Origin of the sequence: Sphingomonas sp. SRS2 (assembly GCF_000971055.1) — a bacterium.
GTDB lineage: Bacteria > Pseudomonadota > Alphaproteobacteria > Sphingomonadales > Sphingomonadaceae > Rhizorhabdus.
Genome location: NZ_LARW01000052.1, coordinates 1 through 44184, shown reverse-complemented (window position 1 = coordinate 44184; position 44184 = coordinate 1). Strand labels below are relative to the sequence as shown.

The 44184-nt window shown below is 66.0% G+C and carries 54 protein-coding genes, 1 tRNA gene and 2 pseudogenes; 18 read left to right on the top strand and 39 right to left on the bottom strand.

Features of this window, described 5'->3' with window-relative positions:
* Positions 1–54: 54 nt before the first annotated feature.
* From WP12_RS03795 to WP12_RS03760, 8 genes are all read right to left on the bottom strand, one after another.
* Complete coding sequence (locus tag WP12_RS03795; RefSeq protein ID WP_046192431.1) at positions 55–252, bottom strand: hypothetical protein; 198 nt, start codon at positions 250–252, stop codon at positions 55–57.
* Positions 253–514: 262 nt separating this feature from the next.
* Positions 515–1210, bottom strand: coding sequence for a 50S ribosomal protein L1 (gene rplA, locus WP12_RS03790; protein WP_046192430.1), 696 nt, complete (start codon positions 1208–1210; stop codon positions 515–517).
* 3 nt (positions 1211–1213) lie between these two features.
* The gene (gene rplK / locus WP12_RS03785; RefSeq protein ID WP_046192429.1) at positions 1214–1645 is read right to left on the bottom strand and encodes a 50S ribosomal protein L11; all 432 of its coding nucleotides are present in this window, start codon (positions 1643–1645) and stop codon (positions 1214–1216) included.
* Positions 1646–1781: 136 nt separating this feature from the next.
* The gene (gene nusG / locus WP12_RS03780; protein ID WP_046192428.1) at positions 1782–2321 is read right to left on the bottom strand and encodes a transcription termination/antitermination protein NusG; all 540 of its coding nucleotides are present in this window, start codon (positions 2319–2321) and stop codon (positions 1782–1784) included.
* Positions 2322–2340: 19 nt separating this feature from the next.
* Positions 2341–2538 carry a preprotein translocase subunit SecE gene (gene secE / locus WP12_RS03775; RefSeq protein WP_046192440.1) on the bottom strand — a complete coding sequence of 66 codons (198 nt, stop codon included), beginning with the start codon at positions 2536–2538 and terminating at the stop codon, positions 2341–2343.
* A 151-nt stretch (positions 2539–2689) separates the two neighbouring features.
* Positions 2690–2765 (bottom strand) — tRNA-Trp (locus tag WP12_RS03770).
* Positions 2766–2927: 162 nt separating this feature from the next.
* Positions 2928–3623, bottom strand: coding sequence for a hypothetical protein (locus WP12_RS03765; RefSeq protein WP_235398943.1), 696 nt, complete (start codon positions 3621–3623; stop codon positions 2928–2930).
* A gap of 43 nt (positions 3624–3666) precedes the next feature.
* Positions 3667–5391 carry a fatty acyl-AMP ligase gene (locus tag WP12_RS03760; protein ID WP_046192426.1) on the bottom strand — a complete coding sequence of 575 codons (1725 nt, stop codon included), beginning with the start codon at positions 5389–5391 and terminating at the stop codon, positions 3667–3669.
* Positions 5392–5557: 166 nt separating this feature from the next.
* Here WP12_RS03760 and WP12_RS03755 point away from each other — a divergent pair, with 166 nt between their 5' ends.
* The 6 genes and pseudogenes from WP12_RS03755 to WP12_RS26305 all read left to right on the top strand — a co-directional run.
* Positions 5558–6079 carry a regulatory protein RecX gene (locus WP12_RS03755; RefSeq protein ID WP_046192425.1) on the top strand — a complete coding sequence of 174 codons (522 nt, stop codon included), beginning with the start codon at positions 5558–5560 and terminating at the stop codon, positions 6077–6079.
* Between the two features lie 175 nt (positions 6080–6254).
* Positions 6255–6779 (top strand): cold-shock protein, encoded by a 525-nt coding sequence (locus tag WP12_RS03750; RefSeq protein ID WP_046192439.1) that lies wholly within the window; start codon positions 6255–6257, stop codon positions 6777–6779.
* Positions 6780–6781: 2 nt separating this feature from the next.
* On the top strand, positions 6782–7261 hold the full coding sequence (locus WP12_RS03745; RefSeq protein WP_046192424.1) for a DUF192 domain-containing protein: 480 nt from the start codon (positions 6782–6784) through the stop codon (positions 7259–7261).
* 96 nt (positions 7262–7357) lie between these two features.
* Entirely contained in the window at positions 7358–7741 is a 384-nt protein-coding gene (locus WP12_RS03740) for an NADH:ubiquinone oxidoreductase subunit NDUFA12 (RefSeq protein ID WP_046192423.1), read from the top strand.
* Between the two features lie 3 nt (positions 7742–7744).
* Positions 7745–8236: an outer membrane lipid asymmetry maintenance protein MlaD gene (gene mlaD / locus WP12_RS03735; protein ID WP_046192422.1), complete on the top strand. Its 492-nt coding sequence runs from the start codon at positions 7745–7747 to the stop codon at positions 8234–8236.
* Positions 8233–8703, top strand: a pseudogene (locus WP12_RS26305) (DUF2155 domain-containing protein); the annotation flags it as partial. The gene mlaD and the pseudogene WP12_RS26305, both read left to right, overlap by 4 nt.
* 35 nt (positions 8704–8738) lie before the next feature.
* Here the strand turns inward: WP12_RS26305 and aat are convergent.
* The 5 genes from aat to WP12_RS03705 form a co-directional block, all read right to left on the bottom strand.
* Positions 8739–9476: a leucyl/phenylalanyl-tRNA--protein transferase gene (gene aat / locus WP12_RS03725; RefSeq protein WP_046192420.1), complete on the bottom strand. Its 738-nt coding sequence runs from the start codon at positions 9474–9476 to the stop codon at positions 8739–8741.
* 217 nt (positions 9477–9693) lie between these two features.
* A complete protein-coding gene (locus tag WP12_RS03720) occupies positions 9694–10095 on the bottom strand; it encodes a hypothetical protein (RefSeq protein WP_046192419.1) in 402 nt (133 codons plus the stop codon).
* 163 nt (positions 10096–10258) lie between these two features.
* Positions 10259–10660 carry a hypothetical protein gene (locus WP12_RS03715; RefSeq protein ID WP_046192418.1) on the bottom strand — a complete coding sequence of 134 codons (402 nt, stop codon included), beginning with the start codon at positions 10658–10660 and terminating at the stop codon, positions 10259–10261.
* A 31-nt stretch (positions 10661–10691) separates the two neighbouring features.
* The gene (locus tag WP12_RS03710; protein WP_046192438.1) at positions 10692–11213 is read right to left on the bottom strand and encodes a demethoxyubiquinone hydroxylase family protein; all 522 of its coding nucleotides are present in this window, start codon (positions 11211–11213) and stop codon (positions 10692–10694) included.
* Positions 11210–11683, bottom strand: a complete 474-nt coding sequence (locus WP12_RS03705; protein WP_046192417.1) for a disulfide bond formation protein B — start codon at positions 11681–11683, stop codon at positions 11210–11212. Before WP12_RS03705 ends, WP12_RS03710 begins: the two co-directional genes overlap by 4 nt.
* Positions 11684–12036: 353 nt before the next feature.
* Here WP12_RS03705 and WP12_RS03700 point away from each other — a divergent pair, with 353 nt between their 5' ends.
* The gene (locus WP12_RS03700; RefSeq protein ID WP_235398942.1) at positions 12037–14808 is read left to right on the top strand and encodes a TonB-dependent receptor; all 2772 of its coding nucleotides are present in this window, start codon (positions 12037–12039) and stop codon (positions 14806–14808) included.
* 3 nt (positions 14809–14811) lie between these two features.
* Here WP12_RS03700 and fahA read toward each other — a convergent pair whose 3' ends face one another.
* From fahA to hppD, 3 genes are read right to left on the bottom strand one after another with little or no spacing between them, the layout of a single operon-like run.
* Positions 14812–16089 (bottom strand): fumarylacetoacetase, encoded by a 1278-nt coding sequence (fahA, locus tag WP12_RS03695; protein WP_046192415.1) that lies wholly within the window; start codon positions 16087–16089, stop codon positions 14812–14814.
* A complete protein-coding gene (gene hmgA / locus WP12_RS03690; RefSeq protein WP_046192414.1) occupies positions 16086–17366 on the bottom strand; it encodes a homogentisate 1,2-dioxygenase in 1281 nt (426 codons plus the stop codon). The genes fahA and hmgA overlap by 4 nt, the downstream gene beginning before the upstream one ends.
* Entirely contained in the window at positions 17366–18442 is a 1077-nt protein-coding gene (gene hppD, locus WP12_RS03685) for a 4-hydroxyphenylpyruvate dioxygenase (protein WP_046192413.1), read from the bottom strand. The genes hmgA and hppD overlap by 1 nt, the downstream gene beginning before the upstream one ends.
* Positions 18443–18516: 74 nt before the next feature.
* On the opposite strand from hppD, the gene WP12_RS03680 reads away from it, so the two are divergent.
* Positions 18517–18972 (top strand): MarR family winged helix-turn-helix transcriptional regulator, encoded by a 456-nt coding sequence (locus tag WP12_RS03680; RefSeq protein ID WP_046192412.1) that lies wholly within the window; start codon positions 18517–18519, stop codon positions 18970–18972.
* Here the strand turns inward: WP12_RS03680 and WP12_RS03675 are convergent.
* The gene (locus WP12_RS03675; protein WP_235398941.1) at positions 18969–19547 is read right to left on the bottom strand and encodes a TetR/AcrR family transcriptional regulator; all 579 of its coding nucleotides are present in this window, start codon (positions 19545–19547) and stop codon (positions 18969–18971) included. The two genes, WP12_RS03680 and WP12_RS03675, sit on opposite strands and share 4 nt — an antisense overlap.
* Positions 19548–19614: 67 nt before the next feature.
* On the opposite strand from WP12_RS03675, the gene WP12_RS26410 reads away from it, so the two are divergent.
* A complete protein-coding gene (locus tag WP12_RS26410; protein ID WP_443027850.1) occupies positions 19615–20013 on the top strand; it encodes a helix-turn-helix domain-containing protein in 399 nt (132 codons plus the stop codon).
* Complete coding sequence (locus WP12_RS25470) at positions 19935–20129, top strand: hypothetical protein (protein WP_046192410.1); 195 nt, start codon at positions 19935–19937, stop codon at positions 20127–20129. Before WP12_RS26410 ends, WP12_RS25470 begins: the two co-directional genes overlap by 79 nt.
* Before the next feature lie 6 nt (positions 20130–20135).
* Here the strand turns inward: WP12_RS25470 and WP12_RS03660 are convergent, their stop codons facing one another.
* The 5 genes from WP12_RS03660 to WP12_RS03640 are packed head-to-tail and all read right to left on the bottom strand — an operon-like array spanning position 20136 to position 24058.
* Positions 20136–21455 carry an anthranilate synthase component I family protein gene (locus WP12_RS03660; protein WP_046192436.1) on the bottom strand — a complete coding sequence of 440 codons (1320 nt, stop codon included), beginning with the start codon at positions 21453–21455 and terminating at the stop codon, positions 20136–20138.
* On the bottom strand, positions 21452–22465 hold the full coding sequence (locus WP12_RS03655) for a nucleotidyltransferase domain-containing protein (RefSeq protein ID WP_046192409.1): 1014 nt from the start codon (positions 22463–22465) through the stop codon (positions 21452–21454). Before WP12_RS03655 ends, WP12_RS03660 begins: the two co-directional genes overlap by 4 nt.
* Positions 22462–23328 (bottom strand): HprK-related kinase A, encoded by an 867-nt coding sequence (locus WP12_RS03650; RefSeq protein ID WP_084690944.1) that lies wholly within the window; start codon positions 23326–23328, stop codon positions 22462–22464. Before WP12_RS03650 ends, WP12_RS03655 begins: the two co-directional genes overlap by 4 nt.
* Positions 23328–23609 (bottom strand): HPr-rel-A system PqqD family peptide chaperone, encoded by a 282-nt coding sequence (locus WP12_RS03645; RefSeq protein ID WP_046192407.1) that lies wholly within the window; start codon positions 23607–23609, stop codon positions 23328–23330. The genes WP12_RS03650 and WP12_RS03645 overlap by 1 nt, the downstream gene beginning before the upstream one ends.
* Positions 23610–23620: 11 nt before the next feature.
* A complete protein-coding gene (locus WP12_RS03640; RefSeq protein ID WP_052730191.1) occupies positions 23621–24058 on the bottom strand; it encodes a hypothetical protein in 438 nt (145 codons plus the stop codon).
* Between the two features lie 147 nt (positions 24059–24205).
* Between WP12_RS03640 and WP12_RS03635 the strand changes: the two genes are divergently transcribed.
* The 4 genes from WP12_RS03635 (at position 24206) to WP12_RS03620 (ending at position 28062) form a co-directional block, all read left to right on the top strand.
* Positions 24206–25447, top strand: a complete 1242-nt coding sequence (locus tag WP12_RS03635; RefSeq protein WP_046192406.1) for a sensor histidine kinase — start codon at positions 24206–24208, stop codon at positions 25445–25447.
* A 72-nt stretch (positions 25448–25519) separates the two neighbouring features.
* Positions 25520–26221, top strand: coding sequence for a phosphate signaling complex protein PhoU (gene phoU / locus WP12_RS03630; protein WP_046192405.1), 702 nt, complete (start codon positions 25520–25522; stop codon positions 26219–26221).
* Positions 26221–26919 carry a phosphate regulon transcriptional regulator PhoB gene (phoB, locus tag WP12_RS03625; RefSeq protein WP_046192404.1) on the top strand — a complete coding sequence of 233 codons (699 nt, stop codon included), beginning with the start codon at positions 26221–26223 and terminating at the stop codon, positions 26917–26919. Before phoU ends, phoB begins: the two co-directional genes overlap by 1 nt.
* A gap of 69 nt (positions 26920–26988) precedes the next feature.
* Positions 26989–28062 (top strand): hypothetical protein, encoded by a 1074-nt coding sequence (locus WP12_RS03620; protein ID WP_046192434.1) that lies wholly within the window; start codon positions 26989–26991, stop codon positions 28060–28062.
* Positions 28063–28099: 37 nt separating this feature from the next.
* On the opposite strand, the gene WP12_RS03615 is transcribed toward WP12_RS03620, so the two are convergent.
* The 4 genes from WP12_RS03615 to WP12_RS03600 all read right to left on the bottom strand — a co-directional run bounded on the left by WP12_RS03615 (position 28100) and on the right by WP12_RS03600 (position 30590).
* Complete coding sequence (locus tag WP12_RS03615) at positions 28100–28435, bottom strand: DUF2794 domain-containing protein (RefSeq protein ID WP_046192403.1); 336 nt, start codon at positions 28433–28435, stop codon at positions 28100–28102.
* A complete protein-coding gene (gene epsC, locus WP12_RS03610; RefSeq protein WP_046192402.1) occupies positions 28435–29166 on the bottom strand; it encodes a serine O-acetyltransferase EpsC in 732 nt (243 codons plus the stop codon). Before epsC ends, WP12_RS03615 begins: the two co-directional genes overlap by 1 nt.
* A 242-nt stretch (positions 29167–29408) precedes the next feature.
* Positions 29409–29930: a carboxymuconolactone decarboxylase family protein gene (locus WP12_RS03605; RefSeq protein ID WP_046192401.1), complete on the bottom strand. Its 522-nt coding sequence runs from the start codon at positions 29928–29930 to the stop codon at positions 29409–29411.
* Between the two features lie 114 nt (positions 29931–30044).
* Entirely contained in the window at positions 30045–30590 is a 546-nt protein-coding gene (locus WP12_RS03600; RefSeq protein ID WP_046192400.1) for a peroxiredoxin, read from the bottom strand.
* 106 nt (positions 30591–30696) lie between these two features.
* Here WP12_RS03600 and WP12_RS03595 point away from each other — a divergent pair, with 106 nt between their 5' ends.
* Positions 30697–31596, top strand: a complete 900-nt coding sequence (locus WP12_RS03595) for a hydrogen peroxide-inducible genes activator (RefSeq protein ID WP_046192399.1) — start codon at positions 30697–30699, stop codon at positions 31594–31596.
* Positions 31597–31693: 97 nt separating this feature from the next.
* Here WP12_RS03595 and WP12_RS03590 read toward each other — a convergent pair whose 3' ends face one another.
* Genes WP12_RS03590 through pgsA form a run of 6 tightly spaced genes read right to left on the bottom strand, consistent with a single transcriptional unit; the run spans position 31694 to position 34924 of the window.
* Complete coding sequence (locus WP12_RS03590; RefSeq protein ID WP_046192398.1) at positions 31694–32434, bottom strand: metallophosphoesterase family protein; 741 nt, start codon at positions 32432–32434, stop codon at positions 31694–31696.
* Between the two features lie 7 nt (positions 32435–32441).
* Entirely contained in the window at positions 32442–33128 is a 687-nt protein-coding gene (locus WP12_RS03585) for an anti-sigma factor (RefSeq protein WP_046192397.1), read from the bottom strand.
* On the bottom strand, positions 33121–33654 hold the full coding sequence (locus WP12_RS03580; RefSeq protein WP_046192396.1) for a sigma-70 family RNA polymerase sigma factor: 534 nt from the start codon (positions 33652–33654) through the stop codon (positions 33121–33123). Before WP12_RS03580 ends, WP12_RS03585 begins: the two co-directional genes overlap by 8 nt.
* On the bottom strand, positions 33651–34109 hold the full coding sequence (locus WP12_RS03575) for a molybdenum cofactor biosynthesis protein MoaE (protein WP_046192395.1): 459 nt from the start codon (positions 34107–34109) through the stop codon (positions 33651–33653). The genes WP12_RS03580 and WP12_RS03575 overlap by 4 nt, the downstream gene beginning before the upstream one ends.
* A complete protein-coding gene (gene moaD / locus WP12_RS03570) occupies positions 34106–34363 on the bottom strand; it encodes a molybdopterin converting factor subunit 1 (protein WP_046192394.1) in 258 nt (85 codons plus the stop codon). The genes WP12_RS03575 and moaD overlap by 4 nt, the downstream gene beginning before the upstream one ends.
* Positions 34364–34366: 3 nt before the next feature.
* Positions 34367–34924: a CDP-diacylglycerol--glycerol-3-phosphate 3-phosphatidyltransferase gene (gene pgsA, locus WP12_RS03565; protein WP_046192393.1), complete on the bottom strand. Its 558-nt coding sequence runs from the start codon at positions 34922–34924 to the stop codon at positions 34367–34369.
* Positions 34925–35235: 311 nt separating this feature from the next.
* Between pgsA and WP12_RS03560 the strand changes: the two genes are divergently transcribed.
* Positions 35236–36501: an MFS transporter gene (locus WP12_RS03560; protein ID WP_046192392.1), complete on the top strand. Its 1266-nt coding sequence runs from the start codon at positions 35236–35238 to the stop codon at positions 36499–36501.
* Between the two features lie 95 nt (positions 36502–36596).
* Here the strand turns inward: WP12_RS03560 and WP12_RS25200 are convergent, their stop codons facing one another.
* Both WP12_RS25200 and WP12_RS03555 read right to left on the bottom strand, forming a co-directional pair.
* Positions 36597–36749, bottom strand: a complete 153-nt coding sequence (locus WP12_RS25200) for a hypothetical protein (RefSeq protein WP_160299140.1) — start codon at positions 36747–36749, stop codon at positions 36597–36599.
* Positions 36750–36792: 43 nt separating this feature from the next.
* Entirely contained in the window at positions 36793–37251 is a 459-nt protein-coding gene (locus WP12_RS03555) for a DUF3185 family protein (protein ID WP_046192391.1), read from the bottom strand.
* Between the two features lie 136 nt (positions 37252–37387).
* On the opposite strand from WP12_RS03555, the gene dinB reads away from it, so the two are divergent.
* Positions 37388–38512: a DNA polymerase IV gene (dinB, locus tag WP12_RS03550; protein WP_200894450.1), complete on the top strand. Its 1125-nt coding sequence runs from the start codon at positions 37388–37390 to the stop codon at positions 38510–38512.
* Between the two features lie 35 nt (positions 38513–38547).
* Positions 38548–39210, top strand: a complete 663-nt coding sequence (locus tag WP12_RS03545) for a DsbA family oxidoreductase (protein WP_046192389.1) — start codon at positions 38548–38550, stop codon at positions 39208–39210.
* Here WP12_RS03545 and WP12_RS03540 read toward each other — a convergent pair.
* The 5 genes and pseudogenes from WP12_RS03540 to rpe all read right to left on the bottom strand — a co-directional run bounded on the left by WP12_RS03540 (position 39207) and on the right by rpe (position 44137).
* Positions 39207–40673, bottom strand: coding sequence for an O-linked N-acetylglucosamine transferase, SPINDLY family protein (locus tag WP12_RS03540; protein WP_235398939.1), 1467 nt, complete (start codon positions 40671–40673; stop codon positions 39207–39209). The two genes, WP12_RS03545 and WP12_RS03540, sit on opposite strands and share 4 nt — an antisense overlap.
* Before the next feature lie 74 nt (positions 40674–40747).
* Positions 40748–41110: pseudogene (locus WP12_RS25690) on the bottom strand (tetratricopeptide repeat protein); the annotation flags it as partial.
* A 5-nt stretch (positions 41111–41115) separates the two neighbouring features.
* Positions 41116–41640, bottom strand: a complete 525-nt coding sequence (locus WP12_RS03530; RefSeq protein ID WP_046192432.1) for a glycine cleavage system protein R — start codon at positions 41638–41640, stop codon at positions 41116–41118.
* Between the two features lie 96 nt (positions 41641–41736).
* Entirely contained in the window at positions 41737–43464 is a 1728-nt protein-coding gene (locus tag WP12_RS03525) for a heparinase II/III family protein (protein WP_046192387.1), read from the bottom strand.
* 10 nt (positions 43465–43474) lie between these two features.
* On the bottom strand, positions 43475–44137 hold the full coding sequence (gene rpe / locus WP12_RS03520; protein WP_046192386.1) for a ribulose-phosphate 3-epimerase: 663 nt from the start codon (positions 44135–44137) through the stop codon (positions 43475–43477).
* Positions 44138–44184 lie beyond the last annotated feature (47 nt).

Sequence of the window (44184 nt, the reverse complement as noted above, 5' to 3'; positions counted from 1 at the left end):
GAGCAACGCTACAGGGGAAAACGCGAACTCGAACGCAAATAAACTCAACGCAAACTACGGATCCCGGCGCGTCCGGCTCGCATAACGGCCGACGAAAACGCCCCCGACCGCGATCAGGAACACGACAAGCGCACTGGGTTGCGGAACGTTCCGCAGCCATGCCTGCAGCGGCCCAAGCTGAGCCCAGGCGGGGGAGGCGATCACGAGGGTGGCAAACAGCGCAATAACCCCCCGGAATGCGGTACTCACCATCGGATCAAACCTCCCCCAACCCTAGCCCCTGCGCGCCCGAAGCAACGGGTTCGCCAAATATCCATGCGAGAAGCGTGCCAGTTTGGAAAACTGCCGATTTTGGGTGGTTTTGGACGACGCCGCCCTTTGAGAAAGCCGGGCTGTGTAAGGAATCCCGACGATCGTTCGCCATGCCGGGGGGGGGGCAAAAAACAAAACCGCGACGAAGCCGGGGCTCCGTCGCGGTCTTATAGTCCACCCTCGCGGGCGAAAGGCGGATAGATCAGACGCCGAGTTCGGCGGTGTCGATCTTTACGCCCGGGCCCATCGTCGAGCTGACGGCGGCCTTCTGGAGATATTTGCCCTTGGCGCCGGTCGGCCGTGCCTTGACGATCGCGTCGACGAAAGCATCGAAATTGGCGCGGAGGTCGGCTTCGGGGAAGCTGGCCTTGCCGATACCCGAATGGATGATGCCGGCCTTCTCGACGCGGAACTCGACCTGGCCGCCCTTGGCCGCCTTGATGGCTTCGGCGACGTTCATCGTGACGGTGCCGAGCTTGGGGTTCGGCATCAGGCCCTTCGGACCCAGGATCTTACCCAGGCGGCCGACGAGGCCCATCATGTCCGGGGTCGCGATGCAGCGGTCGAAATCGACCGTGCCGCCCTGGATCGTCTCGAGCAGGTCTTCGGCGCCGACGACTTCGGCACCCGCCGCGAGGGCTTCTTCAGCCTTGGCGCCGCGCGCGAACACGCCGACGCGGACGTCCTTGCCGGTGCCCTTGGGCAGCGTCACGACACCACGGACCATCTGGTCGGCATGGCGCGGATCGACGCCCAGGTTCAGCGCGACTTCGATGGTCTCGTCGAACTTGGAGGTGGCGTTCGCCTTGGCGAGCTTGATCGCCGCATCGACGTCGTACAGCTTGTTGGCGTCGACCGAACCGGCCTGATTCTTCTGCTTCTTGCTGAGCTTGGCCATGTCTTAGCCCTCCACCACTTCGAGGCCCATCGCGCGGGCGCTGCCTTCGATGATGCGGGTCGCCGCTTCGATATCGTTGGCGTTCAGGTCCTTCATCTTCGTCTCGGCGATCTGCGCGAGCTGCGAGCGCTTGATCTTTGCCGCGACGACCTTGCCCGGCTCCTTCGAGCCCGACTTCAGGTTGGCCGCCTTCTTGATCAGATAGCTGGCCGGCGGCGTCTTGGTGACGAAGCTGAACGAGCGATCGGCATAGACGGTGATGACGGTCGGAAGCGGCGTGCCGACTTCCTGATCACCGGTCTGCGCGTTGAACGCCTTGCAGAAGTCCATGATGTTGACGCCGCGCTGACCGAGCGCGGGACCGATCGGCGGCGAAGGATTCGCCTTTCCAGCGGGCACCTGGAGCTTGATATAGCCCGTGATCTTCTTTGCCATGTTTCTCACTCTGTAGTTGGCCGGTCCGCAAGCGGTCCGGCCGGTTCAAGTTTAGCGGTCCATGCGAAGGCCAGAGACCTTCTCCCGCACTGGGCGGCGCCTGAAAGACGCCAATTCCGGTTCTAACCGGAAATGCTTACTTAACGCGTTCGACCTGCTCGAATTCGAGCTCGACCGGGGTCGCGCGGCCGAAGATCGACACCGACACCTTGACGCGGCTGCGATCGAAATCGAGCTCCTCGACGACGCCGTTGAAGCTGGCGAAGGGGCCGTCGAGCACCTTGACCGCATCGCCGATCTCGTAATCGACCTTGAGCTTCGCCTTGGGGGCGGCCGCTGCGGCCTCCTCCTTGGTGTTCAGGATGCGCGCGGCTTCCGCCTCGCTGATCGGCTGGGGCTTGCCCATCGAACCGAGAAAGCCCGTCACCTTCGGCGTGTTCTTCACCAGGTGATAGACGTCGTCGTTCATGCTGAGCTTCGCCAGCACATAGCCGGGGAAGAACTTGCGATCCGAAGTGATCTTCTTGCCGCGGCGGACCTCGGTGATCTTCTCGGTCGGCACTTCCACCGATTCGACAAGCTGCTCGAGCCCCATACGCGCGGCGTCAGCCAGGATCTGCTCCCGGACCTTGTTCTCGAAGCCCGAATAGGCGTGAATGATGTACCAGCGCGCCATGAACGCCTAATTCTCCGTATTAGCCCAGCAGCGACAGCAGGAACTTCACGATCGCCGCGAAGGCCTGGTCGAGACCGAAGAAGAACAGGCCCAGCAGCAGCGTCATGATTCCCACCATGATGGTGGTCGTCACGGTCTCCTTGCGGGTCGGCCAGACGACTTTCGCCGTCTCTGCCTTGACCTGCCGGATGAACTCGCCGGGTGAAGTCTTCGCCACGTCCTCGCCTACCACCAATTTGACGGGCGATTGCCCATCAAAGCTTCCAAAATAACGACACGAGGCCTCAGTCCGCTTTTCAGCCTTGCGGCCGCGGACCTTGACCTCGTTTTCTCGACCCCGTCGGCCTTACCCAACTACCATCAGAAAATGGCAGGAGTGGAGGGACTCGAACCCACGGCCCTCGGTTTTGGAGACCGATGCTCTACCAACTGAGCTACACTCCTCCGGGTCCGAGAGAGCGGGCACATAGCGGGGGGTGCGTGGGAGCGCAAGGGGCTGGAAGGCCAAAGCTTCGTCGCCACGGCGGAGGCCGCGGCCGCCATCGGTGGAATTGCCACCGTTCGGCTGGAACCCGGGCCGGCTCCACCTCCGCTGTGGCGGCGCGCTCAGGGCAGATAGACGATCCCGCCGCCGTCGATGTCCCAATAGGCGCCGCCCGCGCCGTTGGTGCGGAAGGCGATCGGCACGGTGATGCGGTGGCCGCACGGCTCGAAGGTCCATAGCTCGCGCCACGAGCCCTTGAGGCGGATGCCATAGACGTCCGGCCCCAGATCGGCGCTGCGATCGACGACCTTGACGTCGGTCGCGGTCATATCCTTCGGCGCGCATTTGGGATCGGCGCGGCGAAGCTTGTCGACGGCATGGCCGACCGTGGCGCGGAGCCCCTCGCGGGCGAGGGTGGGCCAGGCGAGGCTTTCGCCCTGACCGGAGAAGATGCCCTGCAGGGTCACGCCGTCGGCCATGCGGAACAGCAAGATGCGGATCGGGGCGGCAGGCGGACAGTCTTCGAGCTTTACCGACGTCACCCAGCCATTCTCGATCTGGCCGCTGGCGATCGTCGCCGTGACCATGCCGTCGAGGGTGACGGGCGAAAGCGCGCCGATGACGAGCTTCGCCGGTACGCATCGCCCACGCTGGCGCGCGTCGGCCGTGACAGCGGCGCCCACCGCACGGGCGAGCGCTTCGCCATCGGGCAGGGGCTTGCGGTTGATCTCTTCGATATCGCGCTGGAACTGCGCGGGATCGCCGAGCGGATCGAGCGTTGCGGCGGTGGCCGCGCCCGCCACGGACAGTGCGATCATCGCACAGGCCGCCAACCGCATCCTGCGGCTCTTCAGGCTGCCCTCAAGCCGCGATGTCGTAGCCCTGGATCTCACCCGACAGATAGAGGTTGCGGGCCTTGGCGCGGCTCAGCTTGCCCGAACTGGTCTTCGGCAGGGTGCGCGGCGGCACCAGTTCGACAACGCAATGCATGCCGGTGATCGCGCGGACCTTGTCGCGAATCTGGTCGCGCAGGCGGGCGCGCTCCGCGGGGTCCGAGGTGCGGCACTGAACCAGCACCGCGGGGGTTTCCTCGCCGCCCGGGGTGGTGATCGCGAAGGCGGCGATGTCGCCTGCCTTGAAGCCCGGCAGCTGCTCGACCGCCCACTCGATATCCTGTGGCCAGTGATTCTTGCCGTTGATGATGATCATGTCCTTGGCGCGGCCGACGATGAAGATATAGCCGTTCGAAATATAGGCCATGTCGCCGGTGTCGAGCCAGCCGTCGGCCATGCAGGCGTCGGTCGCCTCCTGATCGCGGAAATAACCGGTCATGATCGACGGGCCCTTGGCCCACAGCTTGCCGATCATCTTTTCGGGCAGCACCGATCCATCGTCGTCGCGGATCTCGACCGCCATGTCGCGCACCGGCTTTCCGCAGTTGACGATCGCGCGGAAGCGGCGCGGGCGGTCCTGATTGTGGTCGCCGCCCGAGAGCTGGGTCTCTTCGACCAGTTCGACGACGATGCCTTCGCCCGGGGGCATGATCGAGACCGCCAGCGTCGCCTCGGCCAGGCCGTAACTTGGCAGGAAGGCCCCGGCGCTGAAGCCCGCCTCGGCAAAGGCGTCGACGAAGGCCTGCATCACATCGGGGCGGATCATGTCGGCGCCGTTGCCGGCCAGCCGCCAGCGCGACAGGTCGAAACGGTCCGACGCCTTGGTCTGGCTCGACATGCGGCGCGCGCAGATGTCGTAGCCGAAGGTCGGCGAGTAGCTGATCGAGGTGCCCTCGTTGCGGCTGATCATGTCGAGCCAGGCGAGCGGACGGCGCGCGAAATCCTCGGTCTTGAGATAGTCGGTCGAGACCTGATTGGCGATCGGCGACAGGAAGCAGCCGACCAGACCCATGTCATGATACCAGGGCAACCAGCTGATGCAGCGGTCCTGCGGCTCGAGCAGCATGCCATGCGAATGCGCGGCGAGATTGTTGAGCAGCGCGCGATGGGTGACGGCGACGCCGTGCGGGAAGCGGGTCGAGCCGCTCGAATATTGCAGATAGGCGATATCGTCGGGCGACGCCTGCGGCAGAATCGCCTCGACCGCGTCGCGCGTCTCGAATGCCTCATAGCTCAGCCCCTGTACCCCGCGCTGCTGCGCGGCGGCGGCGGCCATCTCTTCCAGCTCGGCCGGATAGAGGAACATCGTCGGGTCCGAACTCGAAAGCTGGACGCTGAGCTGTTCGATATAGCTGTCCTTGCCGCCGAACGAGGTCGGCAGCGGCAGCGGCACCGGCCATGCGCCGGCATAGATCGCGCCGAAGAACAGTGCGGCGAAATGCGTGCCGGTCTCGGCGACCAGCGCGATGCGGTCGCCGGGCTTGATCCCGGCCGCAATCAGCCGCCCGGCATTGGCCAGGCCATCGGCGCGCAGCTGGGCATAGCTGTAGGGCTGGACGAGGATTCCGCGCGCATCATGGAAATTGAGGCCGCGGACGCCGGTAGCGGCATAGTCCAGAGCGGCGCCCAAGGTCGCGAAATCGGCGAAACGGCGCGGCAGCGCATCCACTGTCGGCGTCGGCACCAATGCCATTATACTGTCATTCCTCTGCAATCCCGAAGCGCCATCTACCCGGTCCAGCATCACCGCGACTCCCCTTGGGGTTGCCGCCGGCCGCCGGGCAGCCTTGCCATAATCCTGAAGCATTCGCGCAAGCCCGCGTTCAAAATCCGGCCCGACTGTGGCACAATCATGGCGCATGCCCCGATCCGCCCCCAGAACCCCGAAGCCCTATGACGATGCGGCGCTCGAACGCGCCGCGCTCGACTATGCGGCGCGCTACGCCACCACCAGGGCGAAACTGGCTGCTTTCCTGCGCCGCAAGGTGCGCGAGCGTGGCTGGGCGGGGGAGGGCGAGGCCCCGGTTGAGGCGCTGGTCGAGCGGTTCAGCCAGCACGGCTATGTCGATGACCGCGCCTTCGCCAGCGCACGCGCGGAGTCTCTGCTGCGCCGCGGCTATGGCGCGCGCCGGATCGGCACGGCGCTGCGCGCCGCCGGGATCGGTGACGATGTCGCCGGCGAGCTGCGCGAGCGGATCGGCGAGGGGGCGGAGGACGCGGCGACCGGCTATGCGCGGCGCAAGCGAATCGGGCCCTTTTCGGGCCGCACCCCGGATATGGCGGAAAAGCGACGCTGGATCGCCGCCATGGCGCGCGCCGGACATCCGATGGATATCATCCTGCGCGTGCTGGGCGCGGATCCCGGGGAAGAAGCATATTGATCAGCGCGGCATAACCGGCGATGGCGTCAAGCCGGAATCGGAATAGCTTCGTTTCAGTGGCGCTATATGTTAACAGGCTGTGCAAGCAGCGGGTGTCTCGACGATGAATGAAAAGTCTGTTGCGTCTGTAACGTTGCGCGACGTCAGCCTGGACAGTGATCAGGAACGCTTGTCGATGTCTACAGGCGAACCCGCCGAGACCGTCGTGGGGGCGGTCAAATGGTTTGATGCCACCCGGGGGTTCGGCTTCATCTCCACTGACGGCGACAAGGGCGACGTGCTCGTCCATTTTTCCGTGCTGCGCGATCATGGCCGCCGTACGCTGCCCGAAGGCGCGCGCATCGCCTGTGAAGTGGTGGCGCGCGACCGCGGGCTTCAGGCGCGCCGCATCCTCGCCATCGACCTGTCGACCGCGACCGGCCCCGATCCCGACCTGATCGCCAAGCGGAACGCCGACCGGGTTGATCCCGTCGATCTGATCGACAACGCGGGCGAGGCCGAGGTGGTGATCGTCAAGTGGTTCAACCGGCTGAAAGGCTATGGCTTTCTGGTCCGCGAAGGCGATACCCAGGACATCTTCATTCATATGGAAACCGTGCGCCGCGCCGGCTTTGCCGATCTCGTGCCCGAAACACGGATGAAGGCGCGCATCGCCGATGGCCGCAAGGGCCCGCTCGCGGTGGAACTGATCGCCGACTGACCATGATGCGCGCCGTACGACTGCTGGGAGTCATCGCCCTTGCGTCGCTCGCTGTCGCCGGTTGCGGGCCGACCGCGGCGCGCCCAACCCAGAGCGCCGAGCAGGACGGCGTCCGGCTTGTCCCGTTGGAAGTGCGCACCGCGAAGGGCGTCGTCCGTTACAAGGTCGAGGTGGCGGCCACTGCGCAGGAGCAGTCGCGCGGGCTGATGTACCGCACCAGCCTCCCCGACCATGGTGGGATGATCTTTCCGATGACGCCGCCGCGTCCGGCGAGCTTCTGGATGAAAAACACCTACATCCCGCTCGATCTCATCTTCATCCGCCCCGATGGCACGATCGCCCGGATCGCGGCGAACGCTGTCCCCGAGAAGCTCGATCCGATCGAATCGGGGGAGCCGGTGGCGGCGGTGCTGGAGATCATCGGCGGCGGCGCGGCAGCCGCAGGCATCGCCGAGGGCGATATGGTCAGCTGGCCGAAATAAGGCTTGTCCCGTCATCCCAGCTCTCGCTGGGATGACGATGGGGAGAGTGGCCCTAAACGGTTGCTGTGATAGCGGGCACCCGCTAAGCGGGGTTCCATGCTCAAGAAGATCTTCACTTGGTGGGACGGCGCCACGATCGGCACGCTCCTGTTCAGCAAGTTCAATGGCAGCCGCGTGGGCGAGGATTCGCTCGGCAATGTCTATTTCGAGGGTGGCAAGGCGACCGACGGGCGCAAGCGCCGCTGGGTCATCTATTCGGGCGCGAACGACGCCAGCCGCGTGCCGCCCGAATGGCATGGCTGGCTGCACAACAGCACCGACATGACCCCTGATCAGCTGCCCCAGCCGCGCAGCTGGCAGAAGATGCCCTTGCCCAATCTTACCGGAACCGAAGCGGCCTATCGGCCGTCTGGCGCGTTGGAGAAAGGCGGCGTCCGCGCCGCTGCTACCGGCGATTATGAGGCATGGAGCCCGATCTGAATCATGAAGTCGCTATTTCGTGAGAATATCGGTGAGGCGCTGGTCGGCCTGTTCGTGGTCGTCTTCGCCGCGTGGTTCGTCTGGTTCTCCTGGACCAAGACCGGCGGCGGCACGAAGGAAGGCGCGATCCACGTCACCGCACTCTTCCCCAACTCGACCGGCATCAATGTCGGCAGCGAGGTCCGCGTCGCGGGCATGAAGGTCGGCACCGTGAGCGACCAGGCGCTCGACCCGCAGAGCTTTCAGGTCAAAGCGACGCTGGCGCTCGATCCGGCGGTCAAGCTGCCCGCCGACAGCAGCGCCGCGATCACCTCCGAAGGATTTCTCGGCGCGACCTTCGTCTCGCTGATCCCGGGCGGCGAAACCGTCGCGCTCAAGGATGGCGACACGATCGCCGATACCCAGGGCGCGATGGATCTGATGAGCATGGTCGGCCAGTTCATCAACAAGTCGGGCGATAGCAAGGCGCCGGCCGAAGAAGCGCCTAAGCCGTGAACCGGATACTGCTGGGCGCGGTCGCGCTCGGCGGCCTTGCCGGTGTTGTCGCGTGGCAGGCCTCGAGCCAGCAGCAGCCCGCAATCGAGGCGATCCCCTCCGACGAGCAGGCCGTGGCGACAGCGCTTGCACCCGCCGGCGAGAACGAGAGCGGCAACAGCGCGGCCCCGGCGGCCCCAAAGGCGGTTGCCGAGAAGATTCCCGACAAGCCGCTGGTCAGCGAAGGGACGCCGCTGGGCCAGCGCGTCGCGGTGCTGGGCCTGCTCAACAAGCGCAATGGCGAATCGCGCGACCTCACGCTGCGTCCCGGTCAGGCGATCCGCGTCGGCGATGTCGTCATCCGGCTGCGCGCCTGCGAGACGACGGCCCCCTGGGAGGACCAGAAGCTGACCGGCGCCTTCGTCCAGACCGATGTGCGGAGCCGCGACGGCAGCTGGCGGCGGGTCTTCTCAGGCTGGCTGTACAAGGAATCGCCGTCGCTCAACGCGGTCGAGGATCCGGTCTACGATGTCTGGCCCAAGAGCTGCACGATGGTGCATCCTGATATCGGTCCCGACACGGTCCGCCTCTCGGGATCGGTCGCGCCGCCATCGGGCGACAAGGCGTCGAGCGCGAAGAAATCGGGCGAGGACCAGCCCGCGGCCCGGCCCATCGCGCCGCCCGCCACGCCCAGCGCCGAATCCAACAGCGCGACATAATCGTCGCGGGTCACTTCGATCGCGCCGAGCGACTGGAGATGATCAGTGATGAACTGGCAATCGAGCAGGTGGAAGCCGCCTGCCTTCAGCCGCGCGACCAGCCAGGCGAGCGCGACCTTCGACGCGTTGCTCTCGCGGCTGAACATGCTCTCGCCGAAGAATGCTCCGCCGAGACGGACGCCATATAGCCCGCCGACCAGCCGACCATCGAGCCAGGTCTCGATCGAATGGGCGTGGCCGCGCCGGTGGAGATCTGCATAGGCGATTTCGATTGCGGGATTGATCCAGGTGTCGGGACGGTCGCTTGTGCTCGCCGCGCATTCGGCGACGACCTCGGGAAAGGCCTTGTCGGCCGTCACGGTGAAACGATCCGAACGGATCGTTTTTGCAAGCGAGCGCGAAAGGCGGAAGCGGTTGAGCGGCAATACGCCCCGCTTCTTGGGCTCGACCCAATAGACGTCATCCGCCGCGCGGCTGTCCGCCATCGGGAACACCCCGATGGAATAGGCTCTCAGCAACAGGTCCGGATCAATCGCCTTCACCGCTTCACCTCTTGGGGAGAAATATACGCGATCCGCGCAAAATCGGAAGAGTGCGATACTGCGCAGTCTGCGAGCGCGGCCGGCTGTCCATGCGACATCCTCGACTGCATGTTAGCGGCTCCCGGCATGTGTAGGTGAGAGAACGCCCCTGTTTTCAATGTGGCGCCAAGCTCGTCGTCGCCGGACTGGCGATCGGCATCCTGGCGATGCCTCGTCGCTATTCTCCCCGTTTCGCAGCCTCGCGCTCGGCCCGCGCGGCTTCGAGGAATTGGCGCATGCATCCTGTCTGACCGCCCGACCCGTGCGGCGAGCAGCTGTTCGGCAGGCCCTTCTTGCTGACCATGTCGAGCGTCCGGGTCCGCTCGGTCCAGCTTTGTCCTGATCCGTCCTCGGTTTTCTTCTTCCGGAACTGCTTGGGGATGCGGAAACGGTCGCTCTCGGGCTGGCGGGCGCAGACGATGATCTCGTCATCCTTGCTGCGCGGACAGGGATCGTCGCCGTAGACGACCAGCGTGCTGACGCGCGGCGGCGGCGCTTCGCCGGGCAGCGCCGGGGTCTCGGGCGCGGCGGACAGCGGGGCCGCGGCGAGCAGCATCGGAACGAGGAGGGCCAGTTTCATAGATCAAGCTAACGCGCGAACGGCTTTCGGGGTGCTGAACGGATCGAATCCCGTCGTCATGCCAGCGCAGGCTGGCATCTCGGGCGTGGGTCGCGACCTAAAATCCGTCCGCGCCGCCCGAGACCCCAGCCTGCGCTGGGGTGACGGGGCGTCAGGCGCGTCGTCAGAATTTGATCCCGCACTTCTTGCCGTCGGCCTTGTCCTCATCACAGGCCTTGCGCGCCATTTCGCGGAAGCAGCCCGACGCGCCGCTCGATCCGCTCGGCGAGCAGCTGTTGGTGCCGCTCTTGCCGACATATTCGATGCTCGACGCCCGGTCGCCCCAGGTCTCGCTTTCACGGCCCTGTGTCCGGCGGAGCTCTTCGGGGATGCGATAACGCTCCGCCTCGGGCATGCGGCGGCAGACGACGATTTCCTCACCATTGCTCGTCGGGCAGGGATCGGTGCCGAAGATCGTCAGCACCCGTTCGGCGCGCTGCGCCACGGCCGGAGCGGAGACAGGGCCGATCGACGCGAGAGCGGCGATCATCGCCAGCGCCGGAGAAAGAAAGCGGGTCGTCTTCATCGGCGCGGTCCTGTCCTGTGATGTCTGTCGACTATATGTGCCGCGACAGGCCGATGGCAATGCGGCAGCCGAGCCTGATCGCACCGGATAAAAGCGGATAGGCGGGCGCCTGTTCCGCGCCCGCCGCGATGGCGGCGTCACGATGCTCGACTTCCTCGGCCCGAAATTCGGCGATGGTGGCGGACAACTCGGGATCGCTGTCGCCGATCTGGTCGAGCTGTTCGCCATAATGACGGTCGATCTCGGTCTCGATCGCGGCGGTGCAGGCCATTGCCGCCTTCGGCCCGAGCAGCGCGGTCGCCGCGCCTAGGGCGAAGCCGGCGACGTTCCACAGCGGCTGAAGCGCGGTCGGCCGGACGCCGCGTTCGGCGATCATCGCATCGAAGACCTTGCGGTGACGCGCCTCCTGCTCGGCCATCCGCGCGATTGCGCGGGCCTCGTCGGTGCGTTGCCCCATCACCGCCAACTGCCCGGCATAGATGCGTGTCGCGCCATATTCGCCGGCCTGGTCGACGCGGATCATGGCTTTACGCTGCGTGTCGGTGGTGCTCATGCGCGGCGCGCCCATAATGCGGCGATGCCGAGGCCGCCGAGGATCGAGAAGATCGCGTTGAAGCCGGCCAGCGATATGCCGAACAGAGTCCATTGCGGTACGTCGCACTGGATCATCGGGGTCGCCATGATCTGCGCGAGGATATCGGTGCTCGACGCGCCCGAGACCGGCGCAGCGCAGCGGGTGATCCCCTGCCACCAGTGATATTCGACCCCGGCGTGGAACAGGCCGATCGCGCCGCTGATCAGGATCGCGACGATCGCCAGCGCGACGAGGATGCGGCCCCAGGGGCGTTCGCGCAGCGGAAAGGCGAACAGCGCCAGCGCGATCGCCGCCTCGTGCGGCCAGCGCTGCCAGTGGCACATTTCGCAGGGAAACAGCCCGCCGATATATTGCGAACCGAGCGCGCCGGTCATCAGCACGGCGGGAAGCAGAAGCGCGGCGAGCCTGGCCTGGGCGAACGGGGTCATGCCCACGGTATAAAAGCAGTGGCGGGCAAAGATAAGCCCTTACCGCCCTATCCGGCGCTGCTCGGGCGAGTGCCGTGCGCGCCACTGACCGGCCCCTGCGGACGCGGCAACAACATGGAACAGCAGCCGAACGCTATCGTTGTGATCTGGCGGGTTCGAAAGGAATTCCGCCCTTTGGGAGAGTGAGATGGGCAAAGGCATTATCCTGTGGTTGCTAGGCGTTCCGGGCATCATCATCGTCGCCTTGCTGCTGTTCAACGTTATCTGAGCCGCGGCTCATTTCACCCCTGACATATCCCGTCAGAATTATCGGCTAAGAGCGCCCGTATAGTGATTCGGGCGGGAGTATCTTGGTGCGGTTGAACAGGTGGTCTGGTAGCGCATGTGTCGTCCTGCTGGCCGTGCTTTCCGGTGGCGCGCCGGCCGTCGCGCAATCCGTCGAGCCGCCGCGCGGCGCGCAGGACGATGCGGAGTTTGATGAGGGTGCCGAGATTACCGTTACCGGCGAGCGGCAACGCGGCGCTGTAATTGGCGATATCGCGCCCGAGCGCCAGCTGAACAGCGGCGATATCCGCGCGCTGGGCGTCAGCTCGGTCGCTGAACTGCTCGAGGAGCTCGCACCACAGACGCGCAGCGACCGCGGACGCGGCGAGCAGCCGGTGACGCTGCTCAACGGTCGCCGTATTTCGGGCTTCGCCGAGATACGCGACATCCCCTCAGAAGCGATCGAGCGGGTCGACATCCTGCCCGAGGAAGCCGCGCTCAAATATGGCTACAGCGCCAATCAGCGCGTCGTGAACATCGTCCTGCGCCGCCGCTTCCGCTCGATCGTGGGCGAGGTCGAGGGCGGCCTGGCGACCCAGGGCGGCGGCAGGCAGGGCGAGATCGAGCTCAACCTGCTTCGCATCCGGCAGGACCAGCGCTTCAACCTCAACCTCGAATATGAAGCCGTTGCCGCGATCACCGAGGCCGAGCGCAATCTCGTTTCGCGCAGCGGCGGGCGGGCGTTCGACACGACCGGAAACATCGTCGGCATACCCAATGGGGCCGAGATCGATCCGGCGCTAAGCGCCTTGGCGGGTGCTCCCGTCACCAGCGCGGGGGTTCCCGTCTCCGCAGCCAATGGCGTACCATCGCTTGCCGATTTTGCGGGAACCGCCAACCGTCCCAACCGGACCGATGTCGGGCGTTACCGTACGATAAGGGCCGAACAGAAGACGCTCAGCCTCAACTCGGTCTATGCGCGCAACATCTTCGGCACCGTCGCGGCAACGATCAACGCGACGCTCGACGTCACCGACAGCGATTCGCTGCGCGGGCTTCCGGGCGCGAGCCTGTTGCTGCCGGCGGCCAACCCCTATTCGCCGTTCGGCGCCGATGCGACGCTGCTGCGTTATCTGGGCACCGATCCGCTCACCCAGAGCAGCGAGGGCTATACCGGCCATCTCGGCGTCACTCTCGACAAGGATGTCGCCAAATGGCGGATGTCGCTGACCGGCGGCTATGACCATGGCGTGTCGCGGACGCGCACGGTGCGCGGCATCGACATCACCGATCTTCAGGCCGGGCTCATAGCCGGCGATCCGGCGCTCAACCCGTTCGGGACGATCCCGGCCGCGTTGCTCGACACGCGGCTGACCGACCGCGCCAGATCGGTATCGGACAGCGGCAATGTCGATTTCGTCGCCGCCGGTTCGCTCGCCCAGCTTCCGGCCGGCCCGCTCAACGCCAGCTTCAAGGGCGGGTTCGACATACTCGCGCTCGACGCCAGCTCGACCCGACTGGGCGTCGTATCGTCGAGCGACCTGTCGCGCACCAATCTCAATGGCCAGGCGAGCTTCGACCTGCCGATCACGAGCCGGCGCGACGATATCCTCGCCGCGATCGGGGATCTGTCGCTCAACGTCAACGCCACCGCCGACCGCTATTCGGATTTCGGCACGCTCGGCGGCTGGGGCTATGGCGCGAACTGGAAGCCGGTATCGGGCGTCAGCCTGATCTTCTCGATGAATGAGGACCGCACGCCGCCGACCGTCCAGCAGCTTGGCAATCCCACCGTCATCACTCCCGACGTCCGCACCTATGACTATGTGCGCGGGACGACCGTGGATATCAGCCAGATCAGCGGCGGCAATCCGCTGCTCGACGGCGATCGCCGCCGGGTGATGAAGCTCGGGCTGACCGCGAAGCCTTTCAAGGCCGACATCACCCTGACCGCGAACTATATCAACAGCCGCATCCGCAACGCGGTTGCGGGTTTTCCCGAGCCGACCGCGGCAATCGAGGCGGCCTTTTCCGATCGCTTCACCCGCGACACCGATGGCAATCTGGTGCGGGTCGATGCGCGTCCGATCAATTTCGAGCGGCTGAGCAGCAGCGAGCTGCGATGGGGCGTGACCTTCAGCCACCGGCTCAAGACCTCCGAAGCGCTGATCGAGGCGATGCGCAACAGCCGCCGCGCGAAGGAGGCGATGGAACGCCGCGCCGCCGCCCAGGCCGCCCGCGAGGCAGCGGGGCAAAGCGGGCAAGCTGGCGGGCCCGGCGGCGGGCAAGGCGCGGGCAGGCCGGGCGGCCCCGGTGGCCCGGGCGGTTTTGGGGGGCGAGGCGGCGGGCGTGGTCCCGGCGGCGGCGCGGGACAGGGAGGCCGCCTGCAATTCTCGCTGTTCCACACCTGGCATTTCAAGGATGAGGTGCTGATCCGTCAGGGCCTGCCCGTGCTCGACCTGCTCAGGGGCGACACGCTGGGTTCGAGCGGGGGCACCGCCGAACATGAACTGGAAGCGCAGCTCAACTACGCCAACAATGGCATCGGCGGGCGGATCAACGCCAACTGGCGCAGCGGCACCACCGTCGACGGCGCGGTCGGATCGCCCACCGGCAGTCTGCGCTTCTCGCCCTATGCGAAGATCAACGCCCGCCTGTTCGTCCAGCTGGCGCAGATTCCCATGCTGATCGATTCGGACTGGGCGCAGGGCGCGCGCCTGTCGCTGCGGGTCGACAATCTGTTCGACAGCCAGCAGAAGGTCCGCGACGCCACCGGCGCGACGCCGCTGCGCTACCAGCCGGGCTATCTCGACCCGGCGGGGCGAACGATCCGGATTGAATTTCGCAAGCTGTTCTTCTGACCTCTATCGCGCCGGCAGCACCACCGCGCGGCAGTCGCCGAAGCCGATCGGGGCATAGCCTTCGGCGCGCGCTTGCGCCCGCAGGATCACCTCGTCGCCATCGGACAGGAAGCTGCGCTCCTCGCCGCCCGGCAGTTTCACCGGTTGGCTGCCGCCGCGCGATAGCTCCATCAGGCTGCCGAAGCCGTCTTCGGTCGGGGCCGATATGGTGCCGGTGCCGAGCAGGTCGCCGGGGTGAAGGTTGCAGCCGTTCGAACTGTGGTGCGTGACCATCTGCGCGACGGTCCAGTACATGTTCGCCGCAGGGCCCTGGCTCAGGCGGTGGGGCGTCATTCCCGCCGCGCGCATCTTCGCGGTCAACAGATGGACTTCGAGATCGATTGCCAGCGCGCCGCCTCGTTGATCGGCCTCGTCCCACAGATAGTCGAGCGGGCGCGGGTCGCCTTCGGGCCGGGGGGGCTGCGCGGTGCGAAAGGGCGCGAGCGCCTCGGCCGCCACCACCCAGGGCGAGATCGTCGAATGGAAATTCTTGGCGAGGAAAGGGCCGAGCGGTTGATATTCCCACGCCTGGAAGTCGCGCGCCGACCAGTCGTTGAGCAGGCAGAAGCCGGCGATATGATCGGCGGCCTCGTCGATCGGGATCGGCTCGCCAAGATCATTGCCCCGGCCGATCCACACCGCCAGCTCCAACTCATAGTCGAGCCGGGCCGAGGGTCCGAACAGCGGTGCGTCGGCTTCGGGCGGCTTGCGCTGCCCCTTGGGGCGAATCAGCGGCACGCCCGAGGGGCGGATCGACGAGGCGCGGCCATGATAGCCGATCGGGACATATTTATAATTGGGCAGCAGTGGATTGTCGGGCCGGAACTGGCGGCCGATATTGTTGGCGTGATGGATGCCGACATAGAAGTCGGTATAGTCGCCGATCGCAGCCGGCAGGTGCATCGTCACCGCCGCGATGTCGTGAAGATGCGCGGCGAGCGCGGCGCTGTGATGACCGGCCGACAGCAATTCGGACAGCTTGCGGCGCAGTGCCGTTCGTCGTTCCGGGGCGATCGCGAACAGCGCATTGAGCGTGCTCCCCGTCACCTCGACCGGCAGCAGCCCGCTGATCGCGGACAGGTCGAGCAGCTTGTCGCCGATCGCGACGGCCGGACGCGGCGTGTCGCCACCCACCGAGAAGATGCCATAAGGCAGGTTCTGGATCGGGAAGTCGGCGTGGCCATCGGCGCCGGGTACCCAGCTGGTCAGCGCCGGATCATGGGTGTCGTCGATCATCGTCATTTCGGCAACTCCGCCTTGGTGAAGCCGGTCCAGACATCGTCATAGTCGAGCTGCATCAGCGGGGTTTCGAGCGCGAAGCGGGTGGGGCGCAACACGCTGCGGCTTTCGAACATGAACGCCATCGTCTTATCAATCCTGTGCGGCTTCAGCTCGGCGGCAATCGCGGCGTCATAGCTCGCCTGATCGGGGCCATGGCCGGACATCTGATTGTGAAGCGATCCGCCGCCCGGCGCGAAGCCGCCTGCCTTGGCGTCGTAGCTGCCTTCGATCAGCCCCATATATTCGCTCATCACATTGCGGTGGAACCAGGGCGGACGAAAGGTCCCCTCGGCCACTATCCAGCGCGGCGGAAATATTACGAAGTCGCAATTGGCGGTGCCGGGCATATCGCCGGGTGAGGTGAGCACCGTGAAGATCGACGGGTCCGGATGGTCGAAGCTGACCGTGTTCACCGTGTTGAACCGGCGGAGATCGTAACGGCTGGGCGCGAGATTGCCGTGCCAGGCGACGACGTCGAACGGCGAATGATCGAGCGTCGTCGTCCATAATGTCCCCTGGAATTTCTGGATCAGCTCAGTGGGTGCGTCGACATCCTCGAACCATGCGGCCGGCGTCTCGAAATCGCGGACATTGGCGAGGCCGTTCGCGCCGATCGGGCCGAGATCGGGCAGGCGGAAGGCCGGCCCGTAATTTTCGCAGACATAGCCGCTGGCCGCGCCATCGGGCAGATCGACCCGGAACCGCACGCCGCGCGGGATCAGTGCGATCTGGAGCGGCTCGATCTCGATCAAACCCAGTTCGGTGACGATGCGCAGCCGCCCCTGCTGCGGCACGATCAGCAATTCGCCATCGGCATTGTAGAAGGCGCGACGCTCCATCGATCGGTTCGCCGCATAGAGATGCACACCGGCGCCGACATTGCCGGCGATGCTGATCAGGCCATCGATGAAGTCGGTGGGCTCGCCGGGCAGTGGCAGCGGGTCCCAGCGCAGGCGATTGGGCGTTGGCGGCGCTTCATCGAAGGGGGCCGAGCGAAGCAGTGACGCCGCCGCATAGGGCCTGAACGGTGGATGGTTCGCCGCCGGGCGTATGCGGTAGAGCCAGCTCCGTCGGTTCTCGGCGCGCGGGGCGGTGAAGGCGGTCCCCGAAAGCTGCTCGGCATAGAGGCCGAACGGCACGCGCTGGGGCGAATTGCGCCCGACCGGCAACGCGCCCGCGACCGCTTCGGTCGAGACGTGATTGCCGAAGCCGGGGAAGTAGCGCGGGCCGTCGGACATTAATCCACCTTAACGACACCGCGGCGAATCTGGTCCTGCTCGATCGACTCGAACAGCGCCTTGAAATTGCCCTCGCCGAAACCTTCATTGCCCTTGCGCTGAATGATCTCGAAGAAGATCGGGCCGACCATATTCTCGGTGAAGATCTGGAGGAGCAGGCCGCCGCCGGTTTCCGGTGCGCCATCGATCAGGATGCCGCGCTTGCGCATCTCCTCGATATCATGGCCGTGGCCGGGCAGGCGCTGGTCGATGCCGTCGAAATAAGTGTCGGGCGAAGTCTGGAAACGGACGCCGTTGGCGCGGAGCCGGTCGACCGTCGCGAAGATGTCGTCGGTGGCCAGCGCCAGATGCTGGATGCCTTCGCCCTTATATTCGCGCAGGAACTCCTCGATCTGGCTGTGTTCGTCCTGGCTTTCGTTGAGCGGGATGCGAATCTTGTCGTCGGGCCCGGTCATCGCCTTGCTGACCAGCGCGGTCGCCTGCCCCTCGATGTCGAAATACCGGATTTCGCGAAAGTTGAAGATGCGCTCGTAGAACTCGGCCCAATGATTCATCCGCCCGCGATGGACATTGTGGGTCAGGTGATCGAGCGTGTGGAGGCCCGCCGAATTCTGATCCTTCGTCGCGCCGGGCACCGGACGGAAATCGACGTCGTAGATTTCCTGCGCGCCATAGCGATCGACCAGGTAGAGGTTCGATCCGCCGATCCCCTCGATCGCGGGGATGTTGAGCTCCATCGGGCCGACCGGTCCCTCGACCTTCTTCGCGCCGCGCTTGACCGCCTTCTCCAGCGCCTTGGCGGCGTCATGGACGCGGAAAGCCATCGCGTTGGCCGATGGCCCGTGCGCGGCGCGGAAATCGGCGGCCTGGCCGCCGGCGTCCATGTTGAGGATGAAGTTCATGTCGCCCTGCTGATAGCGGCGGACATTCTTCGACCGGTGATCGCCGAGATGGGTGAAGCCCATCGTCTCGAACAGCGCGGCGAGCGCCTGGGGGTCGGGGCCGGTGAACTCGACGAATTCGAAGCCGTCGAGCCCCAGCGGATTGTGATGCGGTTCGAGATTCGGGTCGGTCATGGCTGCCTCGCATATAGTATCATTTGACACCAATAGATGTTTGCCCGGAGTCGTGTCAAATGTTACCAACGCGCATGGCGGCCAAGAGTCTCATCCTCGACGATTTCATACCCTATCGCCTGTCGGTGACGTCCAACGTCGTCAGCGACGTGATCGCGAGCGCCTATGAGGCGTTGTTCGGGCTATCGATCCCCGAATGGCGGGTCATTGCCGTGGTCGCCGAAAATGACGGCGTCACCCAGCAGGAAATCTGCGCGAAGACGCGGATGGACAAAGTCACGGTCAGCCGGGCGACGATCGCGCTGGTCGACCGGGGACTGATCGTGCGGACGCCCAACCGCGCCGATCGCCGCTCGCGGCTTTTGACGCTGACCAAGGCGGGACAGAAGCTCTATGCGGACGTCGCGCCCAAGGCGATCGAGTTCGAGGGGCGCATATTCAACCATTTCCCGGTCGAGGAGCTCGATCGTTTCATCAGCATGCTACGCGCCATCGAGGCGCGCGCGCTGGCGGTCGGCGACGGCGGTTAGACCTCGATCTTTGCGCCGAGATGCGCGTCGACCAATGCGTCGCTCGTCGCGACCATCGCCATGCAGGGGCCCTGGCTGCCGAAGATATGATGCGCCGCCATGCCGCCCTCGATGATCAGGAGCAGACCATCGGCCAACTCCTCGGGGCGAGCGATGTCCAGCTGACGGGTGATGTTGACGATCGTCGCTCGCAGATCGGCCTTGCAATTCTCCAGCACCGTACGGCCGGGATGGCCGGGTTCGGGAATCTCGACCGCGGTATTGCTCATCGCGCAGCCGCGGAAATCGGGCGCGGCGACCTTGCTGGCGAAATGGCGGACCACGGCGCGGATTTGCGCGCGGGGATCTTCCCCGACCTTTTCCAGCGTGGCCTGGAGCGCGACCCGGCTCTCGCGGCCGCTCTCCTCAAGGCATGCGGCGATCAGATCGTCCTTGGATGCGAAGGCGCGGTACAGGCTGGGCTTGGTGACGCCCGCCTTGCAGACGATCTCATCGACGCCGACCGCCCTGATGCCGCGATGATAGAAGAGGTCACGCGCGGCTTCGAACACGCGCGTCGCGGCAGTCTTCTTCACGCCGTCGCCATCACAGCAGGAGGCGGCTTTCAGTACACGCACAGGCGGTCCCATCCTTGACAACTTCATGTTATGTAACAGATCGGTACGCCGTATTCAATATAGGTTATGCACAGCCCTTGGACATGCCGCGATTGACGCTCCACTGTATTATAATATCAATACAGAGATGGGCCAGGACCATGTCTCGATCAGGCGGAACCACAAGGATCTCACCCATCGGCGCATTATCGATGCCGCCGTCGCGATGTTGCGCGAGAGTGCGGCCGATCTGTTGACCATGGGCCGGGTGGCTGTCCGGGCCGGCGTCACCGAGCGGACCGTCTCTCGCCATTTCAGCACAGGCGACGCCCTGATTCGGGCGAGCTGGCGTCGTTGCAAAGCCAGATGCTCCAATCGGTACGCGCGGCCTTGCCCGCACTTGACGACCATGCCGCCCGGCGGCGTGCCGCGGCAGTGCAACTGATGCGTAACGCACATGGCCGGTCGATGCTGCATGAACTGGGCCTCGACAATGTCGCGGCCGGCGAGGCGGCATCGGAGGCGGTGGCGATCCTGCTGGGCCTGCAGTCCGCCGATTAGCTTTTATCAGCCGCCCAGCACCGGATCGACCTTGGCGCGCAACTCGGCATATTCGGCGGCCGGGTCGCTGTCGGCGACGATGCCGCCGCCGGCGCGGGCGATCAGGCGGGTGGCGGTGACGGCGAGCGAGCGGATCACGATCATGCTGTCCATCGCCCCATCGCCGCCCAGGGCGAAGACGATGCCGAAGAAGGGACCGCGGGCCGATTCCTCGATCTCGTCGATGATCTCGACAGCGCGGCGCTTGGGTGCGCCGGTGATCGATCCGCCGGGGAAGGTGGCCGCCAGCAGGTCTATGGCGTCCTGCCCCTCGCGCAGCCGGGCATGGATCGCGGAGACGAGGTGCCACACCGATGCGAAACGCTCCAGCTTTGCGACCTGCGATACGGTGACGCTGCCTTCCTCGGCGACTTGCGACAGATCGTTGCGCAGCAGGTCGCAGATCATCAGATTTTCGGCCCGGTCCTTGGCTGATGCGGCGAGCCGCTCGCCATTGCGGCGGTCCTCTTGTGGGTCGGCGGCGCGCGGCGCGGTGCCCTTGATCGGCCGCGTCTCGACATGGCCATCGGCATCGCACCGCACGAAGCGTTCGGGCGATGCGCTGAGGAGTGCGCAGCCCTCTCCGAGGTCGAGATAGGCGGCGAACGGCGCGGGGGTGCGCGTGCGCAGCGCCAGATAGGCCGCGGCGGGCGAGAAGCCCGCTGGCCGCGCCGCGACGAAGCGGGTGCTGATATTGGCCTGATAGATATCGCCCGCCCGCAGATAGCCGAGCACCGCCTCGATCATCGCCTCGTGGCGTGCCGGGCTGGTCTCCTCGGTCCAGTGCGGGGCCGCATCGCCGGCGGGGGCCGGCGCCGATTGCGCCAGCAACCGGTCCAGCCGGCTATCGGCGTCCATCCCGTCGCGCGGCCGGGCGAAGCCCCAGGCGCGCCGTGCTTCATGGTCGAACCCGATGACGAGATCATAGCGGCGGACGATGAGCGCCGGCAGTTCGGGATCGGCGGGATGCCGGCTGCCGACGCCCGTCGCGCTCGGCCCCAGATCATAGGACAGCAATCCGATCAGCCCGCCCGTGAATGGCAGCGGGCCCACCGCATTCGACGCGACATGCAGATGCCGCAGCACGGCGAGCGCCTCGGCCATCGAGCCCGCCGCAAGCCGGACCTCCGCCGCCGGATCGACCGCGATATAGGATGCGGTGGAGCGCGGGTCGCCGGTCGCGGCGCTGTCGAGAAAGGCGATACCAGGCGCCCCGGCCAGCCGGGCGAAGATTTCCGCCGGTTCGGTCCAGGGCAGTTCGCGGACGAGCAGCGTGTCTTCGCTCATTTCGAGCGCGCCTTGGTCCACAGATGGCGGGCGAGCATCAGCGGCGGCATCCGCATCGCATGCGATCGGATGTAGAAGCCCAGCCGGTTGACCGGGCGGATCGAACGCCCCCAGCCATCGCGGGCGAGCAGCCGGCGGATGAACAGTGCGTCGCGCATCCGGTCGTGCCCCGCCAGCCGGGGTTCGACCGGGGTGGCGAAGACGCGGTCGGCGAGACGCAGCGCCAGCGCGACCGGCTCGCGCATCTCGTGCAGGTCCGCGCGGACCTGCAGCTTCGTCCAGAATTCGGGAGAGGCCGCGAACAGCCGCAGCAGCCGGTCAATATCCCACAGGTTGCGCAGCCCGCCGGCGAGGTCGCCGTCGGCGAGGAGATGCGTAACCGCGTGGACGATCATGTCGGCCGGGCTCAGAATGCGCAGGCCGGGCGCGATCCCGATGCTGTCGGCGATCAGCGCGGCGGCATCGGGCGTACGACGCGCGGTGAGCGGCAATATGGTATGATGGACGTCGATCATGCTGCCGCGCTCGCTGTGCACCAGCGGCGGTAGTTCGTGCATCCAGCGGCGATAATAGGCTTGGTCATAGGTGTCGGTTTTGACCCACTCGAAGCCGGTGCCTAACAGCACCGCCTCGACGTCATCGAGCCGGTCGCGCGGCACCAATATGTCGAGATCGCCGACCAGCCGGCCGACTCCGGCGGGCAGCCCGGCAAAGGCGAAGGCGCTCCCCTTGAGAAGAATAGGTTCGATGCCGATCGGCGTCAGCGCGCGGCGCGCCATTTCGACCTCCCACAGCGCCTGGGTGCGGCCGAATACCGCCTGGGCGCGTGCATCCTCCAACGCGCGCGCGATCGGTTCGGGCAGCGGCAGGTCCGCAAGTCGATAGGCAAGGCTGCCGTCGAGCCGCTCGGCGCGCGCGATGGCGAGCAGACCGGTCCATTCATCGGACGTGAAGCGAAGCACCGAGACCGGATCGGCCAGCGCCACGGCAAGCGGCCGTGCGTCCCTCATATCCCGACTTCCGCGCAGAATTGCTCGACAATCGCAATAGCGGTCGCGCTGTCGGGATAGGCGAAGCGCGCGGCGGGAATGGCGTCGGCGATCCGCGTCATCATCCCGAAGCCGGCTTGGCCCAGCGCCACATAGTTGGTCGACCCCTCGGTCAGCCGCGCGAACAGCTCGGAGCGGCTGACCCCGTCGCTCGCGGGCTCGAAGCCATAGGAGGGAAACAGGATCAACGCGGGCCGCGCCGGCTCGTCCATCCGCGCGATGGACTCCGCATTGGGGCGGAGATGGCGCAGCTCGCCCTTGGGCGTGCCGGCGAGGTGCGGGCCGAAGCGCTCTGGATCGGCGATGTGGCTTTCCATCTCGGCGATCGCGCTGTTCTTCAGGCTGATCGCGCGGGGAAAGGGCAGCACCATGCCATCGGCCAGGTCGATCATCACGAATTCGTCGGACATCAGCCGCCAGCCCGATTCGCCGAGCAGCGCCGCCAGCGTCGACTTTCCCGATCCTGACTCGCCGGGCATGATCAGTACCTTGCCGCCGCGCTCGACCGCCGAAGCGTGGAGCAGCAGATGACGGCGCTCGCCCAGCGCGACCTGCATATTCATCGCCATCTCGGCCGCCAGCAAGGCATGGCGCAGCGCCATCGGTACGGTGTCGGGCAGGCTGTGATCGCCGCCGATCGCGACCTGGGGGCGGATCCAGCGCCGCCAGGGGCGGGGCGCATCGATCCGCGCCGTGACCGTCGCAAAGCCGCCCTCGGGTGGGGGGTAGCCGGCATAGAGACGGCGCAGAGCGGCGATCGGCGCCCGCCAGGCCGATCCGACCCGATAGGATATCGGGCCGACTCGCAGGGAAAAGCTGTGCATCAGCCGGCCTGGACCAGGCCCGTGGCGATAAGCTCCGCGAGTCGCGCCTCGACCACCGCCAGCGCCTCCGCGTCATGCGGCATTTCCAGCCGGGTGCACAGGCTGACGGACAGTTCGGCGGCGCTCATTGGTGTCTCGCCGAGCAGGGCGAGCATCTCAGGCACCGGGCTGTCGAGGAAATGGGTCATGCCGGATGGACGATGGAAGATCAGCGTCATCCCGTCGATCGCGTGCGTCCGGCATTGATTGGGAAAGTCTGTGCGGTAAATTTGCGAGCTCACGACAGGGCCGCCTACTGACGGCTGGGGCTCTGCAGCGAAGCATAGCAGGTATAGCCCTGCTTCCCCATCGTCAGCTTCTTGATGTAATTATTATAGGCGCTGGTTTTCTGCGAATTATAGCCCGGATAGTTGGTGCCATATTTCAGCGAGTTCTTGACATCCTCGCCCTTCAGGGGCGCGGTGGGCGGGGCGAAGCTGTTGCCCGTATTAGGGTTCACGACATCGCCGTTATTCTTGATCCACTTATTGGGCTGGGTGCTCTGCGGCACCGGGATCGAACAGGTGAGCGCCGAGGTCGCCGCCTGGGCGATGCCGGGGCGAACCGTCACCACCGCCGCCGCGCCGAGCGCCCCGATCCGCAGCATGCTGCGCCGCGTGCGGAGCGCGTCCTCACCCTCCGGGAAAACCTCTGACGGAAGCTGTTCCGGCTGGTCGCCTGTTTCACGCATAATCACCCCCACACTCGCCCTTGGGCTCCGCCATAATATCGTCAATCGTCCGCCGAAGCGAGGGGCAGAATGCGGCTGCTCCGCTGGCGCGTGACGCATCGGCTTTTATGTCCGAAAGATTTCACAATATGGTTATAAGGGAGACGGATGAAGCATGATTTCATGCCATTGCAGGGTCAGGATGCCGGGATGAGCGACCGGCGGCTTCCACGCGCGCTGATCGCCTTTGCGCTGGTGGGTGGGACCGCATGGGCGCTGGCCGCGCCGATATCCGCCGCGCTGTCCGCAGGCGTGATCGCCGCCGTGCTGATCGGTCTGTTGACCACGTTCGCCGAGGAACCGGCCGTCATGTTGCCCGCCCCGGCTATCGATGTGCCCGATCGCACCGGCGAGCTGATCGACGCGGTCGACGACGCGCTGCTGATCATCGACGGGCAGCGGATCACCCATGCCAATGCCGCCGCGCGTAAGCTGTTCGGCGCGGAGAAGATCGAAGGTGATTTCCGGCTGGCGTTGCGCCACCCGATCGCCGCCGACCTGATCGCCTCCGAAGAGGAAACGGGCGCCCCGGTGGAGATTGCCGGCCTCGGCGATCCCGACCGGCGCTGGGTGATGAGCGTCCGGCGGATCGAGGGTGGGGCGCGGCTGGTGACGCTGCGCGACCGCACCGACAGTTGGGTGGCCGAGCGAATGCGTGTCGATTTCGTCGCCAATGCCAGCCATGAGCTGCGCACTCCGCTGGCGACTATCCTGGGTTTCATCGAGACGCTGAACGAGGGCGGCGCGGGCGAAGACCCCGTGACGCGCGCCCGCTTCCTCGGCATCATGATGGGCGAAGCCAAGCGGATGCAGCAGCTGGTCGACGACCTGATCTCGCTGTCCCGGATCGAGGCGGACCGCTTCGCGGTGCCGCAGGCGCAGCTCGCGCTCGGGCCGGTGATCGAGGAAGTCGTCGGCGTCATCCGCTCGGGCATGGAGAAGGACGGCGGCCGCATCCAGGTCGAGGCGGTGAAGGTGCCGCCGATCCGTGCCGATCGAATCCAGATCGGGCAGTTGCTCCACAATCTGATCGGCAACGCCATGAAATATGGCCGTCCCGACACCCCGATCCGGGTGGTGCTCAAGCCGGTGGGCAACAAGGTTCTTTTGCGCGTTGTCGACCAGGGCGAGGGCGTCGCCCCCGAACATCTGCCGCGCCTCACGGAACGCTTCTACCGGGTCGATCCGGGCCGCAGCCGCTCGGTCGGAGGGACCGGACTCGGCCTTGCGATCGTCAAGCATATCGCCGAACGGCATCGCGCGGTGCTCGATATCGCGTCGCGGCTGGGCGAAGGGACGGCAGTGACTGTCACATTTCCGGCAGCCGAAGCCGATCCACTGTCATCATAGTGCAACATCCACCTCACATAGGCGGCGTCATATCGGCGCCGGCTTCATCCGAGGCCGAAGGAAAGCGAGACCATGGCAACGGGACATACGGTTAAGGCGTTCGACGAGGATCTGGGCCAGCTCAGGGCCTTGATCTCCGAAATGGGCGGCCGCGCCGAGGCCGCCATCACCGGGGCGATCGAGGCGCTGGTCAACCGCGACGTTGATTCGGCGGCCAGGATCGTCGAGGGCGATCGCAAGATCGACGAGCTCGAAACCGAGATCGAGCGGCAGGTGGTCCGGCTGATCGCGTTGCGCGCGCCGATGGCCGATGATCTGCGCGAAGTGCTCGCCGCTCTGAAGATCGCCGGCGTGGTGGAGCGGATGGGTGATTATGCCAAGAACATCGCCAAGCGCACCGCGGTGCTGCAGGACGCGCGGGGCATGGAAGCGCTGTCGGTGCTGCCGGCCATGGGCAAGGTCGCGACCGAGATGGTCCGCAACGTCCTCGACGCCTTCGTGTTGCGCGACGCCGACGCGGCGGTCGCGGTTTGCGCGCGCGACAAGGCCGTGGACGATTTCTACAACAGCCTGTTCCGCACGCTGCTGACCCACATGATGGAAAACCCGCAGAACATCACCGCGTCGACCCATCTGCTGTTCATCGCCAAGAATATCGAGCGCATCGGCGATCATGCGACTAATGTCGCTGAGATGGTCTATTTCGCCGCCACCGGCCGCCAGATGGCGGAGCGCGCCAAGGGAGAGGATCCCCTGACGAGTGGTGACGCCTGATGGCGCGTGCCAAGGTCCTTCTCGTAGAGGACGATGCGGCGCTGGCCGAGTTGGTGAGCTGGCATCTTGAGCGTGAGGATTTCGAGGTCGAGCGTACCGGCGATGGCGAAGAGGCCATCCTGCTGGCGCGCGAGACCCCGCCAGACCTCGTCCTGCTCGACTGGATGATCGAGGGCGTTTCCGGGATTGAAGTGTGCCGTCGCCTGCGCCGCATGCCCGACACCGCGAACGTGCCGATCATCATGCTGACCGCGCGCGGCGAGGAAGAGGACCGCGTGCGCGGTCTCGAAACCGGCGCCGACGATTATGTCACCAAGCCTTTTTCCCCCCGCGAGCTGCTCGCGCGGGTTGGTGCGGTGCTACGCCGGGTGCGCCCGGGCCTTGCTGGCGAGCGGCTGGCCTATGCCGATATCGAGATGGACACCGCGAGCCACCGCGTCCGTCGCGGCGGCAGCCCCGTCACGCTGGGGCCGACCGAGTTTCGGCTGCTCAAGCATTTCCTCGAACATCCCGGCCGCGTCTTCTCGCGTGAGCGGCTGCTCGATTCGGTCTGGGGCCGCGACAGCGATATCGAACCGCGCACGGTCGACGTCCACATTCGCCGGCTGCGCAAGGCCATCAACCTCGCCGACGCGCCCGACGTGATCCGTACCGTACGCTCGGCGGGTTATGCGCTCGATAGCGAAGGCGCATTGTAAACGAACATCAACTGTATTGTACCGATAACACAGTTGTGATAGTTTCTCCCCGAATGATGGGAGATGTCCGTGTATAGCGAGAGCGATATCGATGGCGCGGTCGAGGCCGGCGCCCTGAGCGCGGAGGCGGCGGCATCGTTCCGCGGCCATGTCGCCACGGTCCGCGCCGTGCCCGCGGTCGACGAGGAAAGCTTCCGGCTGCTGACCGGCTTCAACGACATCTTCGTATCGATCGCGGCGGTGCTGATGCTCGTCGCGGTGGGCTGGCTCGGCAACGGCGTCCGCTTCCTGGCGACCGAGCACGGACCCGCGCCGGTCTCCGGCTTCGCGGTCGCCGCCGCCGCCTGGGGCCTGGCCGAATATTTCACACGCGAGCGGCGCATGGCGTTGCCCAGCATATTGCTGCTGCTGGCCTTTGCCGCAGGGCTGTTCGGCGGGTTTGGCGCTCTGTTTGCGGTGCTGTTCAACGCCACCGAAACCGAATTGGGCGAAGGCCGGGTGGTCGCGTTCACCCTCGCGCTGGCGGCGGCGCTGACCGCGGGCGGCGTATGGCTGCATTGGCGGCGCTTCCGGGTGCCCATCACCGTGGCGGCGGGCGCCGCGACCGTAGCGGGGCTTTCGCTGTCGTTGGTCGTGGCGGCGATACCGTCGCTCAGCGATCATCTCCTGCCGCTCCTGCTGATCGCGGGGGTTGGGGTTTTCGCGCTGGCGATGTGGTGGGACATGAGTGACCGGACGCGCACCACGCGCCGTTCGGACGTGGCCTTCTGGCTGCATCTGCTCGCCGCGCCGATGCTGGTCCATCCGATCTTCGCGATGATGGGCATGCTTGAAGGTACAGCGGCCCCCGCGCAGGCGTCGATCGTGATCTTGCTCTATATCGCGCTGGGGGTCGTCGCGCTGGCGATCGACCGCCGCGCGCTGATGGTCTCGGCGCTGGTCTATGTCCTCTTCGCGCTGTCGAGCCTGATCGAATCGAGCGGCGTGGTCGACCTGTCCTTCGGACTCACCGCGCTGATCATCGGCTCGGCGCTGCTCCTGCTCTCGGCCTTCTGGACCGTGGCGCGGCGCTTCGTGGTCGGTTATCTGCCCGGCGACGTGGCCGGGCGGCTGCCGGTGGTCGATCGGGTGGCGCTGGCGTAGCCGGGTCGTCGCTCCGGCCTTCGCCGGGGCGACGTGACTATTCGTCCACCAGCTTCATCAGCCGGCGTTCGAGCGGGGCCAGCACCGGGCCGAGTTCGGCCCCACGCTTGAGAACAGCGCCGCCTTCGCCGATCAGCGCCCACATGCCCTGCCGATTGCGCAGTGCAGGGCGTTTCTCGATCCGGTATTCGGGCCGCTCGGCGGTGCGGCGGAAGGCGGCGAAGGAGGCGGCGTCGCGGTCAAAGTCGATCGCATAGTCGCGCCACAGCCCGGCGGCGACCATCCGTCCATAGAGATCGAGGATGCGGGTCAGTTCGAGGCGATCGAAGCCGATCTGCAGCGGCTTGCCGGGGAAAGGTGCGACCGTCCCCATCAGGCCGATTCGCGGTCCTCTGCTATCTTACCGCCGGCAACATTCTTGGCAGGGATCTTGGCAAGTGCGGCATCGCGCTCGTCGATCAGCGAGCCGATCCGTCCGCGCAGCGTTTCCAGTTCGCAGCGCAGGATTTCCAGCTGCTGGGTCTGCGGGTCGAAGCGCTCGCTGCACGGCGTGCCATAGGGGACGAAGCCGCGCTGATATTCCTTGGCGTCGACCAGCATCGGCTTGGCCGGGATGCCGACCACGACCTGGCCTTCGGCGACATCGCGGGTCACGACGGCGTTCGCGCCGACCCGCGCCCGCGCACCGACTGTGATAGGGCCGAGGATCGCCGCGCCCAGGCTGATGATGGCACCGTCGCCGATCGTCGGGTGGCGCTTGCCCCCCTGGCCACTGGTGGGGTTGGTGCCGCCCAGTGTCGCGCCTTGGTAGATCGTCACGTCATGGCCGATCACCGCGGTTTCGCCGATCACGACAAAGCCATGATCGATGAAGAAGTTGCGGCCTATCAGCGCGCCCGGATGGATATCGATCGCGGTGATCATCCGCGAGAAATGGTTGATGAAGCGCGCGAGGAAATAAAGTTCGGCCTGGAACAGCCAGTGCGCGATGCGATGCAGCCCTATGGCCAGCACGCCCGGATAGAGCAAAATCTCCCAGCGGGACCGCGGCGCGGGATCGCGCGCCTTGATCGAGTCGAGATAGGAAATCAGTCCGTCGAGCATCGGTCTTCCTTCTGGGCCCACTCCAGCGCGAATGCGCAATATAGTGCCGCAGTTCAGTCCTGCAAAGATGTTCCTGAGCGGTACGTGATAAGGAGAGCTTGTTAAGCGCCTGTTTTAGCGCTGGACGATGCCCTGCGCGGCGGCATCGGCCCAACTCCCATCCACCTCCCGCCGGCGCAAACCTGCTGGGAGATCGGACGGGGGCGTGGGCCGGTTCCGCCGTTCGGGCCGCAGCCCGGACGTTAAACAGCCGTCGCGTGGACCGTCGCGGCGGCCTTGATCACAGCGCCGACGCGGGCGGCCGACTGGATGATGTCGGTGCCGATATTGTGCTGACGCAGCACTTTTTCATGGCTGTCGATGCACAGGCCGCAGCCGTTCATCGCCGACACAGCGAGGCTGAACAGTTCGAAATCGACCTTTTCGATGCCCGGCGAGCCGATGACGTTCATCCGCAGCTTGGCCGGCATCTGGCCATATTCCTTGTTCGAGGACAGGTGGACGAAGCGATAATAGACATTGTTCATCGCCATCACCGCGGCGGCGGCGCGGGCGGCGTTCGCGGCTTCCTCGCTCAGATGCGGGACGCATTCGGCCTCGGCTGCGTCGACGATCGGCTTGTAGCCGCTGCCATGGGCACAGGACAGCAGCAGGCCATATTTACGCTGGTCACCCAGTGTCTGGTCGCCGAGTAGCGAGCCGAGGTTGAGGCGGATGTCCTTGGCGTAGTCCGGCAGCGCGTCGGAGAATTCCTTGAGCGACATGAGAGGGTTCCAGTTCATTGGTCGGGAAAGAAAAAGGGCGCGGAGGTCAGAGATCTCCGCGCCCATATCGCCGGGCCGCGAGGAGCGGCCCGGCTGGCTACCTGAAAAGGGGAATCAGGCAGCGGGCTTGAGGACTTCTTCGCCAGCCTTCCAGTTGCACGGGCACAGCTCGTCGGTCTGCAGCGCGTCGAGCACGCGGATCGCCTCGGCCGGGTTGCGGCCCTGGTTGAGGCCATTGACCGTGACGTGCTGGATCACATTGTGCGGATCGACGATATAGGTCGCGCGATAAGCGACGCCGGCCTCGGCATCGACGATGCCCAGTGCGTTGGCGAGCTTCTTCTGGTTGTCGGCGATCCACGGGAAATCGCAATTGGCAAGGCGCTCATCGGCCTTGCGCCATGCGAAGTGGACGAAATCGGTATCGGTCGACGCGCCGATCAGCACCGCGTCACGATCGGCGAAATCCTTCTGCAGCTCGCCATAGCCGATGATCTCGGTCGGGCAGATGAAAGTGAAATCCTTCGGCCAGAAGAACACGACCTTCCACTTGCCCTGCGTATCGCCGGTGTCGATCGTCTCGCCACCCGGGAGCGCGGCTACGCCCTGCTGAACGGGAAGAACGAATTCGGGGAACTTGTCGCCAACGGTAAGGGCCATGGTGTGTCTCCTTTGAGATGCGGGAATCTGGAACGCTGTTATTGGCAGGCTGGATATAAGTGTTCTAATTGATTATTCCATCGGTAATGATCGATTGAGGCGATGAATGGCGACCTATCTCCCGACGCTGAAGCAACTGCAATACCTGGTGGCGCTGAAGGATCACGGCCATTTCGGACGGGCCGCCGAAGCCTGTTTCGTCACCCAATCCACGCTGTCCGCGGGCCTGCGCGAGCTTGAGTCGCTGATCGGCATCACCCTGGTCGAGCGAACCCGCCGGGTCGTCCGCTTCACCCCGCTCGGCCTGCGCATCGCCGAGAAGGCGCAGCGGGTGCTGCGCGAGGCGGAGGAATTGGGCGATCTCGCCCGTGCGGCGGGCAAGCCGCTGTCGGGCGATCTGCGCATGGGGGTCATCCCGACGATCGCGCCTTTCCTGCTGCCGCGCATATTGCCCAAGCTGCGGGCGGCCTGGCCCGATCTCAAGCTCTATCTGCGCGAGGAGACGACCAGCGCGGCATGCGACTCGCTTCATCGCGGCCATCTCGACTGCGTGCTGCTCGCGCTGCCCTATCATTGCGGCGATATCGAATCGGTCGATCTGTTCCTCGACAAGCTGTTCATCGCTTTCCCGGAGGGCGAGATGGAGGGTCCCGCGCGTGGTATTTCCGCCAATGACATCGATGAATCACGGCTGTTGCTGCTCGAGGACGGCCATTGTCTGAAGGACCATGTCCTCGCCGCCTGCAACCGGCCCGAGCTACGCGCCGAGGCGGCAATGCTCGGCACATCGCTGCATACGCTGGTGCAGATGGTCGACAATGGGCTTGGAGTGACGCTGCTCCCGGCGATGGCGCTCGACGCGGGCATCCTCGACAACACCCATGTCGTCGCCAGACCGCTCGACGCCGATCATCCCGCCCGCCGCATCGCGCTCGCCTGGCGCAAAGGCTCGCCGCGCGAAAAGGAGTTCAAGCTGCTGGCGGATGCGCTGCGGGAGGCGGAATAGCGGGCCGGAAACGTCGTCCCGGCGGAGGCCGGGCCGCCAGAGGCTCCTGCGGCGACGGTATCGCATCCACTATGGCCGCCGGGGCGACGGCTGCTTTCTAGCCCATCCGTCCCGTCCGCAGCGCCACCGCCCAATCGGGCCGGCCGCGTTCCTCGGACAGCTGCGCGGCGCTCTCCCAGTCATAGTCGATCGCGATCAGCTCGGCGGTCCAGCGGCCCTCCACGCCGCGCTCGGCGATCACATAGCGGGCATGCGGGCTGCCCGCCTGCATGACATGCGGCCAGGGGCGATCATCCTCATAAGCGGGCAGGCCGACCGATCCCGGATTGACGATCAGCCCGCCGCCCGCGCGGATATGGGCGCGCGGTACATGGGTATGGCCGCACAGGATCAACGCCGCGGTTTCGCCGCCGCTGCGTGCCTCGATCTCCCCGGGCGTGGCGGCGCGGCTACCGGTTTCTTCGACATGGTCGAGATAATAATCGAGGTCGCTCGCCGGGGTGCCGTGACACAACAGCACGTCGGGTGCGATCCGCATGTCGATCGGCAGCGCCGCCAGCCAGGCGCGATGTCCATCCGACAGGCGCTGCGCGGCAAAGGCGTCGGATGCACCCATCTTCCCGGGTGGCAGGGTAAGCAACTGCCGTTCGTGATTGCCCCGGATCGTCGGCAGGTCGAGCGCGATCAGCCGGTCGGCGGTCTCTGCCGGCTGGAGCGGCCCCGACAGGATGTCGCCGAGATTGACCGTCAGATCGACGCCGCGCGCCGCGATATCGGCCAATACCGCGTCGAGCGCGGCGAGATTGCCGTGGATGTCGGAGATCGCCGCGATCCGCATCGCGCGGTCAGCTTGTCGGCAGGGTGATCATCTGCCCCGAATATATCACCGGTCCGGTCGGCAGGCCGGTCGGGGAGCCGCCTTTCGGTTCGACCGATACCGCGATCGTCATCTGCTGCCGCATGTCGAGCGCCATCCGGTCGAGGGCGGTCGCGCCTTCGTCGTGCATCAGGCCGATTGATTTCGGCGCGGCCTTGCCCGCGATCACCCACAATTCCATGCTGTGCCCAGGGCGTGGCGAGACGTTGACAGGGGTGACGCGCATCTTCTTCGTCCCCGGATCATAGGTGACGAGCAGGGCGGGCGCGCCGCCGCTTTCGCTGAGCGCCGCGACTGACTGGAACAGCGGCTGTTGCGCGGCGACGGGTTGCGTCGCCGGCCTGGGCGGCGGGCGCAGCGCCAGCCCCGATGTCACCAGCGCGACCAGCGCGGCGGCGGCGGTCGCGACCTGCCAGCGGCGGACGCGATTATCGTTGGCGGCGGTGCTGCCAGCCTCGATTGCCGGCCACAGCGTCGCGGGCGCGGCGACATCGGGCACGGCGAGCAGGAGCGGGGATAGCCGCTGCTGCCAGGTGGCGACCGCCGCCACCGCCGCCGGATCGGTCAGCAACCGTCGCTGAAAGGCGCGGCGTTCGGCCTCGTCGAGCGTGCCGAGCACATATTCGCCGGCAAGCATGTCGATGTCGTCAGCCATCGAGGCAGCCCTTCAGCCGGGCGAGGCCGCGGTGCAGCCAGCTCTTGATCGTGCCGGTGGGATGGCCGAGCCTTTCGGCCAGTTCCTCGCGGCTCTCGCCATTGAGATAGGCGGCGAGGATCAGTGCGCGCTGATCGGGATCGAGCCGGTCGAGACAGGCGCGCAGCGCCGCCCTGTCCTCGGCCGAAGCCCCTGCCGCCGGATCGCCCATCGCGTCAAAATCGAAATCGTCGTCGCGCACGCGCCCGCCTGGCCGCTCACGGCGGCGCAGGTCGATCGCGACGTTACGGGCGATCGTCGCCGCCCAGGTGATCGGGCTGCCCCGGCGGGCATCATAGCCCGCGGCGTTGCGCCAGATCTTCGCATAAGCATCCTGCATTGCGTCTTCCGCCAAAGACCTTTCGGGCAAGATACGCAGGACCACGCCGAAAAGTTTTGCCGATGTCCGCTGGTAGAAGCGCGCAAAGGCGGCACGGTCGCCGTCGGCCACCGCGAACAGCAACTCGGGAAGCTCTTCGACGCTCATCCTTTCATGCTCCAGCGCGCGGCGGCCTCATCATCGGCGGCGCGCGCCTCGACCCAATGGCTGGCGCCGTCCGCGAAATGCTCCTTCTTCCAGAAAGGAGCGCGGGTTTTGAGCCAGTCGATCAAAAAAGCCGTCGCCTCCAGCGCGGCGGCGCGGTGCGGTGAGGCGGCGGCGACCAGCACAATCCGGTCGCCGGGCACGAGCCGGCCATGGCGGTGGATCGCGGTGACGCCCAGCAGCGGCCAGCGTGCGGCGGCCTGTTCGGCGATGCTGGTCATCATCGCGAGGGTGATGCCGGGATGATGTTCGAGTTCGAGTGCGGTCAGCCCGCCGCCGCCGCGCACCACGCCGGTGAAACTGGCGACTCCGCCGCCGCCCAGCGCTTCGAGCCGGGCAAGCTCGCCGCCGATGTCGATGTCGGCGGTATCGACCCGGATGTGGAAGTCGGCGCTCATCCGCCCGTCACCGGCGGAAACAGCGCGATCTCGCGCGCGCCGACGATCGGGGTATCGGGATCGGCGAAATCGCTGCCGATCGCGGCACGGACCCGGGCACGATCGGCAAATGCCTCGGCATGGCCCGCGCCGCGCGACGCAAGCCAGCCGACCAGATCGGCGATGGTTCCAACCTCGGGGGGTGGGGTGACCGTCTCGGCGCTCAGGCCGATCGCCTCGCGTATCCCGGCGAAATAGAGGATATCGATCGGCACGGTTCAGTCCATGTGCCGGATGCCGACGCGCAGATAGTCCCAGCCGGTGACCAGCGTCAGCACCGCCGCCGCCCACAGGCTGAACAGTCCGGTCTGCTCGATCCAGCCCCAGTCGGGCAGCGCATTGCCGAGGATGATCGCGCCGAGCGAGATGATCTGGAAGGTCGTCTTCCACTTGGCGAGTTGGCTTACGGGCAGCGACACCTGAATGCCCGCGAGGAATTCGCGCAGCCCCGACACCGCGATCTCGCGCAGCAGGATGATCAGCGCGGCGATCGTCGCATAGCCCGAGACGTCGCGGGTGAAGACCAGCATCAGGATCACCGCCGCGATCATGATCTTGTCGGCGATCGGATCGAGGAAGACGCCGAGTTTCGACACGGTGCCCTGCGCGCGCGCTAGATAGCCGTCGAAATAATCGGTTATCGCCATCAGCGCATAGAGGCTGAACGCCATCGCATAATCGAAACGGCTCGGCTCGGGCACGGGCCAGAGCAGGAAGACGAGGATGGGCACCGCGAGGATGCGCGACAGGGTGAGAATGTTCGGCAGCGTCAACATCTGAGCAAGCTTTAGAGCCTGATCGTTTCAGGTGGAAGCGGTTTGCGCTTCCACCTGAAACGTGGATCGGGGCCCATCAATCATTCGACCTTGATTCACGTTTCGGGCTGATTCAGCCCGAATGATCAACGTCTGGCGCGGGAACGGCGCGGTAGGAAAGCCTTGGCTCCCGTCCCGTCCCGACGGCCGATGGTCCGAACTGTCATCGAAGCGACATTACGGGGCGTTATCGGCTTGGACCTTGTCGCAGCTATCGGCTATGGGGACGCCCAACTAATGCCGATAACGGTCCAAAAGGCGAAAATCCCCGCATGACCCCGTCTTTCCGGCTTCTCGCCAAGCGCCGGTTCCTGCCGCTGTTCGTCACCCAGTTCCTGGGGGCCTTCAACGACAACCTGTTCCGCACCGCGATGATCATGCTGGTGATTTACCGCATCTATAACGATCCGGCGCAGGAGGCGGCCTTCTCGGCGGTGGCCGGCGGACTGTTCATCCTGCCGTTCTTCCTGTTCTCGGCATTGGCTGGGCAGCTTGCCGATTGCCACGATAAGGCACGGATCATCCGCATCGTGAAAACGGCGGAAATCGCCATCATGATCGTCGGCGCCGCGGGGCTGGTCCTGCACAATATCCCACTGATGCTGCTCGCGCTGCTGTCGATGGGCGCGCACTCGACTTTCTTCGGTCCGATCAAATATGCGATCCTGCCGCAGCATCTCCAAGAGGATCAGGTGCTGCCCGGCACCGGCCTGGTCGAGGCGGGCACGTATATCGCGATCCTCGCCGGCACCATCGTCGGCGGCATCGTCACCGCCGAACATGCCGCGGTCGGCGTTCTCATCGTTGCTTGCATCGGCTGGCTGTCGGGGCGGCAGGTGCCCCCGGCGCCGCCGCTGGTCCAGGATGCGGGTGTCGATTTCCACATCGTCCGCTCGTCGATAAAGCTGGTGTCGGACACGATGCACGTCCGCCGGCTGTTCCTCGCGATCCTTGCGATCAGCTTTTTCTGGGCGCAGGGCGCTATCCTCGCCGCGCAATTCCCACCGCTGGTCAAAAATGTGCTGGGCTCCGATCAGTCGGTTGCGACCCTGTTCCTCGCAGTCTTCTCGGTGGGGGTCGCGATCGGTTCGGTGGCCGTGAACCGGATCCTCAGCGGCGCGGTGTCGGCGCGCTGCTCGCCGATAGCCGCGCTGGTGATGGGCGCTTTCGTCTGCGACCTGTGGTGGACAGCGCATTACTGGCCCGCGCCATCCGGTCCCTTGGTTGAACTGAGCGGCTTCCTCTCGCTACCCGGCGCGTATCGCGTGCTGATCGACCTGCTGGGGATTGCGATCGCGGGCGGCATGTTCGTCGTGCCGCTCTATGCCTTCCTGACCACGACCGTCGCCAAGTCGCAGACCGCGCGCACCGTGGCGGCGAACAATATCGTCAATTCGGGGGCTATGGTCGGCGCGACCTTGCTGCTGGCCGGACTGGTCCATGTCGGCGTGTCGGTTGCCGAAACGCTGCTGATGGTCGCGGTGGCGAGCATTGGCGCTGCCTATCTGGCGTGGTTGCTGCACAAGGCGTGTGATTGAGACGGCATCTCCGTCCTGCCGAAGGCGGGGCTCTAAGGCGCTAGTCCTCCTTGCGGCACGAGATGCCAGCCTGCGCTGGCATGACAAATGGCTCGTCAGCCCGGTATCACCGCACTGAAGGCGATCACGCCAAAGATATAGGCGAGCAGAAACAGGCGCAGGTCATAACGCCATTTCTCGCTGGTGGGGTCGAATCGCATATCGCTAAAATGAAGGATGGCGACACGGCTGTGAAGCCGCATCGCCATCCACTCCCGCTAGCCCCGTCCCGCACGGGGACATGCGGCAGGATTATCCGTTGATCGCAACCGAGTCGACCGGGGTCGACGCCGGCGTAGCCGCGTCCGAGCTGTTGGCGCGACCTCGGAATTTGGTGATGTTGTCACGCGCCTGATCGATGCGCTCATGCGCCATCGTCGACAGGTCGTCGGCGGCCTTCTTGATACGCTCGCCGCTGGACGAGGCGACATCGCGCAGCCTGTCGCGGTTCATGAAGATTGCCACACCCGCCGCGACGAGACCGGCGATGACGCCGGCGGCGATCGACATGGTCGTGCGGTCGGTCGGCACATTCTTGATCGCGCGGGTCGCGCGGGTGCGGGCCGAGCGGACGGCGGTCTTCGCCTCGTCGGTGAGTGCCTGGGCGCGCGTCGTGCGCGCCGTCGTGGCAGCGGTGGCGCTGCGCTTGCGTGGGGTGCGCTTGGCGGTGGTGGTCGAGCGCTTCCGAGTCGTCGTGCCGGTAGTAGCCATGATCGCCTTCTCCTATCGAGGATATTGGATTTGCACGAGAAACGCCGTGCTGATTGCAGGGTTCCGTCCAGGGGCCTGATATGCGTTAAAACGCGCGCTGGCGTGGCCGGGCGCTCTGTTGTATCTGCTTTGTTCCATGGATCGACCCGATCAGGCGCCCGAATGGGATGGCGCGGCCGAAGGCGGCCGCAAGATCATCCATATCGATATGGACGCCTTCTACGCCTCGGTCGAGCAGCGCGACGATCCGGCGCTGCGCGGCAAGCCGGTCGCGGTGGGCGGCACCCGCGAGCGCGGGGTGGTGGCGGCCGCCAGCTATGAAGCGCGTAAATATGGCGTGCGCTCGGCGATGGCGTCGGCGGTGGCGCGGCGGCAATGCCCGGACCTGATCTTCGTGCGTCCGCGCTTCGAGGTCTATCGCGAGGTTTCGCGCCAGATCCAGGCGATCTTCGCCGACTATACCGATCTGGTCGAGCCGCTGTCGCTCGACGAGGCCTATCTCGACGTCACCCAGAATCATCAGGGCATCGCCACCGCGACCGGGGTGGCGCGCGCGATCCGCGAACGCATTCGCGCGGAGACGGGGCTGACCGCCTCGGCGGGCGTTTCCTATAACAAGTTCATCGCCAAGATCGCTTCCGACCATAATAAGCCCGACGGACTGTGCGTTGTCCGCCCGGAACAGGGGCTCGCCTTCATCGCGCGGCTGGCGGTGGGGCGCTTTCACGGCGTCGGTCCGGTGACGGCGACGCGGATGGAAAAGCTCGGCATCCATAGCGGCGCCGATTTGCGGCGGTGTAGCCGCGAATTTCTGGCGCAGCAGTTCGGTAAGTCGGGCGATTATTTCTATCTCGCCGCGCGAGGGATCGATCATCGCCCGGTGCGTTCCGATCGGGTGCGCAAGTCGATCGGGTCGGAGAACACTTTCTTCCAGGACCTGTTCAGCCATGAGGACCTCGCCGCCGCGCTGGCCGAATCGAGCGAGACGGTGGCGCGCCATGCCGAGCGGACGGGCAAGTCGGGGCGCACCGTGTCGATCAAGCTGCGCTATGCCGATTTCCGCACGCTGACCCGTGCGCGCACGCTGCCCGCGCCGATCGCCGATGCGGCGCGCATCACCGAAGTGGCGCTGGCGCTGCTTGCGCCGCTCGAGCCCGTCGAGCTGGGGGTGCGCCTGCTCGGCGTGACCCTGTCGAGTCTGGGCGAGTGCGAGGAGGAGCTGGTCGTTACCGCCGAGCAACTGGCCCTCGCGCTCGAATAGGTGTAATCGGCGGACATAAGAGAGAGGGTGCCGCCATGCCCAAATCCATCAAGATCGACTTCGTGTCGGATGTCTCCTGCCCGTGGTGCGTCGTCGGCCTGCGCGGTCTGGAAATCGCGCTCGAACGGACGAGCGACATCGTCCGCGCCGACATCCGCTTCCAACCCTTCGAGCTTAATCCAACGATGGCGAAGGAGGGCGAGAATGTCGGCGAGCATGTCGCGCGCAAATATGGATCGACCGTCGAACAGTCGCTCGCCGCGCGCGCGATGATCCGCGACCGCGCCGCCGAGGTGGGCTTCGCGATCAACTTCACCGACGACAGCCGAATCTACAACACCTTCGATGCCCACCGCCTGCTCCACTGGGCCGGAGTCGAGGGCAGTGGACACCAGCAGGCGCTCAAGCACTGCCTGTTCGAACTCTATTTCAGCGAGCAGCGCGATCCGTCCGATCATGAGGTGCTGCTGGAGGCGGTCGCCGATGCGGGGCTCGACCGTGCGGCGGCGGACGAGATACTGTCATCCGATATCTATGCCGAGGAAATCCGACAGGCCGAGCATTTCTGGCAGAGCCGGGGCATTCATTCGGTGCCCGCAATCGTGATCAACGACCGCTATCTGATATCGGGTGGGCAGCCGTCCGACGCCTTCGAAAAGGCGTTGCGCAATATCGCGGCGGAACTGGCGGAGGCCTAGGGCGCGATCTCGATATGATCGGGCGCGAGGCCTTCGGCATGGCGGCGATAGGCTTCGACATATCCCTGCTCGACATGCCGGGTGTGACGCGCTGAATCGAACAGCGGCGCGGTTAGCCGTCGCGCCGCAAGTCTGGCGCGGATCGCGGCCAGCTTCTCAGGATGGGTTGCGAGATCGAGGGCGAGCCGCTCATAATCCCCTTCATCGTCAGTGATCAGGTCCGGCAGGCCCACCGCGTTCAACAGGCTGCCGGCGACGCGCGCGGAGAAGCTCTCGCCCAGCTTCGTGACGATCGGCAGGCCGCCCCACAGTGCATCGCTGGCGGTGGTGTGGGCGTTGAACGCGAACGTATCGAGAAACATATCGGCGAGACGCTGGCGGGCGAGATGTTCAGCCGGGGGCAGTTTGTCGGCGAAGATCAGCCGGGCGGGATCGATGCCGCGCCTTGCCGCCTCGTTCGCCAGATTGGCTTCGGCCCAGCGATTGGCGCGCAGCAGCCACAGCACGCTGCCCTCGACCTTGCCGAGCAGCCGCATCCAGATGTCGAACACGTCGGCGCTGATCTTGTAGCTGTTGTTGAAGCAGGCGAAGACGAAGGCGTTTTCGGGCAGGGCCATATCGGTGCGGGTGACGGGTCCATCGGCGATCGCGCGCCGATCGTCACTCGCCATATAGCTATACGGCAAGGTGATGATCTTTTCCGAATAGGCACCGCGCAGCCGTGCAGGGATCACGACGGGATCTGCGATGATATAGTCGATGAAGTCGGCCCCCATCGTTCCCGGATAGCCGAGATAGTTGATCTGCACCGGCGCCGGGCGGAACGCGAAAATGCCTGATCGCGTTCCTGTCGTATAACCCTTCAGGTCGATCGCGATATCGATCGCATCGCCCCGGGCCAGTTCAGCTACCTCGCGGTCTCCCAGATGCCGGACGTCGCGGAAGACCTCCACCGCGCCGCGCAGCCGCCGCCGCATTTCATCGTCCTGATCGGGGCCGTAGCTATAGGCGTGAACCGCGAAACGGTCGCGATCGTGCAGTTCGAACAGCCGCGCCATCAGATACAGGGTGGCATGATTGTGAAAGTCAGCCGAAAAATAACCGATTCGCAATCGTCCGGCCATATGCGGCGGGCGCGGCAGCGGGGGTGATGGCGGCATCGGGGTGGCCCGATAGGTCTCCGCCACCAGCCGCTCCGAACGGGCGCGGTGCCGCGCCGGATGGTCATCCAGCGCAAACATCATGAACGGTGGGACGGCGGCACTCTCGACGCCGAGTCGAGGAATCCCTGCCCTGTCGGCGGCGATCCCTTCCCAGTCGCAGATATGCGCTTCGAGATCGAGCTTGTGCGCCCGCGCCGCGGCATAGTCGGGCGCGATGGCCAGCGCGCGGCGATAGCAATCCAGCGCTTCGTCATAGCGATACATGCCGCGCAGCAGATTGCCGAGATTGTTGTACGCCACGGCATGATCGGGATTGAGCGGATCACCGCGCGATAGGAGGACATCGCAGACTCCGGCCGTCCCGCATTGCGCAGCGTCTCCGCGAGCGCGAAATGCCCCGCCTCATGATCGGGCCGGATCGCGAGCGCCGCCGCATAGGCCGTCGCCGCTGTTGCATATTGCCCGGTCATGGCAAGCGCCGCACCGAGATTATGATGCGATTCGGCATCGCCGGGCTGGAGAGCGGCTGCCTGCCGGAAACAGGCGACCGCCTCCGCCCCTTCGCCGAGCCGTGCGTGAGCGATGCCCAGCAGCTTCTGGAGGAAGGCCGAGCCGGGATGGTCGGCATCGAGCCGCCGGCCTTCGTCGAGCAGGTCGCGATGACGGCCCTGCCGTTCCAGCTGAAGAAGCGCGTCGATGCGCTCGCGGGGCGGCGCGGCGCGGGCGGGCCCCGTCACGGCCGTCAGGCGGTCTCGGGGCGCACGGTGAAATCGACCATGATTTCGCCCGAGATACGCTCGAGCGCCTCGCGCACCTGATCGGTCGAAACCCCGGCGGGGACGAGCAGTTTCGCGTTGGCGCGGAACAGTGGGGCGCCGGACCAGGCGCTGTCTTCGATCGCGGTGGTGAAATCCTCGATGTTGACGTCGAGCCCGGCGAGTACGGTCGTCACTTCGCGGACGATGCCCGGCCGGTCCTGTCCGACGATCTCGATTCCGAAGGGCTGGCCCCGGCGCTCATCGGCCGCGGCCGATGGCACGATCGCGACATTGAGGCCGACCGCATCGATCGCCCGCGCCGCAGCCTCCAACTCACCGAGCCGGTCGGCAGGCAGCTCGACCAGCACCGACCCGACATATTTTCCGCCGAGCCGCGACAGATGGCTTTCCAGCCAGTTGCCACCCGCCGCGAACACCGCATCGGCAATCGCCCGGGTGAGCCCGGGCCGGTCGCTGCCGACCACGGTCAGGATTACCGATTGATTCATCGCATCATCTCCATTGCCCAATGGTGCGCGGATTCTTATTCGCCCGCAAGGATACAGCCCGAACCCGTCATGACGACGGGGGAAGGGCGGCCCTCGTCAGGCCGACCGCGCCAGGATCCATGTCACCTCGATCCCCTCGGGCGGGGCGGGGCCGGTGATCACCAGCTGGCGCGTCGTCTGCGGGCGGCCGCGCGAGTCGATCCACAGGCTGTCCTCGACGCCCACCTCGCCGCCGATCGCGCGGAAACGCCACAGCGCGCCCTCGGCGATGCGGAGCAGCGCACCCGCGCCGTCGGCCGTCGCCGATACCTCGACGCCGGGTGCGAGGTGGAAGCGGATTGCATAGTCGACTATCTTGCCGCGCGCGCGACGCCCTTCGGGGATGAGCACGTCCTGCCCGCGCACCTCGCCGCCGCCCGGCGCCATCGCGATCTTGCGGCGATGGGACAAGCCATAGCGGCGGACATAGCCGTCATGGCGCATCTCGATGCTGCTGCCCTGAAAATCCTCCTGCCGATCGATCTCGACTTCGGTCACGCCCTTGCCGAGCGAACCGTCGGGATGGATCGCGGTCGAATTGCTGTCGTCGAGGATCAGTGTCGAGTGCGCGGCGGTGCTGCGCAGCGCATTGGCAAGTTCGGGATGGAGCGCATTGTTCGCGCCGCGCCCGCCGCCACAGTTGACGATCAGCCGATAGGGACCGTCAGACATCTCGATCGCAAGCGTGGAGGCGCAGGCCTGGCTCGCGAAGCGCGAGATAGGTGGCGGGGCGGCATCCACGACGATGCGGCTATGCCCCATCTGAAGCCGCTGATAACCCCATTCGCGCGACTGCCGCAGCGGCCGGGTGCGGATGCCCGAGGCGGTGACGACGGCGTCGACCCGCCCGCCGTCGATCGGCGCTGATCCCTGCCAGCTCGACAGCCCGCCATCACCGAGCGTCAGCCCGAGCAGCGGCGGCACCGCTCTCGTCAGCGCGTCGGCGAGGGCGGCGGCGGGCCGTTGACCGCGCATATCATAATATCTGCGCAGCATCGCGAGCAGAGCGACGAGGTCCATCTGTTCGATCGGCGAGCGGCTGACGATTCCGCCGTCGCCGTGCAGGGCGGCGTCGAGCGCGCGGGCCAGCCCCTTCTCGCCATGAAGCTGGCGCAGTTCGCCGCCCGGTATCAGCAGCCCGGCCCCGACCACCCCGGCCCAGGCGGCGACGCGGGCGAGCCCCGGCGCAGCCTTGTCGGCGCTGCGATCGAGATGCCTGGCGCCCCGGCTGAGGGCGTTGAGCACCGGTCCGCGCAGATCGTCGGCGGTCATGATCAGCGGCGCGTGGCAGCCCCAGAACAATATCCGCCGGCCCCACAGGTCGGGCCGCCACGCCGTTTCGTGGACCTGCTTGCCGAACGCATCGATCCAGCGGCGGGTGAGGATTTCGGCGATCGGCGCGACCCGCTGGCGCGGGCCCGCCGCGCTCAGGTCGCGCAGCCAGGCGAAGCTCTGGAGATGATCGGAGAAGGCGGCCGAGATATCGCGCGGGCGAAAGTCGTAACTTTCGATCGCGACGCTCTCGCCCAGCCACAATATCTCACCGTCGAGCATCGCGCCGCCGAGGCGAACCATCCCTTCGATCGGATCGGGCGGCACGTCGTACAGCTTGAGCGGATAGCGGCCCCGCAGGCGTAGTCCATGGACTGGCGTGCGCCAGGCGAGTTCGTGCAGGCGGCCGGACAGGCGTTCGGCGAGCGAGCGGCTCTTGTCATGCTCGACGCGGATGAGGCGCCGGCCGGGCTCGACCGTATCGTCGAAGCCGGAACCGCCCGCGTCGCTCATTCCGAGCCGCTCACGCCTGCTTCAGGCCGGCGATATTGCTTGCATAGGCGGCCGGGCCGCCCTTGAAAGTGGCGGTGCCCGCGACGAGCACATTCGCGCCGGCGGCGATCACGCGCGGCGCGGTCTTCGCGTCGACGCCGCCGTCGACCTCCAGGTCGATATGCTTGCCCGTCTTGTCGATCATCTTGCGGATCGCCTCGATCTTGCGCAGCTGGCTTTCGATGAAGCTCTGCCCGCCGAAGCCGGGGTTGACGCTCATCACCAGCACAAGGTCGATTTCCTCGATGATATAGTCGAGCGTCTTGGCCGGGGTGGCGGGGTTGAGCGAGACGCCCGCTTTCTTGCCGAGCGCCTTGATCCGCTGGATGGTGCGGTGGAGATGCGGGCCCGCCTCCTGATGGACGGTGATGATGTCGGCCCCGGCATTGGCGAAATCTTCCAGGAAGCTATCGACCGGGGAAATCATCAGATGAACGTCGAACGGCCGGGTGGTGTGCGGGCGCAGCGCTTTCACCACCATCGGACCGATCGTGATGTTGGGCACGAAATGTCCGTCCATCACGTCGACGTGAATCCAGTCGGCCCCCGCCGCGTCGATGGCGCGGACCTCCTCGCCCAGTCGGGCGAAGTCGGCGGAGAGGATGGACGGGGCGATGAGGACGGGGCTGTTCATGATCGCCTCGGATTAGCGGGGTGGGGGAAGGTGGGCAAGGTAACTTG

Bases quoted from the DNA above. Each gene is read 5' to 3' on its own strand.
- WP12_RS03795 (WP_046192431.1), bottom strand. From the start codon at position 252: ATGGTGAGTACCGCATTCCGGGGGGTTATTGCGCTGTTTGCCACCCTC.
- rplA (WP_046192430.1), bottom strand. From the start codon at position 1,210: ATGGCCAAGCTCAGCAAGAAGCAGAAGAATCAGGCCGGTTCGGTCGAC.
- rplK (WP_046192429.1), bottom strand. From the start codon at position 1,645: ATGGCAAAGAAGATCACGGGCTATATCAAGCTCCAGGTGCCCGCTGGA.
- nusG (WP_046192428.1), bottom strand. From the start codon at position 2,321: ATGGCGCGCTGGTACATCATTCACGCCTATTCGGGCTTCGAGAACAAG.
- WP12_RS03765 (WP_235398943.1), bottom strand. From the start codon at position 3,623: ATGATCGCACTGTCCGTGGCGGGCGCGGCCACCGCCGCAACGCTCGAT.
- WP12_RS03760 (WP_046192426.1), bottom strand. From the start codon at position 5,391: ATGGCATTGGTGCCGACGCCGACAGTGGATGCGCTGCCGCGCCGTTTC.
- WP12_RS03755 (WP_046192425.1), top strand. From the start codon at position 5,558: ATGCCCCGATCCGCCCCCAGAACCCCGAAGCCCTATGACGATGCGGCG.
- WP12_RS03750 (WP_046192439.1), top strand. From the start codon at position 6,255: ATGTCTACAGGCGAACCCGCCGAGACCGTCGTGGGGGCGGTCAAATGG.
- WP12_RS03745 (WP_046192424.1), top strand. From the start codon at position 6,782: ATGATGCGCGCCGTACGACTGCTGGGAGTCATCGCCCTTGCGTCGCTC.
- WP12_RS03740 (WP_046192423.1), top strand. From the start codon at position 7,358: ATGCTCAAGAAGATCTTCACTTGGTGGGACGGCGCCACGATCGGCACG.
- mlaD (WP_046192422.1), top strand. From the start codon at position 7,745: ATGAAGTCGCTATTTCGTGAGAATATCGGTGAGGCGCTGGTCGGCCTG.
- WP12_RS03720 (WP_046192419.1), bottom strand. From the start codon at position 10,095: ATGAAACTGGCCCTCCTCGTTCCGATGCTGCTCGCCGCGGCCCCGCTG.
- WP12_RS03715 (WP_046192418.1), bottom strand. From the start codon at position 10,660: ATGAAGACGACCCGCTTTCTTTCTCCGGCGCTGGCGATGATCGCCGCT.
- WP12_RS03710 (WP_046192438.1), bottom strand. From the start codon at position 11,213: ATGAGCACCACCGACACGCAGCGTAAAGCCATGATCCGCGTCGACCAG.
- WP12_RS03705 (WP_046192417.1), bottom strand. From the start codon at position 11,683: ATGACCCCGTTCGCCCAGGCCAGGCTCGCCGCGCTTCTGCTTCCCGCC.
- fahA (WP_046192415.1), bottom strand. From the start codon at position 16,089: ATGACGATGATCGACGACACCCATGATCCGGCGCTGACCAGCTGGGTA.
- hmgA (WP_046192414.1), bottom strand. From the start codon at position 17,366: ATGTCCGACGGCCCGCGCTACTTCCCCGGCTTCGGCAATCACGTCTCG.
- hppD (WP_046192413.1), bottom strand. From the start codon at position 18,442: ATGACCGACCCGAATCTCGAACCGCATCACAATCCGCTGGGGCTCGAC.
- WP12_RS03680 (WP_046192412.1), top strand. From the start codon at position 18,517: ATGGCGGCCAAGAGTCTCATCCTCGACGATTTCATACCCTATCGCCTG.
- WP12_RS26410 (WP_443027850.1), top strand. From the start codon at position 19,615: ATGTTATGTAACAGATCGGTACGCCGTATTCAATATAGGTTATGCACA.
- WP12_RS25470 (WP_046192410.1), top strand. From the start codon at position 19,935: ATGCTCCAATCGGTACGCGCGGCCTTGCCCGCACTTGACGACCATGCC.
- WP12_RS03660 (WP_046192436.1), bottom strand. From the start codon at position 21,455: ATGAGCGAAGACACGCTGCTCGTCCGCGAACTGCCCTGGACCGAACCG.
- WP12_RS03655 (WP_046192409.1), bottom strand. From the start codon at position 22,465: ATGAGGGACGCACGGCCGCTTGCCGTGGCGCTGGCCGATCCGGTCTCG.
- WP12_RS03650 (WP_084690944.1), bottom strand. From the start codon at position 23,328: ATGCACAGCTTTTCCCTGCGAGTCGGCCCGATATCCTATCGGGTCGGA.
- WP12_RS03640 (WP_052730191.1), bottom strand. From the start codon at position 24,058: ATGCGTGAAACAGGCGACCAGCCGGAACAGCTTCCGTCAGAGGTTTTC.
- WP12_RS03635 (WP_046192406.1), top strand. From the start codon at position 24,206: ATGAAGCATGATTTCATGCCATTGCAGGGTCAGGATGCCGGGATGAGC.
- phoU (WP_046192405.1), top strand. From the start codon at position 25,520: ATGGCAACGGGACATACGGTTAAGGCGTTCGACGAGGATCTGGGCCAG.
- phoB (WP_046192404.1), top strand. From the start codon at position 26,221: ATGGCGCGTGCCAAGGTCCTTCTCGTAGAGGACGATGCGGCGCTGGCC.
- WP12_RS03615 (WP_046192403.1), bottom strand. From the start codon at position 28,435: ATGGGGACGGTCGCACCTTTCCCCGGCAAGCCGCTGCAGATCGGCTTC.
- epsC (WP_046192402.1), bottom strand. From the start codon at position 29,166: ATGCTCGACGGACTGATTTCCTATCTCGACTCGATCAAGGCGCGCGAT.
- WP12_RS03605 (WP_046192401.1), bottom strand. From the start codon at position 29,930: ATGTCGCTCAAGGAATTCTCCGACGCGCTGCCGGACTACGCCAAGGAC.
- WP12_RS03600 (WP_046192400.1), bottom strand. From the start codon at position 30,590: ATGGCCCTTACCGTTGGCGACAAGTTCCCCGAATTCGTTCTTCCCGTT.
- WP12_RS03595 (WP_046192399.1), top strand. From the start codon at position 30,697: ATGGCGACCTATCTCCCGACGCTGAAGCAACTGCAATACCTGGTGGCG.
- WP12_RS03590 (WP_046192398.1), bottom strand. From the start codon at position 32,434: ATGCGGATCGCGGCGATCTCCGACATCCACGGCAATCTCGCCGCGCTC.
- WP12_RS03585 (WP_046192397.1), bottom strand. From the start codon at position 33,128: ATGGCTGACGACATCGACATGCTTGCCGGCGAATATGTGCTCGGCACG.
- WP12_RS03580 (WP_046192396.1), bottom strand. From the start codon at position 33,654: ATGAGCGTCGAAGAGCTTCCCGAGTTGCTGTTCGCGGTGGCCGACGGC.
- WP12_RS03575 (WP_046192395.1), bottom strand. From the start codon at position 34,109: ATGAGCGCCGACTTCCACATCCGGGTCGATACCGCCGACATCGACATC.
- pgsA (WP_046192393.1), bottom strand. From the start codon at position 34,924: ATGTTGACGCTGCCGAACATTCTCACCCTGTCGCGCATCCTCGCGGTG.
- WP12_RS03560 (WP_046192392.1), top strand. From the start codon at position 35,236: ATGACCCCGTCTTTCCGGCTTCTCGCCAAGCGCCGGTTCCTGCCGCTG.
- WP12_RS25200 (WP_160299140.1), bottom strand. From the start codon at position 36,749: ATGGCGATGCGGCTTCACAGCCGTGTCGCCATCCTTCATTTTAGCGAT.
- WP12_RS03555 (WP_046192391.1), bottom strand. From the start codon at position 37,251: ATGGCTACTACCGGCACGACGACTCGGAAGCGCTCGACCACCACCGCC.
- dinB (WP_200894450.1), top strand. From the start codon at position 37,388: ATGGATCGACCCGATCAGGCGCCCGAATGGGATGGCGCGGCCGAAGGC.
- WP12_RS03545 (WP_046192389.1), top strand. From the start codon at position 38,548: ATGCCCAAATCCATCAAGATCGACTTCGTGTCGGATGTCTCCTGCCCG.
- WP12_RS03530 (WP_046192432.1), bottom strand. From the start codon at position 41,640: ATGAATCAATCGGTAATCCTGACCGTGGTCGGCAGCGACCGGCCCGGG.
- WP12_RS03525 (WP_046192387.1), bottom strand. From the start codon at position 43,464: ATGAGCGACGCGGGCGGTTCCGGCTTCGACGATACGGTCGAGCCCGGC.
- rpe (WP_046192386.1), bottom strand. From the start codon at position 44,137: ATGAACAGCCCCGTCCTCATCGCCCCGTCCATCCTCTCCGCCGACTTC.